This window comes from Marinactinospora thermotolerans DSM 45154, from assembly GCF_900167435.1.
GTDB classification, from domain to species: domain Bacteria; phylum Actinomycetota; class Actinomycetes; order Streptosporangiales; family Streptosporangiaceae; genus Marinactinospora; species Marinactinospora thermotolerans.
On sequence record NZ_FUWS01000008.1, the window covers coordinates 57,672 to 115,342 of the forward strand.

Sequence of the window (57,671 nt, forward strand, 5' to 3'; positions counted from 1 at the left end):
GCCACCAGCGCGGCCAGCAGGTCGGCGAGCTGGTCCCAGTCCAGGCCGTCGGGCTCGGGGCTGTCCACCGCCGGCAGCAGCGCGGCGTCGACGATGTCGACGTCGAGGTGGATCCAGAACGCCCCGGTTCCGTCGGGGCCGGCCGCCGCCGTCAACGCGGCCGCCGCGGCCGCGGCCGGATCCTCGCCCACCGCGGGGGCGGGGAGCAGCGTGGCCCCCGCCCCGGCGACCTCGGCCTCGTCCTCGTCACCAGGGCGAAACCCCAGGGCGGCGACTCGGGAGGGCGCGAAGTAGGGCCGGGAGCCGCCCAGCTCGGCGAGGACACCGCCGTGGCCGGTGACCAGTGCCAGGCCCTCACCCGCGCAGGCGCCCACCTCGTCGCTGTTGCCGGGATGGCGGTAGTCCAGGTGCCCGTCGAGGTAGACGAGCCCGTGCCCGCCCTTCCCGGACAGGGCCAGGGCCGCGCCGAGGAGGATGCTGCAGTCGCCGCCCAGCACGACCGGGAACCCGCCCTCCCCGAGGATCGTGGAGATCCGGTCGGCCAGGGAGCGGGTGTAGCCGGCGACCGCCTCCTCGTTGCGGACGACGCCCGGCGTCCAGGCCGCCCGATAGCGCGGTGGCGTCACCACACCGGCGTCACGCGCGCCGAGCCGGGTGAGCAACCCCTGGTCGCGCAGCGCGCCGGGGGCCTTGTGGCAACCGGGCACCGCCCCCTCCTCGGGAGGGCGCAGACCCAGGTTGGAGGGGGCGTCGAGCAGGACGATCGGTTTCACCGGCACCTCGTGGGGACGTCGCGGGGGTGGGCCGGTCCATGATCGCCGGGCGTCCGGCCGCCCGGCAACCCGTTTGCCGTGCGGTCAGGACCCGCCGACCGTCTCCGGCTCCCAGGCGCGTTCCACCACCCGCACCAGCCCCCGGTCGGTGATCTTGACCTGCGGGGACACCGGGAGGGTGAGGGTGGAGACGCTCATGAAGACGTTGCGGTTGTGCCAGCCCCACGCCTCCAGCGCGCCGCGGACCGCGCCGGAGGCCGCCGCCACCTCCTCCGCGGAGCGGTCCGACATCACCCCGCCCACGGGCAGCTCCAGCGTCGCCGGGGGGTGCCCCTCGCGCACCGCGCACATCCCGCCGCCGGCCGCGACCACCGTGCCCGCCGCCTCCCGCAGCGCGGCCGAGGCCGTCGCGATCACCGTGAGGTTGTGGCTGTCGTGGGCGTAGGTGGTGGCGAAGGCGCCGACCCCCAGATCGTGACCGGTGACGGGGGCGAAGGAGGCCCGGCCGCTGCCGGTGTGCCGCTCGAGGACCGCCACGACCGCGGTCCGCCCCTCCCACTCCACGACCCCGTCACGCACCGGCAGCACCACCTCGTCCGGTTCGGTGTAGGTGTCGACGGTGTTGACCCGCATCGCGCGGAAGGCGTGCTCCCCGTCGGGCAGGTCCACCCGCCACACGGCGGCCTCCACCGCCTCGGCGTCCAGGCGCACCGTCCCGGAGAACGGGTTGTCGGCCAGCCGGACGGCCTCCTGCACGGGCCGGGCGTCACGCCCGACGACCACACCGCCGGCGAGGACCAGCGCGGGGGTCAGGTCGGTGAGGGAGCGCAGCAGCACGAGGTCGGCGCGCTTGCCCGGGCTGACCACGCCGCGATCGTGCAGGCCCAGCCGGCGTGCCGGGTGGACGGTGAGCGCGCGCAGCACGGCCAGGGGGGACATCCCCCGCTCCAGGGCGACCGCGCCCACCCGGTCCAGGTGGCCGCGGGACAGGATCGCGTCCACCGCCACGTCGTCGGTGACCAGGCAGAGGTCGGGCAGGTGGGGCAGGCCCAGCAGCGCGTCGACGACCTCGGGGGTCAGGCACTTCTCCTGGAGCATCAGCAGCATGCCCAGGCGGGCCTTCTCCAGGGCGACCTCGGGCGTGTTCTTGCAGTGGTCGGAGTCGATCCCGGCCCACAGGTACTCGCCGAGCTCGGCCCCCGAGAGGTTCGGGCAGTGCCCGTCCAGACGCACCCCGTGCCGCTGCGCGGCCTCGACGATGCCGCGCATCCGCGGATCCCCGGAGACGACCGCGCGGTAGTCCATGACCTCGCCCAGGGTGGTCACGCCCTCCCAGCCGAGCATCTCGTCGATGTCGGCGGCGTCCAGCCGGGCGCCGGCCGTCTCGAACCCGTCGAGCGCGGGGACACAGGAGGGGACCGCCCAGCACATCGTCTGCCGCGTGGCGCGCCCCTGCTCGATCATCCAGGCCTGGGCGTCGCGCCCGGCGACGTTGACGATCTCGTGGGCGTCGGCCAGCACGGTGGTGGTCCCCCGCGGCAGCGTCACCCGCGCGAACTCGGCGGGCGCGACGAGCGAGCTCTCGATGTGCATGTGGGCGTCGATGTAGCCGGGGGCGACGATCAGCCCGGTCGCGTCGATCACCTCGGTCGCGCGCACCGGCGTCCCCGGCGGGAGCACGGCGCGGATCCTCTCCCCGGTGACCGCGACGTCGGCGGCCCAGACCTCGCCGGTCTGGACCGAGACGACACGGCCGCCCCGGAGCAGCAGGTCGACAGGTTCGGGGTGCGTCATGGCGGGTTTCCTCGCAGATAGGTGGGCGGATCAGCGGGCGTAGCCGGTGAGGCGCTCGCAGAGCAGACGGACGAAGGCCGCGGAGTCCACCGACAGGGCGATGCGGGCGCGGCGCGCCCGCTCCGGACGGCGGACGTCGGCCACGAGCGCGCCACGGGTGACCTCGCCGGCGCACTCCACGGTGGCCTCTCCCTCGGCCCAGCCGAGAAGGGCGGGATGGGAGACGGCGGCGACCGCGAGCGCGTCGTGGACCGGGACCGCGGCCACCTCGAAACGCGCCTGGTAGCGCAGCGCGAAGTCGCGCAGCAGCCTTCCGGCGACGCCCGCGGTCGCGGGCAGCGCGGCCAGCCGTTCGGCCTCCTCCAGGGGGAACAGCGCGGCGCGCGTGACGTCGAGCCCCACCACGCGGACCGGCAGCCCCGACGCCAGCACGTACCGGGCGGCCTCGGGGTCGGCGAAGAAGTTGAACTCCGCCGCGGGGGTGACGTTGCCCTGGACGAACGCCGCGCCGCCCATGACGACGATCTCGCGGAAGGCGGGGCCGGCCTGCGGGTGGCGGGCCAGCATCGCCGCGACGTTGGACAGCGGACCCAGCGCGACGAGCGTCAGCTCCCCCGGCGCGGCCAGGGCCTGTTCGGCCAGCCAGTCCACCGCGTGCCCCGCGTGGGAGGGGCGTGGGGTGGCCGATGGCTCCAGGCCGCCCAGCCCGCCCGCCCCGTGGATGGGCTCGTCGGGGATCCGCTCGATCCGGGCCACCGGGCCGGCCAGGCCGGGCACCAGCGGGAGGTCCGCGGGCGCGCCGGCCAGGTCCAGCACCTGTGCCGCGTTGCGCTCGACGTTGGCCAGGGACGTGTTGCCGGCGACCAGGGTCACGCCTCGCACGTGCAGTTCCGGTGAGGCCAGCGCGAGCAGCAGCGCGATCGCGTCGTCCACGCCGGGGTCGCAGTCGATGACGACGGGGATCCGTCCGGCGCTCAACGCGCGACCTCCTCGACGAAGCGGTCCAGCCAGGACGAGCGTTCGCCGGCGATGAGGTCGAGGTCGCCCTGGTGGTAACCAGCCTCGGTCGGGTTCACGGCGGCCTCCCCGGACACCCGGGTCATCAAATCGGTGACCTGCGCGTCGGGGTGGACCGGCTTGTCGTAGATGACCTCGGCGACCTCCGACTGCACCTGCGGGTCCAGCAGGAAGTCGACGAAGGCCTCGGCGCCGGCCCGGTTGGGCGCGCCGTTGACGATCTGGGCGGTGTTGGCCGTCATCAGCCGCCCCTCCTCCGGAAGCGCGAACCCGATGGGCTGGCCGGCCTCGACCGCGTTCATCGCGAAGTTGTCCAGGCTCGGGGCCATCGCGATCTCCCCCCGTTCCAGCAGGCTGGAGACCTCGGTGCTGCTGGAGTAGAACTGGAGGGCGTCCGGGCCGATCGCGGCCAGCCGCTCGAACCCGGTGTCGGCGTCGGTGGGGCCCGAACCGTAGGTCTCGCCGGTGGCCAGGACCATCAGCGGTCCGGCCGACACCGAGATGTCGGGCAGCGCGAACCCGCCCGGGTGTTCGGGGTCCCACAGCGCCCCCCACGAGGTGGGCTCCTCCTCCACCAGGTCGGTCCGGTACATCAGACCGAGCAGCTGGAAGGTGTAGGCGGGACCGTACCCCTCGGGATCGACCGCCCACGGCTGGATCTCGGCCATGTTGGGGACGGTCTCGGGGTCGATCCGCTCGAACAGTCCCATCTCCTTGCCGATGGCCGCGTAGTAGTCGGAGATCAGCACGACGTCGGTGTCGGGCCGCTCCTTGTTGATGCGCAGCTTGGTCAGACGGGTGGCGTTGTTCCCGGTGTCCAGTACGACCTCGATGCCGGTCCGCTCCTCGAACGGTTCGGCCACGACCTCCATGAACTGTTCGGTCGCGAAGGAGAAGGTGCTGACCACGAGGGTGTCGGTGTCGGCCTCGCGGGTCGGCGCGCAGGCGGTCGCCGTGGCGGCCAGGGCGCACAGACCGGCGAGCGCCGCGGTGACGGGGCGCCTCATCGCGCGGCCTCCGCGTCCTCTCCCAGGGTGACGAGGTGGGCGGCGGGCAGCAGCACCCGCACCGCCTCGCCGGGCCGGGGGGCCTCCCCGGGGTGGGCGCACAGCAGCCGCGTGCCGTCGCCGAGACCGTTCGCGTTCACCTCGACCACGCAGTGGCTGCCCTGGTAGGTGACGTTGGTGACGGTGGCCTCCAGCGTCACGCCGGCATCCTCCGGCTCGCCGGAGGACAGCAGGCGCACGTGCTCGGGACGGATCGCCACCGGCCCGTGGCCGGGCAGCACCGGGAAGTTCTCGTAGCCGAGGAAGTCGGCGACGAACCGGCTGGCGGGGCGGGGGAAGACGTCGCGTGGCGCGCCCTCCTGCTCCAGGCGGCCCTTGTTGAGGATGACCATGTGGTCCGACAGTTCCAGCGCCTCGTCCTGGTCGTGGGTGACCAGGATCGCGGTGAGGCCGGTCTCGCGCTGGACGCGGCGCAGTTCGGCCCGCATCTGGACGCGCAACCGGGCATCGAGGTTGGACAGGGGCTCGTCGAGCAGCAGCACCGAGGGGCGGATCGCCACGGCCCGGGCCAACGCGACCCGTTGCTGCTGGCCGCCCGACAGCGCGCCCGGCTTGCGTCCGGCCAGCGCGGACAGGCCGACCAGCTCCAGCGCCTCGCCGGCCCGGGCGGTGACCTCGGTCTTGGCCAGGCCGCGGGCGCGCAGCCCGAAGGCGACGTTGTCGATGATCGTCATGTGCGGGAAGAGCGCGTAGGACTGGAAGACCATGCCGATGTTGCGCTTCTCCGGCGGCGTCTTCGTCGCGTCGGCGCCCTCCAGCAGGATCCGCCCCGAGGTGGGCTGGACGAATCCGGCGATCATCCGCAGGGTCGTGGTCTTGCCGCAACCACTCGGCCCCAGCAGGGTCGTGAACTTACCGCGGGGGACGGCGAGGTCGAGGTCGCTGACCGCGGCGACCGCGTCGCGGGACCGGCCGAAGGCGCGGCTCACCGATTCGAGCTGGACCACGGGGGTCATGTTCTGGCTCTCCTTCCCGGCCACTAGCGGCCGAAGACCTTGTTGAAGCCGACGAGCCGTTCGGTCACGAGGGCGACGGCCACGCTGGCGGCGAGCAGCAGCACGCTCACCGCGGCGACGACGGGGTCGTACGAGGACTGGACGTAGTTGAGCATCTCGACGGGCAGCGTGGAGACGCCCGGCCCGGTGAGCAGCAGTGACAGCGGCACGTTGTTCAGCGACGTGATGAAGGCCAGGATCGCCGCGGAGATGATCCCCGGGCGCATGACCGGCAGCGTCACCTGGAAGAAGGTGCGCAGCGGGCCGGCGCCCAGACCGCGCGCGGCCTCCTCCAGCCGCGGGTCCGACAGTGCCAGCGACGCCCCGACCACCCGCACCGCGTAGGGGAGGAGCAGGACGGTGTGGCCGATGACCAGCGTGGCCAGGGCCGTGATCTGCAGTCCCACCATGAGCTGCTGGAACAGGGCCAGGCCGAGAACCAGCTCGGGCACGATGATCGGGGTGGCGAAGAGGTTCTCCACGACCCCGCGCCCGGGGATCAGTCCTCGTTGCAGCGCCAGCGTGGCCGGGACGCCCAGGGCCAGCGCCAGCACCGTGGACAGCGCCGCGACGACGAGGCTGGTGCCGAGGGAGCTGATGAAGGGCTGGTAGTCCAGCGCGGCGGCGAACCAGCGCAGCGACAGCCCCTCGGGCGGGAAGGTCAGCGTGCTGCCCGCGGTGAAGGCGACGCCGAGCAGGATGACGACCGGCCCGAGCATGATGAGGAAGGCGAGGGCCGTCAGCAGCGACAGCAGGGGGCGGCGGATCACTGGGTGCTTCCCTTCGCGCTCAGCCGGCTGGACAGGGCGCTGACGACGAGCACCAGCACCGTCATGACCAGCGCGACGGCGCTGGCCGCCGGCCAGTCCAGACTGACGTTGACCCTGCTGTAGAGCAGGGTGGACAGGATGCGTTCGCGGGCGCCGCCGAGCAGTTGCGGCGTGGTGAACGCGGTGACCGCCCCGGCGAACACCAGGGTGCAGCCGACCAGTGCGCCGGGCAGCGCCAGCGGGAACACCACCTGGCGGAAGGCCCGGCCCGGGCTGGCGCCGAGGCCGCGGGCCGCCTCCTCCAGCCGTGGGTCCTGCTGGGACAGGCTGGAGTAGCACGACAGGATCATCAGCGGCAGGAAGAGCTGGACCAGGCCGAGGACGATGGCCGTTTCGGTGTAGAGCAGCCGGGACGGCCCCAGGCCCAGCCCCTCGGTGAGGCTGCTGAGCAGCCCGTTGCCGCCGAGCACGACGAGCCAGCCGTAGGTGCGCACGACGGTGTTGAGCATGAGCGGGAAGATCGCCAGGGCCAGGAGCTTGCCCGACCAGCGTGGCGGGACCCGGGAGATGAGGTAGGCGACCGGGAAGCCGAGGACCAGGCAGATGAGCGTGGTCACCACGGCCACGCGGATCGTCCGCGCGATCACCGGGAGCAGGTAGGGGTCGGTCAGCAGCGATCCGGTCTCGCGGGCGACCGTGGCGGGGTCGCCGTCCGGTGGGAAGGCCAGGGTGGCCGCGACCGGGTAGAGGAAACCGAAGAGGAGTACCGCCAGACCGGGTACGAGCAGCGCGAACAGGGTTCCACGCCGGGACAATTCCACCCCCGTGAGGTTGGCGGCCCGGCGCAACCGGGTCGCGGGGTCTGCGGATCTGATCGTCTGATCAGGGGATTCATATGCAAGCGCTACTGCAAGCGCTTGCAACAGCGTAACCTTATACCGGACATAACGCCAAAACGACGCAAAGGGGTAGAGGGTTGGCCGGGCTGGAGGACGTGGCGCGTGTCGCCGGAGTGTCGGCGTCGACGGTGTCGAGGGCCATGAGCCGGCCGGAGATGGTGGCGCCACGCACCCTGGAACGGGTCCGCGCCGCCGCCGAGAAGGTGGGGTTCCGCGCCAACCCGGCCGCGCGCGCCCTGACCACCGGCCGGACCGGCTTCTTCGCGATGCTCGTCCCCGACCTGGAGAACCCCTTCTACGCGGCCATCATCGCCGGCGCGCAGGCCGTCGCGGAGGAACACGGCCGCTGGCTCATCATCGCGGTCACCGAGGGCGCCGCCGAACGCGAGGGCGAGGTGCTGCGGGAGCTGCGGGACCAGGTGGACGGCTTCGTGCTGCTCTCCCCGGTCGGCTCCGCGCGCGACCTGGTCGCCGCGCACCGGCGCAAACCCGTGGTCGTCGTCAACCGCAGGGTCAACGGGCTGACCTCGCTCACCGTGGACACCCCCGGCGGACTGGCGCGGATCTTCGACCGCCTGGCCGAGCTGGGACACCGCCGGGTCGCCTACCTGGCCGGTCCGCCCGGCTCCTGGATGGACCGGCGCCGCCGGGACGAGCTGGGCGAGCACGCCGCCCGGCTCGGCCTGGACCTGAGGGTGGTGGGCCCCGTCTACCCGGCCTTCGCCGATGGCGCGGCGGCCGCGACCGAGATCGTGGAGTCGGGTTGCACCGCCGCGCTGGCCTTCAACAGCCTGCTCCTCCTCGGGCTGATGTACGAGCTGGGCCGGCGCGGCATCAAGGTACCCGAACGGCTCAGCGTCGCCGCCGCCGACGACATGGCCTTCGCCGACCTGCCGGGCACCCCGGTCTCGGCGGTCCGGGTCCCCGCGGGGGAGCTGGGGGGCCGGGCCGTCGCCGACCTCGTCGAGATGGCCGGGGCGCCGGGAGCGGCGCGTCGGCCCGCCAGCAGGAAACTGCCCACGGAGGTCGTGCTCACCGGTTCGCTCGTGCCGCCGGCCCGATGACCGCGCGCTCCGCCTTCGGGGCGACGCGCGAGGGCGAGGGAGAGAGGTCCGGACCGGAAACGAGCTGCCCGTACCCGCCTCGCCCCTTCGCCCGGGACATCCTTCCCTCGCCCCGGCCTCCCGAGGTCTCGTTCCCCGGGAACGGGACCGGCGGCACGCGCCGAACCCGGGCGACGGTGTGTCGTCGGCCCTCCTAGGATGGGCCGACGCCGCGTCGACGAGGAGGAACCCCGTGGCCCCCGCTTCCACCGCCCCGGCCGAGGTCCGCGCCCACCAGGCCCTGGAGGAGACCCGGCAGGGGTTCCCCGCGTTCCGTGAACGCTTCGAAGGGGACTGGGGGATGACGCCCCCCGAGTCCCTCCGGGAGTTCTGGGCCTTCCTGCGCTCCCTGGGGCCCGCGGACCGGCAGGCGCTCGCGGACCTGGACCTCGCCCCCTACGGTGTCGCCGACCTGTTGGAGGAGCCCGGCCGGCCGACCCGGGACGGAATCGACGTGCGCGTGCACGGGCGCTACTACCGCGACCCGCCGGAGTTCGTCACCTTCCTGCACGGCGGTAGCGACGGGCTGCACTTCGGCCTGTGGTTCGACGACGGCCGGACCTGCGCGGGAGTGGCCGGATACCACACCGACGACGGCGACGGGGTCGGCGTCCCCCAGGGGACACCGCTGGAGGTGGTGCGCGCCCACCTGGAGGGATCCTGGCGCGACCTCCTCGACGAGGAGAGGGCCGGCGCGCCCGTCGACGAACGGCGGAACCGGCTGCGCGGACTGCGGGCCCTCCTCGTGGCCTTCGGCGTGGGCGACCCCGGCCACGAGGGGGTGGACTACCTTCGGACGCTCCCCGCCGCGCGGCCGCTCCCCGAGCGGGTCATGACCCTGGACGGGGGCGGCGCCCTCCTCCCTCGGGGAGCGGTCCCGCCACGCGGTCCGCAGGAAGGGGCGGAGGACCACCACTGGTACACCCGCGTCTACGAGGAACTGACCGGCGACCCCGAGGCCGTGACCGCGGCGGCGGCCGAGGCGGTCCGCCGCTGCGCGGCGGGCGACCCCGCCCAGGCGCTCGTGTTGGGACGCGACCTGCACTGGGTCTCGCAGGGCGACCCCCTCCGCGAGCGCCTGGCGGCCGAGCTGCTCGTCGCGGCCTACCGCGCCCTCGGCCGTCCCGCGCTGGCCGGGATCGTCCAGGCGCACCGGGACCATCGCGACCTGCCCCAGGTCACGGTGCTGCGCTGACCCGGGGGCCGTGAGCCCCGCTCCCGGCCCCCGCACCGGTCAAGGACGCGCGGTCCCCGGCAGGTCCCGCGCCGCGGCGCGGTCCACCAGGAACAACGTGCGCTCGCGGCCGCGTACGGCGGCCGCGGGCACTTCCCCGGCCCCGCCCAGCGCGAGGCCGACCGCCTCGGCCTTGCTCTCTCCCGAGGCCAGCGCCCACACCTCACGGGCCGCGGCGATGGCCGGCAGGGTCAACGAGATCCGGGTGGGGGGCGGCTTGGGAGCGTCGTGGACGGCCACCACGGTGCGCTCCCGCTCCTTCATCGCCGGCAGCCCCGGGAAGAGCGAGGCGACGTGGGCGTCCGGGCCGACCCCGAGCAGGCAGACGTCGAAGGACGGAACCGTCCCGCCGGCCTCCGCCCGGGCGCGCAGCTCTGCCGCGTAGCGGAGCGCGCCCGCCGCGGGATCGTCCCCGTCCGGCCCGTCGGGGGCGGGCATCGGGTGCACGCGCCCGGGATCGAGGTCGATGTGGTCGAGCAGCGCCGCCCGCGCCCCGGTCTCGTTGCGCTCGGCGTCCCCGGTGGGAAGGAAGCGCTCGTCCCCCCACCACACGTCGACCCGCCGCCAGTCGACGGCGTCGCGCGCCGGCGTACGCGCCAGCGCGGCGAGCACGGCCGTGCCGATGCCGCCTCCGGTCAGCACGATCGACGCCGAGCCGCGTGCCGCCTGGGCCTCGGTCAGCCGCGTCACGATCCGCGCCGCCGTGGCGGCGGCGAGCAGGTCGGCGTCGGCGTGCAGGATCACCTCGGCGTCGCTCACGCGTTCACCCCCGACCGCCCCAACGTCTCGGCCATGTGCTTGGCGGTGCTCTCGTAGACCTCGTCGGCGTCGAGCCGGCGCAGCTCCTCGGCGAGGGCCTCGGCGGCGCGGCGGCGCGGCAGCGCGACGGTCTGGTCGGGCTGGTTGGGACGCGACAGGGTGGCCACCCGTCCGTCCAGCCGCCTGATCTCGATGTCGCCGCAGTCCTCGGTGCTGAGCTTGGCGCCGGTGATGCCGGGACCGTGCGACTCCTTGCGGGTCACCGGCACGTTCAACCGCTGCGACAGCCAGGCCACGAGCAGGTCCGCACTCGGGTAGTGCGGTTCGGCGGTCACCTCGGCCGCGGTGACCCACCCGCACGGCTGGTCCATCGTGGAGGCCAGCAGGGAACGCCACGGGGTCAGCCGGGTCCAGGTCAGGTCGGTGTCACCGGGGGAGTAGTGGGCGATCCTGCCGATGAGGTCACCGACCGGGTCGGCGGCGCGCAGCGCGTCGGTGATGCGCCGGTGGGCGAGCCGGCCCACCGGGTCGGAGGCGGGGTCGGCCGGCCCCTCGCCCGGCCACCACACGACGACCGGCGCGTCGGGCACCAGGAGCGGGGTGACCACGGAGTCGGCGTGGTCGCCGAGCGGTCCGTACAACCGCAGCAACAGGGCCTCGCCGGGGCCGGCGGTGCCGGGCCGGCGGATCTCGGCGTCGATCGCGGGCTCGGCGTCGCGGTCACGGCGGATCAGCGCGAGCACCCGGCTGGGGTGTTCGTGGCCCGACTCGGTGGCGGCGCGCACGGCGTCGTAGTGGTCGGCCTCGTCGGTCACGATCACCAGGGTCAGCACCATGTTCATCGCGCCGCCGCCGACACTGCGCCGCTCGTTGGCCAGGGCCTCGGTGATCTGCGCGGTGGTGGTACGCGGAAGATACAGCGTCATCGTCGTCTCCCTCTTCCCGTCAGGGCCGGCGCCACTGACGGCCGTCGCGGGCCATCAGCTCGTGAGCCGAGGGCGGACCCCACGTGCCCGACTCGTACTGCTCGGGCCGGCCGTTCTTCGCCCAGTACTCCTCGATCGGGTCGAGGATCTTCCACGACAGCTCGACCTCCTCCTGGCGTGGGAAGAGGGGCGGGTCGCCGATGAGCACGTCCAGGATCAGCCGTTCGTAGGCCTCGGGGCTGGCCTCGGTGAAGGACTCGCCGTAGGTGAAGTCCATGCTCACGTCACGGACCTCCATGGAGGCGCCCGGGACCTTCGAGCCGAACCGCAGGGTCACGCCCTCGTCGGGCTGGATGCGCAGCACCAGCGAGTTGGCGCCCAGCTCCTCGGTCTCGACCCGGCTGAACATCTCGTGCGGGGCGCGCTGGAACACCAGCGCGACCTCGGTCACGCGCCGGCCCAGCCGCTTGCCCGTGCGCAGGTAGAAGGGGACCCCGGCCCAGCGGCGGGTGTTCACGCCGAGCTTGATCGCCGCGTAGGTCTCGGTGATGGAGTCGGCGGGGATCCCCTCCTCCTCCAGGTAGCCCACGACCGAGGCGCCCCCCTGCCAACCCGCCGCGTACTGGCCGCGGGCGGTGCCCAGGCCCAGGTCCTCCGGCAGGGTGACCGCGGACAGGGCCTTCTCCTTCTCGGCCCTGATGGCGTCGGCGGTGAAGGACAGCGGCTCCTCCATCGCCACCAGCGCGAGCAACTGCAACAGGTGGTTCTGGATGACGTCGCGGGCGGCGCCGATGCCGTCGTAGTAGCCGGCCCGGCCGCCCACACCGATGTCCTCGGCCATCGTGATCTGCACGTGGTCGACGTAGCTGCGGTTCCAGATCGGTTCGAACAGGGTGTTGGCGAACCGCAGCGCCATGATGTTCTGGACGGTCTCCTTGCCCAGGTAGTGGTCGATGCGGAACACCGACTGGGGCGGGAAGACGTCGTCCACGACCGCGTTGAGCTCCTGCGCGCTCTCCAGGTTGTGGCCGAAGGGCTTCTCGATGACGACCCGGCGCCAGGAGTCGCCCCGGGACTCGGCCAGCCCCGAGCGCCGCAGCTGCTTGACCACCGTCGGGAACAGCTTGGGCGGCAGCGACAGGTAGAAGGCGTAGTTGCCTCCGGTGCCGCGGTCGGCGTCGAGCTCGCGGACGGTGCGGGCCAGGTTGTCGAAGGCCTCGTCGTCGTGCAGCTCGCCCTGGACGAAGCGGACCCCCTCGCTGAGCTGACGCCAGACGTCCTCGCGGAAGGGGGTGCGCGCGTATTTGCGCACGGCCTCGTGGGCCTGCTGGGCGAAGTCCTGGTCGGCCCAGTCGCGCCGGGCGAAGCCGACCAGGCCGAAGCCCGGCGGCAGCAGCCCGCGGTTGGCCAGGTCGTAGATGGCCGGCAGCAGCTTCTTGCGGGCCAGGTCTCCCGTGACCCCGAACAGGACCAGCACGCTCGGGCCGGCGATGCGCGGCAACCGCCGATCCAGCACGCTGCGCAGGGGGTTGGGGACCGCTCCCGGCATCACCGGTTCTTTCACGTCTTCATCTCCCCGTGTGGTGGTGGCGTACGCCGCCGCGGGTGTGGCCGCGGCGGCGGGGATGGGTCGGATCAGGGACGGACGGAGTCCAGCGCCTCGCGCAACCGGGCCAGGCCGGCGGCGCGGTCGCGCAGGTGCAGTCGGACGGCGGGCCGACCGCGGTCGCCCAGCGCGCCGAAGTCGCCGAGCGCCTGGGCGAGCTGGAGCCGGCCGAAGCTGTAGGGGCGGCCGGGCACCTCCAGGTCGTCGGTGACCTCACCGGTGATCTGGAGGAACACTCCGTTGTGGGGTCCACCCTTGTGGTACTGCCCGGTGGAGTGCAGGAAACGCGGTCCCCAGCCGAAAGTGACCGGGCGCGGGGTCAGCGCGGCCAGCGCCGGCCGCACCTCGGCGGCCTCGCCCTCGCCCGCCGGGTCGCGGTCCAGGTAGGCCATCACGGCGAGGTAGCCGTCCTCGGGGACCGCGCGCACGAGCCGCTGCAGTACCTCGGTGAGGTCGCCGGCGCCGTCGTACAGGCCGCTGTCGGCGGAGTACACCTCGACCGGGCCGTCCACGAGCAGCGGGGTGCCCGAGGGCAGCGGGCCGTCCCCCGACGCCTCCAACAGCGCCTTGGTGTTGTCCTTGGACTCCTGCACGTTGGGCTGGTTGAACGGGTCGATGCCCAGGAGCCGCCCGGCCACGGCGGTGGCGTACTCCCAGGCGAGGAACTGCGCCCCCAGGGGGCCGCTGACCACGGTGTCGGCGAGGTCGGCGCCGGGATCGCCGTGCTCGGCGAAGGCGACCAGGTGACTGTCGGGGCCGGGAACGAACCCGGGGGCGTCGGGGCCCTCGACGACGACCGGCAGCAGCCCGGTCCCGTCCTTGCCGGTGGACTCGGCGACCAGCTGCTCGATCCAGTCGCCCAGCCCCGCGGGCGTCGACCCGGCCAGCAGCACCTTGTCGTGTCCGGTGAACCCGCCGAGGGCGGCCCCCAGCAGCAGGGCGGGGTTGTCGGTGTCCTTGGCCAGCGAGCCCGCCAGCGCCTCGGCCTCGTCCAGGAGGGCCGTCACGTCCACGCCGGCCAGCGCGCTGGGAACCAGGCCGAAGGCGCTCAGCGCGCTGTAGCGGCCCCCCACCTCGGGATCGGCCAGGAAGGTGGGGTAACCGGCCTCCTCGGCCAGGCGGGCGAGGGGCGAGCCGGGGTCGGTGACCACGACGATGCGCTCGGCCGGGTCGATCCCGGCCGCCCGGAAGGCCGCCTCGTAGGCGCGCCGCTGGCTGTCGGTCTCGACCGTGCCACCGCTCTTGGAGGACACCACCACGACGGTGCGCTCCAGACGGTCCTCGATCGCCCGGCGCACCTGGTGCGGGTCGGTGGTGTCGAGGATGGTCAGTTCAACGCCCCGGGTCGCGGCGATCACCTCGGGGGCGAGCGAGGAACCGCCCATCCCGGCCAGCACGACGCGGTCCAGTCCGGCCGCGCGCTTCTCCGCGGCGACCCGGGACAGCTCCGGAAGCAGGGCGCGGGAGGAGCGGGGCAGGTCGAGCCAGCCCAGCCGGACGGCGGCCTCGGCGGCGGCGTCGGGCCCCCACAATGACGGGTCCTTTGCCGCGAGTTTCGCCGGAATCCCGTCGGCGACGAGACGCTCCCGGGCCGAGGCGGCGCTGTCACGGACAGCGCCCTCCAACGTCACGACAAGGTCTGCGGCCTTTACCTGGTCAGTGCTCAAAGCGACTGGTCCTTCCACGGTTCGCGCGAGATCCGACATCCGGGCGCCCGTCGCGGGCACCCGGGATCATCTTCTACCCGACCCGCCCCGGCCGAGCCCGCCTTTCCCGATCGGACCGCGAACGGATCAGCGAGACGCCCGTTCCCGGGGGTGGGCCCGGGAACGGGCGGGCTCCTAGGAGTTGGCCTTGAGCTGCTGGGAGACCCCGTCGAGCAGTCCCTCCCAGGACTTCTCGAACTTGGAGACGCCCTCGCGCTCCAGCACCGCGACCACGTCGTCGTAGTCGACCCCGACCTCGGCGAGCGCGGCGAGGTCGGCGCGGGCCTGCTCGTAGGTGCCGCGCACGGTGTCGCCGGAGATCTCACCGTGGTCGGCGGTGGCCTCCAGGGTCGCCTCGGGCATCGTGTTCACGGTGCCGGGAGCGACCAGCTCGGTGACGTAGAGCGTGTCGGGGTAGGCGGGGTCCTTCACACCGGTGGAGGCCCACAGCGGACGCTGCGGGCGGGCACCGGCGGACTCCAGGGCCTTCCACCGCTCGGAGGAGAACACCTCCTCGTAGGCGGCGTAGGCCAGGCGGGCGTTGGCGATCGCGGCACGCCCGCGCAGCCCGCGCGCCTGCTCGCTGCCGATGGCCTCCAGCCGCTTGTCGATCTCGGTGTCCACCCGACTGACGAAGAAGGATGCCACGGAGTGGATCGTGTGGAGGTCGTGGCCGTTCTCGCGGGCCTGCTCCAGACCGGCCAGGAACGCCTCCATCACACCGCGGTAGCGCTCCAGCGAGAAGATCAGCGTGACGTTGACGCTGATGCCCTCGGACAGGGCCTGGGTGATGGCGGGCAGCCCCGCCTCGGTCGCCGGGATCTTGATCATCAGGTTGGGCCGGTCGACCATCCACCACAGCGCGCGCGCCTCGGCGACCGTGCGCTCGGCGGCCTCCAGCGCCAGGCGCGGGTCGACCTCCAGGGAGACCCGGCCGTCCTGGCCGTCGGTGGCGTCGTAGACCGGGCGCAGCACGTCGGCGGCCCAGCGGATGTCGTAGGTGGTGATGGCGCGCACGGCCTCCTCCACCGACACCCCGCGCACCGCCAGGTCGTGCAGCTGCGCGTCGTAGGCGTCACCCTCCTTGAGGGCCTTCTCGAAGATCGTGGGGTTCGACGTGACGCCGACGACGCTCTTGTCGCGGATCAGCTCGGACAGGTTGCCGCTGCGCAGGCGTTCCCGGCTGATGTCGTCGAGCCAGACGGCGACGCCTTGGTCGGACAGGTTCTTCAGTGGGTTCGTCATGGTCTTTCGTCTTCCCCTCGTCGTTGCGGCACCGACGGCAGGAGGGTCCTTCCCGAACCGGTGAAGGACCCTCCCCGCGGACGTCAGTTGCCGGTCGTCGTCCCGCTCTCGCCGCCGAGGCGGGCGATGCTCGCGTGGACCGCGGCGACCACCCGCTCCGCGGTGATGCCGAACTGCTCGTAGAGCGTCTGGTAGGGAGCCGAGGCACCGAAGTGCTCCAGGCTCACGGACTCGCCGGCGTCACCGATGAACTCGCGCCAGCCCAGCGCCACACCGGCCTCGACCGAGACACGGGCGCGCACCGAGGGCGGCAGCACGCTCTGGCGGTAGGCCGGCTCCTGCTCGTTGAACCACTCGACACTGGGCATGGAGACCACGCGGGTGGGAGTGCCCTCGGCCTCCAGGCGCTCCCGGGCCTCCAGCGCGATCGCGACCTCGCTGCCCGTGGCGATGATGAGCGCCTGCGGCCTGCCGTCGGAGGCCTCGGCGAGCACGTAGCCGCCCTTGGCGGTGCCCTCGGCGGAGCCCAGCTCCCTGCGGTCCAGCGTGGGAACGTTCTGCCGGGTCAGGGCGAGCGCGGCGGGACGGTCGTTGTGCTCCAGGATGGTCCGCCAGGCGACCGCGGTCTCGTTGGCGTCGGCCGGGCGGACCACGTCCAGGCCCGGGATCGCGCGCAGCGACCACAGGTGCTCGACCGGCTGGTGGGTGGGGCCGTCCTCGCCCAGGCCGATCGAGTCGTGCGTCCAGACGTAGGTGACCGGCAGCTTCATCAGCGCGGCCAGGCGCACGGCCGGACGCATGTAGTCGCTGAAGACCAGGAAGGTGCCGCCGTAGGGCCGGGTCGGGCCGTGCAGCGCGATGCCGTTGAGGATGGAGCCCATGCCGTGCTCACGGATGCCGAAGTGCAGCACCCGGCCGAACCGGTTGCCCGAGAACGCCGTGGTGGAGTACTCCTCCGGGATGAACGACGGCTCGCCCTTGGGCGTGGTGTTGTTGGAACCGGCCAGGTCGGCGGAGCCGCCCCACAGTTCCGGCAGCACCGGGGCGATCGCGCTCAGCACCTCGCCGGAGGCCTTGCGGGTGGCCATGCCCTTCGCGCTGGCCTCGAAGGTCGGCAGCGCGTCGGTCCAGTCCTGGGGGAGCTTGCCGGAGGACAGGCGGTCGAACAGGTCGCCGCGCTCGCCGGCGCCGTTGCGCCAGGCGGCGAGGAAGCCCTCCCACTCGGCGCGGGCCTCACGGCCGCGCTCGACGGCCTTGCGGGTGTGCTCCAGCAGCTCCTCGGGAACGTCGAAGGTCGCGTCCGGGTTGAGGCCGAGGATCTGCTTGGTGGCCGCGACCTCCTCGGCGCCCAGCGCCGAGCCGTGGGAGGCCCCGGTGTTCTGCTTGTTGGGGGCCGGCCAGCCGATGATCGTGCGCAGCTTGATCAGGGAGGGGCGCTCGGTCTCGGCCTGGGCCGCGAGCACCGCCTGGTGGAGGGCGGCGACGTCCTCGTGGTAGGAGCCGCCGGCGGTCCAGTCGATCTCCTGGACGTGCCAGCCGTAGGCGGCGTAGCGGGCGGCGACATCCTCGGAGAAGGCGATCTGGGTGTCGTCCTCGATCGAGATGTGGTTGTCGTCGTAGATGAGGATCAGGTTGCCGAGCTTCTGGGTGCCGGCCAGCGCGCTGACCTCGTGCGAGACGCCCTCCTGGACGTCGCCGTCGGAGCAGATGGCGTACACGAAGTGGTCGAAGGGGCTCTCACCGGGAGCGGACTCGGGGTCGAACAGGCCGCGCTCGCGGCGGGCCGCCATCGCCATGCCCACCGCGTTGCCGATGCCCTGGCCGAGCGGTCCGGTGGTGGTCTCCACGCCGGCGGTGTGCCCGTGCTCGGGGTGGCCCGGGGTGAGGCTGTCCCACTGGCGCAGCCGCTTGAGGTCGTCCAGGCTCAGGCCATAACCGGCCAGGTAGAGCTGGATGTAGAGGGTGAGGCTGGAGTGGCCGGCGGAGAGGACGAAGCGGTCGCGGCCGATCCAGGTGGGTTCGCTCGGGTCATGGCGCATGACCTTCTGGAAGAGGAGGTAGGCCACGGGCGCCAGGCTCATCGCGGTACCGGGGTGGCCAGAGCCCGCCTCCTCGACCGCGTCCATCGCCAGGGCGCGGACCACGTCGACGGCGCGCTGGTCCAGCTCTGACCAATCAAGGGTCTTTGAGGTGTCGGTGTTCACGCGGGCTCAGGGCTCCTTTCGCGCATCCAGGTCGAACGGGCGTCTTACGCCCGGGAACTGTGAATATGGGATGGTCAACAGACGTATCCTCGCCGCGACGGTGCGGAGACGGTGGGACCGGGTCCGCGGATGCGGCTCCCGACCACGACCGTGCGCGGGGCCACGGCGGGAACGATCGCTGTCTCGAGCCTATCGCCCGAACCGATCGGTAACGATGTTCAACACGTCTCACCCTTGCCCGCTAGAGCGAGGTTTATCCCCTTCGCCTCCTTGACCTGGCGGGCGTGGCGCGCTATGGCCTGACCACCGCTTATGGCAGCCTGCGAGGAACGCCGCGGTGACGGGACGGGTACGGAGGGAGGTCGCCTCCGCCGCGGGAGCGCGCAACCACAGTTCAGAGCCGGTTCCGCAGACACGCCCCCGGTCGGGCGGGCGCCCCGGCAAGTACTACAGTATGTCGTTGACCGGGTTTCGCGGCTTTTCCGGCGCGTGAGCGTGCCGAGCCCGCGGCCCCCCGTGGCGAGCAGTAGAGATTCCCGATTCCTTTGAGGTTCAGCGTGTCTGTGTCCGTAGAGCGGATGTCCCCCGCCGCGCGTTTCGCGCCGCGTGACGGGTGGGGCGAACGACAGGTGGGCGCGGCGCGTCCGGAGCAGGGCGTGGCGGTCCGTGGCGAGAAGACGCGACGGCGCTGATGACCTTGCTGAACCGTTCCCCGCACCCTGCCGGCGTCGAGGACGCGGACGCGCGCGACAGCGCGGCCCGCTCCCGTTCCTTCGGCGCCTACGTGCGCGCCTACGTCGCGCTCTCCAAGCCCCGGGTGATCGAGCTGCTGCTGATCACCACGATCCCGGTGATGTTCGTCGCGGCGGGTGGGGTCCCCCCGCTGTGGACCGCCGTCGCCACGCTGCTCTTCGGCACGATGTCGGCGGCCAGCGCCAACGCGATCAACTGCTACATCGACCGTGACATCGACCAGGAGATGCGTCGCACCCGGCGCCGTCCGGTCGCCATGCACCAGGTCACACCGCGCGGCACGATGATCTACGGCCTGACCCTCGCCGTGGTCTCCACGGTCGGTTTCGCGGTGTTCGTGAACTGGCTGTCGGCCGCGCTGTCGCTGACCGCGATCCTCTTCTACATCTTCGTCTACACCATGCTGCTGAAGCGGCGTACCGCGCAGAACGTCGTGTGGGGCGGGATCGCCGGCTGCATGCCGGTGCTCATCGGCTGGGCCGCGGTCACCGGGGGCCTGGACTGGGCGCCGTTCGTCCTCTTCCTCGTCGTCTTCTTCTGGACCCCGCCGCACACCTGGACCCTGGCGATGCGCTACCGCGAGGACTACGCGGCCGCCAACGTCCCGATGCTCCCGGTCGTGGCCAGCGACCGTCGGGTCCTGCTCGAATGCGTCCTCTACAGCTGGGCGACGGTGATCGTCTCGGTGCTGTTCTGGCCGGTCGCCGGGACCACCCTGTTCTACGCCGTCTGCGCGATCGTGCTCGGCGCGATCCTGCTGTTCCAGGCGCACCGGTTGTTCAACCGGGTGCGGGCCGGTGTCACCGGCGCGCAGCTGAAGACGATGGGCTTCTTCCACCTGTCCAACGCCTACCTGGCGCTGCTGTTCTGCGCGGTCACGATCGACCCGCTGATCGCGGGCCTGCTGGCCTGACCCGCCCTTTCCGCGGCCGCCGGCCCCCCGCCCCCGAGTCAGGGGCGGGGGGCCGTTGCCATGTCACGACGTCCGGGGCCGGCCACCCCGCGCCGCCGCCGAGGGACGGCGCGGGGGAACGACACGTTACGCTCTGGGGCTATGCCCGTTCTCGACACGAAGGCCATCCTGGAGGGACGCCGGCCCGGACGTCACTCCGTGGGGCTGATCGTCGGCATCACGGTCAGCGTGATCTGCATGGCCCTGATGCTCGGCTACCTGCTGCTCGGCGGCCTGGTCGGCGGTGGCGCCGCCGGCGCGCTCGGCTTCGTCGTCAGCCTGGTCGCCGCGATCATCCCCGTGACGGTCCTGATCCCGCTGATCCTGCTGCTGGACCGACTGGAGCCCGAGCCGGCCACGATGCTGCTGTTCGCCTTCCTGTGGGGCGCGGGCGTGGCGGTGCTGGTGTCCCTCGTCCTCAACACGCTGGGAATGGAGCTGTACGCCGTCCCCGTGTTCGGGGAGGACCTCGGCTCCTACCTCAGCGCCGCTGTGGGGGCGCCGCTGGTCGAGGAGACCGCCAAGGGCGTGGTGCTGCTCATCCTGCTGTGGCGACGCCGCCACGAGATCGACTCCTACACCGACGGCGTCATCTACGCGGGGATGGTGGCGACCGGCTTCGCCTTCACCGAGAACATCTCCTACTTCCTGACCTCGTTCTTCGAGAGCGGGTTCGCCGGATTGGCGTTCACCTTCGTGCTGCGCGGGGTCATCGCGCCGTTCGGTCACCCCATCTACACCGCGATGATCGGACTGGGGGTGGCCTACGCGGCGATCAACCGCGGGCCGGCGCGCTTCCTCGCCCCGGTCGGCGGGTGGATCGCCGCGATGCTGCTGCACGCCCTGTGGAACGGGTCGACGCTGTTCGGCTGGCTCGGGCTGGGCGTCGCCTACCTGGTGCTGTTCTTCGTGCTCGTCATGATCATCGTGGTCGCGGTCCAGGACCGGCGCCGCCAGGTCGCGGCGATCGCCCGTCACCTGCCGCCCTACATCCCCACCGGCCTGGTCACGCCGGCCGACATCCAGATGCTCAGCTCCATGGCGGGCCGGAGAGGGGCGCGGGCCTGGGCGCAGCGTACGGCGGGGCAGGCCGGCCGTAACGCGATGCGCGACTACCAGCTGGCGGCGACCGAGCTGGCGCTGCTGCACCAGCGGATGGAGCGCGGAGTGGTGCGCCCGCAGTGGTGGCACCGCAGGGACTCCTTCCTCGCGCTCATGCACGTGGCGCGCGAGGCCTTCATCGGGCGCGCGGCCGTCCCGGCCGCGCCGGTGTGGGCGGAACGGCCCACCGACTCCGGCTTCCTGCGGCGCTCCGACTTCGCCCACGTCATCGAGCGGGCGAGGAGCCAGCGCGAGGCGCCCCGGCCCGGGGCGCACCCCAGTGCGCCGCCGGGCCCGCAGCCGCCTAGTGGTCCGCGGCCGGCCCAGTGGCCGCCGCAGCCGCCTCGCCAGACTCCCCCCGGGGAGCGGGGCTGGTGACGGCGGCCCGTTCGGCGGTCCCGAAGTACACCCGAAGGATCGCGACCCACACCAGGGTCGAACCGAGTACGTGCAGGACGACCAGCAGCTCGGGCAGCCCGAGGAAGTACTGGGCATAGCCCACACCGCCCTGCGCGGCGATCACCGCCAGCAGCAGCCAGATCTGGGTGCGCAGCCGCCGCGGCGCACCCAGGCGCAGCGCCAGCACGATCAGGGCGACGGCGCCGGCCACCGTGGCCCAGGCCAGCAGCGAGTGCACGCGGGTGACCAGCACCATGTCGAAGTCCCACCTCGGGGCCGAGGCGTCCCCGCCGTGCGGACCGGTACCGGTGACCACGGTTCCGGCCACGAGCAGCGCGAAACCGAGCGGGACGAGCGCGGTGGCCAGGTGTCGGATCGAGGGGGCGACGGTGAGCCGGAGCTCGCCCTCGGGCTCACGGCAGCGGACGTAGTAGGCGACGGTGAAGATCACCACCACCGTGGAGAGCAGGAAGTGCGCGGCGACCGAGGCGGGGTGCAGGTCGCTCCACACGGTGATGCCGCCGACCACGGCCTGGCCGAGCACGCCGATCGGGATGATGGTGGCCAACGTCAGCAGGTCGCGGCGGCGTGGACGCATCCGCAGCGTCGCGACGAACACGATGACCCCGACCGCGAGGACCAGGAACGTCAGCGTCCGGTTGCCGAACTCGATGGCGGCGTTGAAGGCGGAGTGGTGGGTGCCCACGGGGACGAAGCTCTCCTTGGTGCACTTGGGCCACTCCGAACAGCCCAGCCCCGAGGAGGTCACCCGCACCGTCGCGCCGGTCACGGCGATGCCGGCGTTGACGACGATGTTGCCCAGCGCCCACCAGCGCAGTGAGGCGACGGTGGGGTGCCAGATGGTGCGCGAGAGCACCACCAGCGCCAGCACCCCGGCGACGGCGAAGACGATCTGCCACGTCCACAGCGGCAGGTTCAATATCAAGATCTCGTCCGCCGCGAGTACGGCCGGAGCTGGGGAACCACTCATACGACAAACTGTAGTAGACGGTTGCGCTCCCCCGGATCCGCCTCACCGCTCCCCAGGGTCGGGGGCGGGGGGAGGACCCGCCTCCCGCGCCGCCCGGGTCCGCTCGGTGCGGGTGGCCCCCAGGCTGGCGGCGACGACGCAGGCCACGGCGGCCCATTGGCCGATCGTCAGGATCTCCCCGAGCAGGAGCAGGCCGATCAGCGCCGCGGCGGCGGGCTCCAGGCTCATCAGGATGCTGAACACCCGTGGTGGCATGCGCCGCAGCGCGTGCATCTCCAGGGTGTAGGGGATCACCGACGACAGCAGTCCCACGAGCAGGCCGATCACCACCAGCCGTGGGTCCAGCAACGCGGCGCCCCCTTCGGCGATGCCGGCGGGGGCCACGAGCACCGCTCCGGCCACGCTGGCGATCGCCAGCCCCGAGGTCCCGGGGAAGCGCCGCCCGGTCGCCGCGCCCAGCAGGATGTAGCCCGCCCAGGCGGCCCCGGCGAGCAGCGCGAACGCCACACCCGCCAGCGTCACGTGGCCGTCGCCGTACCCCAGCAGGACGACGCCCAGCGCGGCCAGCCCCACCCACAGCAGGTCGACGCGGCGCCGGGAACCGGCGACGGCCACCGCCAGCGGTCCCAGGAACTCGATGGTCACGGCGATGCCGAGGGGGATGCGCGCGATGGCCTGGTACAGCGAGAAGTTCATGGTCGCCAGGCACACGCCGAAGCCGATCGCGACGAGCCAGTCGGCGCGGGTGTGTCCGCGCAGCCGCGGGCGTACCAGCGCCATGAGGACCACCGCCGAGGTGAGCAGCCGCAGCCACACCACGGCGCTGGGCGGCAGCACCGTGAACAGGTTCTTGGCGATCCCGGCGCCGGCCTGGATCGACAGGATCCCCGCGACCACGTACCAGGACGGCGGAATGGAGGCGCCGGCGTTGCGGAGCATGGCCGCGCCGCGCAGGGCGGGCAGACGGGACGGGAGAGGCGAACCATCGGCGGCGTTGGCGGTCACAACCCACCATCCTATGAATCGAGTGGGGGAGACCACGTGGCGGGGCGGGCGCAAACGCGCTGAACACCGCTGATGACCCCGTACCGTTACCGAGGGCTCATGAACGGAGGACCGCCCGCGGGCGGCGACGAGGACGCGGGCGAGGCCCGCTGCGGGGGAACGACGGATGACCACGGCACCGGCCGGAAGAACGCGGGAACAGGGCCGGGCGGGCCTGGGCCTGCCCACCGCCACCGCCCTGGTGATGGGCAACGTCATCGGCATCGGGATCTTCCTGCTCCCCGCGACCCTGGCCGGCTACGGCACGATCAGCCTCCTCGCCCTGGTCCTGGTGTCGGCGGGCGCGCTGGCCCTCGCAGCGGTGTTCGGCCGGCTGGCGGCGCGCACCCCGGGCTCGGGCGGCCCCTACGCCTACGCGCACGCCGCCTTCGGCGACTTCACCGGTTTCTGGATCGCCTGGTCGTTTTGGATCACGACATGGGCGGGGATGGCCGGCATCGCCGTGGCCTGGGTGGGCTATGCCAACCACTTCCTGGGCTGGGACTCGCCCCTGGGCTCCTCGCTGCTGGCGCTGGTCTGCGTGTGGGTACCGGCCCTGGTGAACCTGGCGGGGGTGCGGGCCATGGGGGTCATCCAGGTCGTCACCACGGTGCTGAAGTTCCTCCCGTTGCTGTCGGTCGCCCTGATCGGGCTGTTCTTCATCGATCCGGCGAACTTCGGCCCGTTCAACGCGACGGGCGGGTCCTGGCTGACGGCGGTGTCGTTGGCCGGCGCGGTGCTGCTGTTCGTCTACTCCGGGGTGGAGAGCGCCTCGATCGCGGCCGGCCGGGTACGCGACCCGCGGCGCAACGTCGGACGCGCCACGGTCATCGGCACGCTGGCCTGCGCCCTCGTCTACCTGCTGAGCACGGTCTCGGTCATGGGAAACGTGCCCCACGAGCGGTTGAGGGAGTCGCAGGCCCCGTTCGCGCTGGCCGCCGACGCCGTCTTCGGCGGCCAGGACTGGGGCAGCGCCGTCGCGGCCATGGCGGTGCTCTCGGGGATCGGCGCCATGAACGGGTGGATGATGGTCGTCGCGGAGATGCCGATGGCCGCCGCGCGCGACGGGCTGTTCCCGCGCGTCTTCGCCCGGACCAACGCCCGCGAGGTGCCCTGGTTCGGCGTGGTCGCCGGCGCCGTCATGGCCTCCCTGGTCATCGTGCTGAACTTCTACGGAGCGGCCGACGCCTTCGAGTCGATCGTGCTGCTGGCCACCTTCACCTCCGTCATCCCCTACTTCTTCTCCGCCTGCGCCCAGTTGTACTGGCTGGTGGGCGGGGACGGGGGACGCCCGGTGGCGGGCGGGCGGTTGGCGGTGGACCTGACCATGGTCGTGCTGGCGATGCTGTTCTCCCTGTGGATGGTCGTGGGGGCCGGGGCGCAGGCGGCGTTGCAGGGCATGCTGATCATGCTGCTCGGTGTCCCGGTCTACGTCGGGGAACGGGCACGTGCCAGGCGCGCCGCCGCCCGCGCGGAACACGCCGAGGCCACCGGCGCGGTCAAACCGTCGTAAACCCTTCGGTCGCTCTCGACAACCGGGCGAGCCCCGTCCTTCCCGGCGGGAAGGAGACGCCAGGATCGCACACAGTCCGCGAGGGCCGGGGAATCCGGTGGACCGAGGTGGTCCGCTCCGCGCGGTGAGCGAGAGAGCGGGGCGATGCGGGTGGGAAGCGCCGGATCGGGGAGGCGCCCGTGAGCACCGCGCGGGCGGCGGACGAGGGAAGCCAGGGCAGGGCGGACGGGCCGCGTCTGGGGCTGCCGGTGGCCACCGCCCTGGTCGTCGGTAACATCGTCGGCACCGGCATCTTCCTCCTGCCCGCGACCCTCGCCGGCTACGGCACGGTCAGCATCCTGGCGTTCGCGGTGGTCACGGTGGGCGCCCTGGCGCTGGCCACGGTGTTCGGCCGGTTGGGGGCGCGCGTTCCCGCCTCGGGCGGCCCCTACGCCTACGCGCGCGACGCCTTCGGTGACTTCGCCGGTTTCTGGAACGCCTGGTCGTTTTGGATCACGGCCTGGGCGGGCAACGCCGGTATCGCCGTGGCCTGGGTGGGTTACGTCAACTACTTCCTGGACTGGGACTCCACGCTCGGCCGCACCGCGGTCGCCCTGGTGGGCATCTGGCTGCCGGCCGTCGTCAACCTCACCGGCGTGCGCAACATGGGGGCCTTCCAGCTGGTGACGACGGTGCTGAAGTTCGTCCCGCTGCTGTTCGTGGCGCTCGTGGGACTGCTGTTCATCGACCCGGCCAACTTCGGTCCGTTCAACGCCACCGGCGGATCCCTGCTCACCGCCATCTCGTTGTCCGGCGCGGTCCTGCTCTTCGCCTACTCCGGGGTGGAGAGCGCGTCGGTCGCCGCGGAGAAGGTACGAGACCCCGAGCGCAACATCGGGCGGGCCAGCGTCATCGGGACCCTGGCGTGCGCCGTGGTCTACCTGCTGGGCACGGTCGCGGTGATGGGCAACGTGCCCTACGCCCGGCTGGTCGTCTCCGAGGCGCCCTTCGCCGAGGCGATCAACAACATGTTCGGCGGGCAGGTGTGGGGCGGGGTACTGGCCGTCATGGCCATCATCTCGGGTCTGGGCGCGCTCAACGGCTGGACGATGCTCGTCGCCGAGATGCCGATGGCCGCCGCGCGTGACGGCCTGTTCCCACAGGCCTTCTCCCGCACCCGCGGCGGCGTGCCCTACGTGGGCATCCTGGCCGGGGCGGTCCTGACCACCATCGTGGTGGTCACCAACTACTACGGGGCGGCCGACGCCTTCGAGTCGATCCTGTTGCTGGCCACCTTCACCACGGTCATCCCCTACTTCTTCTCCGCCTGTGCCCAGATCTTCTGGCTGGTGACGCACCGACGCCGGATCCGGATGGGACACCTCGCGCGCGACATGGCGCTGGCGATCGTGGCGATGGCCTTTTCGTTCTGGATGGTGTTCGGTGCCGGTTCCGAGGCGGTTTTCCAGGGAATGCTCATTTTGCTCGTCGGAGTGCCGGTCTACATCTGGGCGCGCTCCAGCGGCGGTGACGGCGGCCCGCGTACCCGGCAGACGGCCGCGGCAGGTGGTCGACGGTGAGTTCGCCCGCGCTCCGGTGGCCCGCCGCCCGGGCGAGGCGAACGCGAGAGAACGAGGAAGCATGGCCTTTTCAGTGAAGTCCGAGGTCGGGCGGTTGCGGCAGGTGATCCTGCACCGGCCGGACCTGGAGTTGAAGCGGCTCACCCCGAGCAACCGGGACGCGCTGCTGTTCGACGACGTGCTGTGGGCGAAGCGGGCACGCGAGGAGCACGATGCGTTCGCCGACTACCTGCGCGACCGGGGTGTCGTGGTTCACCTGTTCCACCAGCTGCTCCACGACGTCTTGGAGATGCCCGAGGCCAAGGCCTACATCCTCGACCACAGCCTGGACGAGCGCTTCCAGGGGCCGCTGGCCATCGACGGCATCCGCAGCGCGTTCGAGGCGATGGACACCGAGACGCTGCGCCGGTTCCTCATCGGTGGCATCACCAAGCGCGAGCTGCTGGAGCGGATGGAGGAACCGAAGTCGGTCTGGTTCCACACCTTGGACGCCGACGACTTCGTCCTGTCGCCGCTGCCCAACCACATCTTCACCCGTGACACCTCGTGCTGGATCTACGGGGGCGTCTCCATCAACGCGATGCGCAAGAAGGCCCGCATGCGCGAGACGGTCCACTACGAGGCGGTCTACACCTGGCATCCGATGTTCGCCGAGGCCGACTTCGAGGTGTGGGCGCCGGGGAGCAAGTGGGCGCCGGCCACGATCGAGGGCGGGGACGTCATGCCCATCGGCAACGGCGCGGTGCTGGTCGGGTTGAGTGAACGCACCCAGCCGCAGGCGGTGGAGATGCTGGCCCGCAGGCTCTTCGCCAAGGGGGCGGCCCAGCGGATCCTCGGCATCTGGATGCCGAAGGCCCGCGCGGTCATGCACCTGGACACGGTCATGACCAACGTCGACCACGGCGTCTTCGTCAAGTACGCCGGGCTGGGCATGCTCCCCTCCTACACCATCGAACCGGGCGACAACGAGAAGGAGCTCAAGGTCACCGACCACGCGCCCGAGCAGATGCACCGGGCCATCGCCGACGCGCTGGGGCTGGACGACATCAAGGTGCTCACGCCCACGCAGGACGTCTTCTCCTCCGAACGCGAGCAGTGGGACGACGGCTGCAACGTCTTCGCGGTCGAGCCGGGCGTGGTGATCGCCTACGAGCGCAACGTCACCTCCAACACCTTCCTGCGCAAGAACGGCGTCGAGGTGATCACGGTGCGCGGCAGCGAGCTGGGACGTGGCCGCGGTGGCCCGCACTGCATGACCTGCCCGATCGAGCGGGACGCGTGAGCGTGCGCCACCCTCTTCCGCATTTATATGCACACCTGTGTATGTTCTTGCGTATCGGTGTTCCGGGCGCCGATCGATTTCTCGACCACCATCCTGGCGTCGGCCGCGCCGTGCGGCCGGCGGGGCCAGGAACGACAGAGGGGAAGCGCCGAGATGGCGTTCAATCTGCGTAACCGCAGCTTCGTCAAGGAACTCGACTTCACGCCGGCGGAGTTCGCGTTCCTGCTCCGGCTGTCCGCCGACCTCAAGGCGGCGAAGTACGCGGGCACCGAACAGCCGCGCCTCACGGGCAAGAACATCGCCCTGATCTTCGAGAAGACCTCCACGCGCACCCGCTGCGCGTTCGAGGTCGCCGCCCACGACCAGGGGGCCCACGTCACCTACCTGGACCCGGGCGGCTCCCAGATCGGCCACAAGGAGTCGATGAAGGACACCGCCCGTGTCCTGGGACGGATGTACGACGGCATCGAGTACCGCGGCTCCAAGCAGGAGCTCGTCGAGGAACTCGCCCGTTACGCGGGGGTGCCCGTGTGGAACGGGCTGACCGACGAGTGGCACCCCACCCAGATGCTGGCGGACTTCCTCACCATCACCGAGCACACCGACAAGCCGCTCGGCCAGGTCACCTTCGCCTACATGGGCGACGCCCGCAACAACCTCGGACACTCGCTGACCGTCGCCGGCGCGATGTTCGGCGTCGACGTGCGCATGGTCGCCCCCAAGGAGCTGTGGCCCGACGAGCAGACCGTGGCGCGGCCGGCCCGGGAGATCGCCGAGCGCACCGGGGCGAAGGTGACCTTCACCGAGGACGTCGCCGAGGGGCTCAAGGGGGCCGACTTCGTCTACACCGACGTGTGGGTGTCCATGGGGGAGCCGGCCGAGACCTGGGAGCGGCGTATCGAGCTGCTCCGGCCCTACCAGGTCAACGCCGCGGCGCTGGCGGCCACGGGCAACCCCGACGTGAAGTTCATGCACTGCCTGCCGGCCTTCCACGACCGTAACACCCGGATCGGCGAAGAGCTGTACCAGAAGACCGGAATGGAGGCCCTGGAGGTGACCGACGAGGTGTTCGAGTCGCCAGCCTCGATCGTCTTCGACCAGGCCGAGAACCGGATGCACACCATCAAGGCCGTCTTGGTCGCGACGTTGGGAGGCTGACGGAGATGCGCGTGGTCGTGGCCCTGGGCGGAAACGCCCTGTTGCGGCGTGGGGAACGCCCCGACGCCGATATCCAGCGCCGCAACGTCGCCGCCGCGGTCCACGCGCTGGCGCCCCTGGCGGCCGAGCACGAACTGGTCGTCACCCACGGCAACGGTCCGCAGGTGGGGGTGCTGGCGTTGCAGAGCGCCGCCGACTCCTCCCTCAGCCAGCCCTACCCCTTCGACGTCCTGGGCGCGCAGACCCAGGGCATGATCGGCTACTGGCTGCTGCAGGCCCTGCAGAACGCGTTGCCCGGCCGCCAGGTGGCGTCCCTGATCAACCAGACGCTGGTGTCGATGGGAGATCCGGCGTTTCAGAACCCCACCAAGTTCGTCGGCCCCGTCTACGACGAGGCCGAGGCCAGGCGCCTGGCCGAGGAGCGGGGGTGGGTGGTCAAACCCGACGGCGCGCACTGGCGCCGGGTGGTGCCCTCGCCGCGGCCGCAGCGGGTGGTGGAGACCCGGCTGATCCGGTTGCTGCTGTCCTCGGGGGCGATCGTCGTCTGCGCCGGGGGCGGCGGGGTGCCGGCCATCCGCAACGAAGAGGGGCTGCTCGCGGGCGTCGAGGCGGTCGTGGACAAGGATCTGACCGCCTCGCTGCTGGCGGAGGCGCTGGAGGCCGACGCGCTGCTGCTGCTCACCGACGTCCCCCGGGTCATGGAGAACTTCGGTACGCCGCACCAGCGTGAGATTTCCAACGCCACGCCGGGTCAGCTCCGGGCGATGGAGTTTCCCGCCGGGTCGATGGGGCCCAAGGTCGAGGCGGTCTGCCGCTTCGCCGAGATCACCGGGGACATGGGGGCGATCGGATCGCTGACCCAGGCCGCCGAGATCCTGGCGGGTACCGCGGGCACGATCGTCACGCCGAGCGGGACCTACCCCGAACTCGGCGCCGCGGGGCCCGGCCGGCCGAGCGGGCTGGGGCCCGAGGCGGGACAGGAGAGCAGGTGAACGGGGGCGGCCGGGAAACGGAGATCACAACGCCACGATTCCGCATTTCTATACGCATATATGTATAGTCATCCGGTCGTGTCGTCGTCCGTCCGAAACGGTGGGAGTCCGAGGTGCAGCGAAACGGGTCGTTCTGGCAGAGCCTGACCAGGACCAAACCCACCGAGGAGATCGTCGGCGAGGGCGGCCAGGGCGAGGGCGGCCGGCTCAAACGCACGATGGGCCTGTGGCAGCTCACCATGTTCAGCGTCGGCGCCACCCTGGGGACCGGGATCTTCGTCATCCTGGGGGAGGCCGCCCCGTTGGCCGGCCCCGCCGTCGTCGTCGCCTTCGCGCTGGCCGCGATCACCGCCCTGTTCTCCGCGCTGTCCTACGCCGAACTGGCCGGCACCATCCCCGTCTCGGGCTCCTCCTACTCCTACGCCTACGCCACCCTGGGCGAGCTGGTCGCCTGGGTGTGCGGCTGGTGCCTGCTGCTGGAGTACGCGGTGTCGGTGTCGGCGGTGGCCGTCGGCTGGGGGCAGTACCTCAACGAGTTCCTCAACGGGCTGTTCGGCTTCACCATCCCCGCCGCGTTGAGCGCGCCCCCCGGTGACGGCGGCGTCGTCAACGTCACCGCGATCGCGGTGGTCCTCCTCGCCACCTGGCTGCTGCTGGGAGGCGCCTCGGAGAGCGCCCGGGCCAACGCCGTCATGGTCGTGCTCAAGGTCGCGGTCCTGCTGTTCTTCTGCGTCGTGGCGTTCACCGCCTTCGACTCCGGCAACCTCACCCCGTTCGCGCCCATGGGCATCGCCGGGATCAGCGCGGCCGGCGCCCAGGTGTTCTTCTCCTACATCGGCTTCGACGCCGCCTCCACCGCGGGGGAGGAGGCCCGCAACCCCAAGCGCGACCTGCCGCTGGCGATCCTGCTCTCCCTGGTCATCGTGACGGTCGTCTACGTCCTCGTCGCGCTCGCCGCGGTGGCGGCGGTCCACTACAGCGACCTCGCCGGCAGCGAGGCGTCTTTGGCCATGGTGCTGACCAACGTCATCGGCGGAAGCTGGGCGGCGGTCCTGTTGTCGCTGGGCGCGGTCATCGCGATCGCCAGCGTCGTGCTCACCGTCCTCTACGGCCAGACCCGCATCCTCTTCGCGATGTCGCGCGACGGTCTGATCCCGAAGATCTTCTCCCGGGTCAACCCGCGCACCCAGGTGCCCACCGCCAACATCTGGCTGGTGTCGGCCTTCGTCGCGCTGCTCGCGGGACTGGTGCCGCTGGGGCGATTGGCCGAGGCCACCAGCATCGGCACGCTGTTCGCCTTCGCCCTGGTCAACATCGGGGTGATGGTCCTGCGGCGTACCCGTCCCGACCTGGAGCGCTCCTTCCGCACCCCGCTGTTCCCCCTCACCCCCATCCTCGGCACGCTGTTCTGCGTCTTTTTGATGACCCGGCTCGACCACGTCACCTGGCTGGTGTTCCTGCTGTGGATCCTGGTGGGGCTGGGCGCCTACTTCGCCTACGGTCATCGCAAGTCCAGGCTCGCGCGAGCGGTGAGGGGAGCGAACACGCCATGAGAGGCGGACACGTCGTCATCGGCTACGAGCCGAACGAGCGCGGAACGGACGCGCTGGCCCTGGGGCTCCTCCTGGCCGGGCGGGCCCGGGCCCGGGTGTCGGTGGTCAACGTCCCCCCGTCGGGCTGGCCCACCCACACCAAGGCCGCCGTGGACGCCGAGTGGGTCACCTACCTGCGCGAAGAGGCCGAGAACGCTCTTGAGGCCGCGCGCCGCATCGTGCGCGACCGGGCCCCGGGCCAGACGCCTCCTCCGGTGGGCGTGGACTACCGCATCCACCATCACCGGGGCAGCGGTCGGGGTCTCGCCGACTACGCCGCCGACGCCGGCGCCGACGCGATCGTCATCGGATCGGCGCCCGGCGGACCGCGCGGCCACATCCGCATGGGCAGCACCGCCGACCAGCTGCTGCACGGCAGTCCGGTCCCCGTGCTCCTGGCGCCCAGTGGGTACGCCGCGCTGTCGGTGCCCCGGTTGGACCGGCTCACCCTCGCCTACCTGCGCCAGCCCGGAGCCGACCGGGCCCTCGCCTTCGCCGCCTCGCTCGCCGGCCGGCTCGACCTGCCGTTGCGCCTGCTGACGATGCTCATCGGGGACGCGGCCCGGGGCGGCCGGGGCGTCCGGCTGCGGGAGCAGATGCTGGAACGGCTCCGCGTCGAGGGCGCCGCCGACCTGCGGGAGGCCGTGCGCAACGTCGCCGCGCTGCCCGAACCGGACCCCATCTCGGTCTCCACCGAGATCGTGGCCGGCACGAGCGCCGCCGACGCGCTGGCGCGGGCCGAATGGCGGACCGGCGAGGTGCTCGTCTGCGCCTCGGGACAGGGCGGGCCGTTGCGCAGGGTCTTCCTCGGCGACATGGCCATCGACATCCTGCGGGCCTCCGGCGTGCCCGTGGCCTTCCTCCCCAGGGGGGCGGCTCCGCCATCCGACGGTCGCGGGTGAGGAGACCAGGGCGTCCCCGCACCGTCGCGGCCCCGGTTCGACGCGGGGGCGCTAGCGGGAGGAACCCAGCGCGGGCTCCTCGGTCACGGCCCGAGGAGCGGGCCGGGGACGGGGAGCCCGGCGGTGCTCCACGCGGTGGCACGATCGCTCCCACCAGCAGCAGCACCCACGCGGCGAACTGCACGGCCGGTTGCACCAGGATCATGACCAGGCCCGCGGCCGACTGCGTGGCCAGCCCGAGGAACACCTGCGCCGAGATCCACAGATAGGGCAGGGCCGCGGCGAACAGGTGGACCAGCAGCGCCGCGACGACCAACCGGGGCCGGCGCGGACGCCAGCGCGCGGCCAGCGCCAGTCCGAGGACCACGACCACCAGCGGTGGGCCGAGATCGCGGATCAGGCTCACCAGGGGGACACCGATGTACTCCACCCGCTCCACGCTACCGGTCGGATGTCGCGGGCGCGGTCACGGTCGTCGGGGCTACTCCCAGCGGAAGAGGCGGCTCGCCAGCAGGGAACCGGCGACCGCCCACACGGCGAGGACCAGGAGCGGCGCCAGCGGCAGCCCCGCCCCCTCCGTCAGCACCGAGCGCAGGCCGTCGGCCAGCGCGGTGATCGGCAGGGCCTCCAGGAAGGGACGCACCGCGTCGGGGTAGCGGTCGATCGGGAAGACCACGCCGCCCAGCCCCAGCAGGACCACATAGACCAGGTTGGCCGCTGCCAGCGTCGCCTCGGCACGCAGCGTCCCCGCCATCAGCAGCGCCAGGGAACTGAAAGCGGCGGTGGCCAACAGGATCACCAGCGCGCACGCCAGCGCGCCGGTCAGCCCGCCACGCGGTGACCAGCCCAACGTCAGCGCCACCGCCGACAACAGGGTGATCTGGACGACCTGGACCGCGAGCACGGCCAGCGTCTTCGCGCCCAACAGCCCGAACCGCGACAGCGGTGTCGCGCCCAGCCGCTTGAGGACGCCGTAGCGCCGCTCGAAGCCGGTGCCGATCGCCTGGCCGGTGAAGGCGGTGGACATCACGGCCAGCGCGATCACGCCGGGGGCCAGGAAGTCCACCCGGGAGCCGCCCCCGATGTCGATGAGCGAGGTCATGCTGAAGCCCACGAGCAGCAGCACCGGGATGACCATGGTCAACAGGAGCTGTTCGCCGTTGCGCAGCAGGACGCGCAGCTCCATCCCGGCCTGGGCCAAGACCATGCGCGGCAGCGGGGCCGCGCCGGGGGCGGGGGCGAAGGAGACGGAGGAGGTGCGCGAGGCGGGGTCGATCATGATTCGCGGAGGTCCCGACCGGTGAGTTCGAGGAAGACGTCTTCGAGGCTGCGCCGCTGTACGCGCAGGTCCTCGGGCAAGATGCCCTGTGCCGCGCACCAGGTGGTGACGGTGGCGAGGAGGCCCGGGCCGAGGGCCTGGGGGTCGGCGCAGGTGACCACGTAGTGGCCGCCGGGGAACTCCTCCACCCGGCAGCCCGCGGGAAGCGCGGAGAGCAGGCTCGCGGAGTCGATGCCCGGGGCCGCGCGGAAGCGCAGCTCCTGGTCGGCGCCTGTCAGCTCGTCGGTGCCGCCGTCGGCGACGACCCGGCCGTGGTCGATGATGACGACACGGTCGGCGAGCCGCTCGGCCTCCTCCATGTAGTGCGTGGTCAGCACGACACCGACGCCCGCCGTGCGCAGCTCCGTGACGAGCTCCCAGGTGGCCATGCGGGCCTGGGGGTCCAGGCCGGCGGTGGGCTCGTCGAGGAAGACCAGTTCGGGACGGCCGATGACCGCGGCGGCCAGCGACAGCCGCTGCTGTTGGCCGCCGGACAGGCGGCGGAACGGGGTGCGGGCGACGGAGACCAGGCCGAGCCGCTCCATCAGCTCCTGCGGAGGGAGGGGGTCGGCGTGGAAGGCGGCCATGAGGCGCAACCACTCGCCGGCCCGCGCGCCGGTGGGCACGCCACCGGCCTGGAGCATGACCCCGACCCGTGGCTTCAGGGCGCGGGCGTCGGTGATCGGGTCGAGGCCCAGGACGCGCACCGTGCCGGAGTCGGCCTGGCGGAACCCCTCGCAGATCTCGATGGTCGAGGTCTTGCCGGCCCCGTTGGGGCCCAGGAGCGCGGTGACGGCGCCGCGCGGCGCGGTGAACGACAGGCCGGCCACGGCGGTGGTGCTGCCATAGCTTTTGACCAAGTCGGTGACCTCGACCGCGGCTGTGTCCATGCGAAAAGTGTAGGGCGGCCTCTCGGGGGTCGGGCACCGACCCGCGCTCGAGGCCCCCGCCAGAGCGCGTGGGAGCGGTCGTCCCGCCCGGGCAGCGGCCTTGGGGCGAACGTGTCGTCTCGGTCACGTCGGGGGAGGCGTCCCGGAAGCATCGTCTCGATCTATGGGCCGGCTGTCTCCGCATGTGGACGCCCGGGGCCCGCACATCCGCGTTCGGGGCGGGGATGCGATCCGGCGCGGGGTGGAAAGCCCTGTTAGGCAAGGCTTGCCTGGGTGATCTATGACATGGATCACCGTTTGGCGGTCGGGACTTATTTACGCCACACTGATGTTGTGAAAAACGTGAGCCGGCATCAGCGAGCAGACGGGACCGCCCCCTCGGGCGCGCCCCGGGTGACCGCTGCGCCCGATCCGGGAGCCGAGACCGGCACCCGCGCGCGGGTGGCCCGGCTCATCCTCGAACATGGTCCGATCACGGCGTCCACCCTGGGGGAACACCTCGGGCTGACCCCGGCGGCCATCCGTCGTCACCTCGACAACCTGATGGCCGAGGGCATGGTCGAGGCCCGCGACGCCCGCCCGCACGGGCGCAGGGGGCGAGGGCGTCCCGCCCGCGTCTTCGTCATCACCGAGGCCGGTCGCGACGCGTTCGTGCACGGATACGACGATCTCGCCTCCAGCGCCCTGCGTTTCCTCGCGGAAAAGGCGGGCCCCGAGGCCATCAGCGAGTTCGCCCGCCGTCAGGTGGCCGACCTCGAACGCCGCTACCGCCCGATCCTCGCCGCGGTCGCCCCGCAGCAGAGGGTCCGGCTCCTCGCCGAGGCGCTGTCCTCCGACGGCTACGCCGCCTCGGCGGGCGACGCGCCGGCACCGGGCGGCGGCGAGCAGCTGTGCCAGCACCACTGCCCGGTGGCGCACGTCGCGGCGGAGTTCCCGGAACTGTGCGAGGCCGAGGTCGAGGCCTTCGCCCGGCTGCTGGGCACCCCCGTCCGCCGGCTCGCCACCATCGCCCACGGCGACGGTGTGTGCACCACCCATGTCAGTCCCCGCGACCTGAACTCCCCAGAGTCCAAGGCCCGCCCCTTCCCGAGCGAGGGCGGCCAACGCCACACAAGGACGTCCCGTCCAGGAGGATCCGCGTAATGACGTCTATCGCGCACCCCGAGCTCGAAGGGCTCGGCACCTATGAGTACGGCTGGGCCGACCCCGACCAGGCCGGCGCCTCCGCGCGGCGCGGCCTGAACGAGGAGGTCGTCCGCGACATCTCGGCCAAGAAGGCCGAACCCGAGTGGATGCGGGACCTCCGTCTCAAGGCCCTCAAGCTCTTCGACAAGAAGCCGATGCCCGCCTGGGGGGCCGACCTCTCCGGCATCGACTTCGACAACATCAAGTACTTCGTGCGGTCCACGGAGAAGCAGGCCACCTCCTGGGAGGAACTGCCCGAGGACATCAAGAACACCTACGACCGGCTCGGCATCCCCGAGGCCGAGAAGCAGCGGCTGGTCGCCGGTGTCGCCGCGCAGTACGAGTCCGAGGTCGTCTACCACCAGATCCGCGAGGACCTGGAGCAGCAGGGCGTCATCTTCCTCGACACCGACACCGCGCTCAAGGAGCACCCCGAGCTCTTCCAGGAGTACTTCGGCACGGTCATCCCGGCCGGCGACAACAAGTTCGCCGCGCTGAACACGGCGGTGTGGAGCGGCGGCTCCTTCATCTACGTGCCCAAGAACGTGCACGTGGAGATCCCGCTGCAGGCCTACTTCCGGATCAACACCGAGAACATGGGCCAGTTCGAGCGGACGCTGATCATCGTCGACGAGGGCGCCTACGTCCACTACGTCGAGGGCTGCACCGCGCCGATCTACAAGACCGACTCGCTGCACTCCGCGGTCGTCGAGATCATCGTCAAGAAGAACGCCCGCTGCCGCTACACCACGATCCAGAACTGGTCCAACAACGTCTTCAACCTGGTCACCAAGCGTGCCGTGGCCTACGAGGGCGCGACCATGGAGTGGATCGACGGCAACATCGGCTCCCAGGTCACGATGAAGTACCCGGCCGTCTACCTCATGGGCGAGCACGCCAAGGGCGAGACGCTGTCGATCGCCTTCGCCGGCGAGGGCCAGCACCAGGACACCGGTTCCAAGATGGTGCACTGCGCGCCCAACACCTCCTCCACGATCATCTCCAAGTCGGTGGCCCGCGGCGGTGGCCGCGCCTCCTACCGGGGCCTGGTCCAGGTCCAGGAGGGCGCCAGCCACTCCAAGTCCACGGTCAAGTGCGACGCGCTGCTCATCGACACGGTCAGCCGTTCCGACACCTACCCCTACGTCGATGTCCGCGAGGACGACGTGGAGATGGGCCACGAGGCCACCGTCTCCAAGGTGAGTGAGGACCAGCTCTTCTACCTGATGAGCCGCGGCCTGGACGAGGACGAGGCCATGGCCATGATCGTGCGCGGCTTCGTCGAGCCCATCGCGCGTGAGCTGCCCATGGAGTACGCGCTGGAACTGAACCGGCTCATCGAGCTGCAGATGGAAGGAGCGGTTGGTTAAGCATGGCCAGCCCGAACATCGAGATCAAGGAACACTCCCACGGCGGGGAGCTCCCGGTCTCCAAACTCGACGTGCACGGCTCGTTCGACGTGGCCGACTTCCCCGTGCCCAACGGCCGTGAGGAAGAGTGGCGCTTCACCCCGCTGCGCCGCCTGCGCGGCCTGCACCAGCACACCGAGGCCACCGACGGCAAGATCACCGTCGAGACCGACGCCCCGGCCGAGGTCACCGTCGAGACCGTCGGCCGTGACGACGCCCGGCTGGGCACCTCGTTCCTGCCCACCGACCGGGTCAGCGCGCTGGCCTACGCCTCCTTCACCGAGGCCACCGTCGTCACCGTGCCCAAGGAGACGCAGGCGTCGGCCCCGGTGAGCATCAAGGTCACCGGCACCGGCCAGGGCGAGTCCTACGGTCACATCCTGGTGCGCGCCGAACGCCACTCCGCCGCCACGGTGGTCCTGGAGTACGCGGGCAGCGCGGTCCACGCCGACAACGTCGAGTTCGTGGTCGAGGACGGGGCCCAGCTCACCGTCGTCAGCCTCCAGGACTGGGAGCGCGACGCCGTCCAGGTCTCGCACCACTACACCAAGGTCGGCCGCGACGCCCGGTTCCGCAGCTTCGTCGTCACCCTCGGCGGCGACCTGGTGCGCCTGTCGCCCAAGGTCGGCTACACCGCCCCCGGCGGCGACGCCGAGCTGTACGGCCTGTACTTCACCGGTGCCGGCCAGCACCACGAGCACCGCTCGCTGATCGACCACAACGTCTCCAACACCCGCAGCCGCGTCGAGTACAAGGGCGCGCTCAGCGGCGAGGAGGCCCACGCGGTCTGGATCGGTGACGTCATCATCGGCGAGGGCACCGAGGGCACCGACTCCTACGAGCACAACCGCAACCTGGTGCTCACCGACGGCACCCGGGTGGACTCCGTGCCCAACCTGGAGATCTTCACCGGTGAGGTCGAGGGCGCGGGCCACGCCAGCGCCAGCGGCCGGCTCGACGACATCCACCTGTTCTACCTCCAGTCGCGCGGCATCCCCGCCGACGAGGCCCGCAAGCTGGTCATCCGCGGCTTCTTCGCCGAGCTGATCAACCGCATCGAGGTGCCCGAGCTGCGCGAGCGCATCATGACCGAGGTCGAGGAGAAGCTGGCGCTGCATGAGTAACGACGGATTCGTCAAGGTCTGCGCGCTGGCGGACATCCCCGAAGAGGGGGCGCTCGGCGTGGAGGTCGACGACACCCCGGTCGCGCTGGTGCGCAGCGAGGGGCAGGTGTACGCCATCAACGACATCTGCTCCCACGCCGAGGTGAACCTGTCCGAGGGCGAGGTCGAGGACGGCACCATCGAGTGCTGGCTGCACGGCTCCTGCTTCGACCTGCGCTCGGGCAAGCCGATCAACCCCCCGGCCACCCGACCGGTCCCCACCTACGCAGTGAAGATCGACGGCGACGACGTGCTCGTCTCGCTCGCTGAGAAGAATTCTTGAGGCTGAACACACATGACGAAGTTTGAGATCCGCGGTCTGCGCGCCGACGTCCTCATCGGCGCCGAGGAGCGCCAGGAGATCCTCAAGGGCGTCGACCTCACCATCAACTCCGGTGAGACCCACGCCATCATGGGCCCCAACGGCTCCGGCAAGTCCACGCTGGCCTACGCCATCGCCGGCCACCCCAAGTACGAGATCACCGACGGCGAGGTCCTCCTCGACGGCGAGAACGTCTTGGAGATGGGCGTCGACGAGCGGGCCCGCGCCGGCCTGTTCCTCGCCATGCAGTACCCGGTCGAGGTCCCGGGCGTCTCCATGTCCAACTTCCTGCGCAGCGCGGTCACCGCGGTGCGCGGCGAGGCCCCGAAGCTGCGCGCCTTCTCCAAGGAGCTCCAGGAGGCGATGAAGGGCCTGTCCATCGACCCCTCCTTCGCCGCCCGCGGTGTCAACGAGGGCTTCTCCGGTGGTGAGAAGAAGCGCCACGAGATCCTTCAGCTCGAACTGCTCAAGCCGAAGGTCGCCATCCTCGACGAGACCGACTCCGGCCTCGATGTCGACGCCCTGAAGGTCGTCTCCGAGGGCATCAACCGCGCCAGGGCCACCGGCGAGATCGGCGTCATGCTGATCACGCACTACACTCGCATCCTCAACTACGTCAAGCCCGACTTCGTGCACGTCTTCGCGCACGGCCAGGTCGCCGAGTCCGGCGGCCCGGAGCTGGCCGAGGTGCTGGAGGCCGAGGGCTACGAGCGTTTCGTGAAGGCAGGCGCTTAACCGTGACGGCACGCGAGCTCGGACTGCTCGACGTGGACGCGATCCGGGCCGATTTCCCCATCCTGGCCCGGACCGTCCGCGACGGTCGTCCGTTGGTGTATCTCGACTCCGGAGCCACATCGCAGAAGCCCCGGCAGGTCCTGGACGCCGAGCGGGAGTTCTACGAACGCCACAACGCGGCGGTGCACCGGGGAGCGCACCAGCTCGCGGAAGAGGCCACCGACGCCTACGAGGGCGCGCGCGAGACCATCGCCGCGTTCATCAGCGCGCGGGCCGACGAAGTGGTGTTCACCAAGAACGCCACCGAGGCGATCAACCTCGTCGCCTACGCCATGAGCAACGCCGCGACCGCGGGGGACTACGCCTCCCGCTTCCGCGTCGGGCCGGGCGACGAGGTGGTCGTCACCGAGATGGAACACCACGCCAACCTGGTGCCCTGGCAGGAGCTGTGCCGGCGCACCGGCGCGACCCTGCGCTGGTTCGGTGTGACCGACGAGGGCCGGCTCGACCTGTCCGACCTCGACGGCCTGGTCAACGAGCGCACCCGGATCGTGGCGCTCACCCACCAGTCCAACGTCTTGGGCACGGTCAACCCGGTCGAGGCGATCGCGGCACGCGCCCACGAGGTGGGCGCGCTGGTCCTGCTCGACGGGGCCCAGTCGGTGCCCCACATGCCGGTGGACGTGCGCGCCCTCGACGCCGACTTCATGGTGTTCTCCGGGCACAAGATGCTCGGCCCCAACGGCATCGGCGTGCTGTGGGCGCGGCCGGAGCTGCTGGCGGCCATGCCGCCGTTCATCTCGGGCGGCTCCATGATCGGCGTGGTCCACATGGAGGAGTCCACCTGGGCCGACCCGCCGCAGCGCTTCGAGGCGGGCGTCCCCATGGCACCCCAGGCCGTCGGTCTGGCCGCGGCCTGCGACTACCTCGACGCCATCGGCATGGACAACGTCCTCGCCCACGAGCACGCGCTCACCGAGTACGCGCTCAAGCACGTCGGCGCCATCGAGGGGGTGCGGATCGTCGGCCCGGCCGAGGCCGAGGCCCGCGGTGGCGCGGTCTCCTTCGTCGTGGACGGGATCCACCCCCACGACGTGGGACAGGTCCTGGACGACCGTGGAGTCGCGGTGCGCGTCGGCCACCACTGCGCGTGGCCGCTGCACCGGCGCTACCGCGCCGTGGCGACCACCCGCGCCTCGTTCTACCTGTACAACTCGCTCGCCGACGTCGACGCCCTCGTCGAGGGGATCCGCGCGGCGCAGCGGTTCTTCGGCACCGCCGGGAGCTAGAAGGGCGCGTAGATGCGACTGGACGCGATGTACCAGGAGATCATCCTGGACCACTACCGCAACCCCCACCACAAGGGATTGCGGGACCCCTACGACGCCGAGGCCCACCACATCAACCCCACCTGCGGTGACGAGGTGACCCTGCGGGTCGCGCTCACCGCGGCCGGGGGCGAGGTCGACGGCTCGGCCACGGTCGCCGACGTCTCCTACGACAGCATGGGCTGCTCCATCAGTCAGGCCAGCGCCTCGATCATGACCGACCTGCTCATCGGCAAGACCGTGGACGAGGGCATGCGGGTGCTGGAGGAGTTCACCGAGCTCATGCACTCCAAGGGGCAGGGGGAACCCGACGAGGACGTCCTGGAGGACGCGGTGGCGTTCGCCGGGGTGTCGAAATACCCTGCACGTATCAAGTGCGCCCTGCTCGCCTGGATGGCGTGGAAGGACGCGACCGTCAAGTCACTGGCAACACACGAGGAGGAGGCGTCATGAGCGCCGACAACGAGACGGCCGCGGCAGCTCCCGGGCAGTCCGGCGAGGCGCTGCTCGACGACATCACCGAGTCGCTCAAGGACGTCATCGACCCCGAACTCGGCGTCAACGTCGTCGACCTCGGCCTGCTCTACGGCGTCAACGTCGACGGCGGGACGATCACCCTCGACATGACGCTCACCAGCGCGGCCTGCCCGTTGACCGACGTCATCGAGGAACAGGCCACCGGCGCGCTGGCGGACTTCGACCACGACGTCAAGATCAACTGGGTCTGGATGCCGCCGTGGGGTCCTGACAAGATCACCGACGACGGCCGCGACCAGCTGCGGATGCTCGGCTTCAACGTCTGAGCCGCCTCCGCTCTGTCCGACCCGGGGTCCGCGTCCCTCCCCTTCCGGGGGAGGGGCGCGGGCCTTTCGTGTTGTTCGGGGCCGATCGACCGGGCGCAGGGGCCGCGGAACCCCGCGTGCTCCGACCGGCGTAGCGCGAGGCCCGCGGTGACCCGGTGGGCCGTCGGCCGTGGCGCGGCAGCGGCCACGCCGGGACGGTGGAGCCGGGGCGCCGCAACAGGTGACCGGTCCAGGAGCGGCCTCGCCGCCGCGGGCCGACCCTCGTCTTCACAACGGCCGGCGGGTGCGGTCGTCAGCGCGCTGGCGAGCGGTACCGGTCCCAGGCGCCCGCGGGCAGCGGCGCGAGCCCTCGCGCCGGTATCGCCCCTCGGATGACGGTCGGCGGCCTGGCCCGTCGCCGCTTCGCCAGGCGGGGACGACGCCGGGACCCTGTGTGCTTCGCCGATCCGCAGCCCCCGCGGAAACGTCCGCCCGATGGGGGTGAGGCCGGCCGTGGCACCTGTAGCGGACGTGCCGCGGGAGAGGAGCGGCACGGGGAGCGACCACCGCCCCGGCGGTGTCCCACAGGGGCCCGCCGCGTCGAACGGCCGTCGCGGCACCGCGTCGACCGTCATGGGCGCGGTGACCTCCAGGCTCCGGGCCCACGACGGTCCGTTCCGCCGGACCTCGACGTAGGGGCCACACCCCGTCCGCGCTCGTCGAGGAGCCTCCCGCCCGGCCTTTCGCGCGGGTCTCCTCCCCGGGACGGGGTGCCGCTCAGTGCGTCGCGTACAGGGTGGGGCGCAGTTCGGCGACGATGTCGTCGTCGCCCCGCTGGCCCAGGAGGTCCAGCAGGTGCGCCGGGTTGGTCTGGACGGTCTCGTCCTCGCTGATGCGCCGCGCGATGATCTCCAGCGCCTCGTCGGTGGAGGCCGGCGCGGTGTAACCGATCAGGTGCAGCGCCCGGCTCGTCGGCCCGTGGTCGCTCAGGTCGGTGGCCGCGAGCCTCCGGGCGTCCAAACGGTCACCGTTGACGGTGATGAACACCCGGTCGCCCGGATGCGCCGACAGCCGGCGCAGCAGGGGACGCAGCGAGTCGAACGCGGGCTGGTCCCGCCACACCAGCACCAGTAGGTCGGCGCCCGGCGCGGTCAGGCACAGCAACCGGCCCGGCTGCAGGCCCAGGTGGGTGGCGTACCCCGGTGGCACCGTGACCGGGGCCCCGTTGAGGTGGTCGGCGGTGACGTCGACCCGGTGCCACCACCGGCCGTCGGGAGCGCGGAAGCAGCGCGGTGAGGACGCCACGCCCGGCTGGGAGTCGACGGTGGCCGGGACGGTCGTGCGGCGTCGGATCGGCAGGCCGCCGGCCGTCGTGCCGACGGGGGGCTGGACCGGGGCGGAGGCGTGGCCGGCGGTCGCGGCCGTGGGGATGGGCGCGGCCAGGGTCACCGACTCGTCGACCATGACGTAACCGTCGCGGATGCTCACCCCCGGCGTGCTCAGCAACCACGCGCGCAGGGACTGGGGGCGGATGCCGAGCTTGGCCAGGCGCAGCCCGGCCTCGGTGAAGTCGGGCTGTCCGGACAGGAGCTGGCGGGTCTGCCAGCGCAACCGGTTCGGGTCGCCGGCGACCAGCCAGCCGTTGTGCAGCCGGCGGTCGGTGAACAGCGTGATGATGACCCGCCACAACGGGGTGCCCAGCGAGGGGATCTCCACGGGGTGGTCGGTGTGGGCGCTGATCAGGTGGTCGATGGTGGTCGCCGTGCCGAGCTGTTCGGAGATGTCCCCCAGGTGCTTGGTGATGGGCTCGCCCTGGGGCGAGGACAACCAGTGCAGCAGCCGCTCCTCGACGCTGCGCTGGGCGTTGCGGATCTGGGAGAGATCGGCCTGGACCTGTTCGGACAGGACCCGGATGCTGATCGGCTCGGCGGCGAACAGGCGCTCGGCGGCGACGGTGCGTTCGAGCTCCTCCCAGCTGCGGAAGAAGTGGTCGAGCAGGTCGACCAGGGGGTGCTCGCCCAGACGCAGCGGAGGACGTTCGGCCGCGGCCTCGTTGGCGATCTCGCCGCGCAGCGCCTTCGGCGGGCCGAACGCCGGTCGGCGCAGCGTGCGCCCGGGGCCGAGCAACGGGCTGCGGGTGCGCTGGGGGAGTTCCACCGGGGGCGCGGCGGGGGAGGGGGCGGTGGGGTTCTCCTCCTCGCGGTTGGCGCGCAACGCCCGCAGTGTCCGGATGGCCCGCGTGGCGGGGCTCTGTGGAGGGTCCTCGTAACCGTCGGTCTTGTCGGCCCCCGTCGCCTCGGTGAGGTAGGCGAGGGCGTTGTGCACGTGTTCGGGCGCCGACTCCGGCATCCAGTTGGCGATGGTCCGCACCGCCTCGACGATCAGCGCGGGGGAGGGGGCCGGGCCTCCGTCGGAGTCGCGGGTGAACGGGTGGACCGCGCGCCACATCGCCGTGCTCACCACGTCGAGCACGCCGCAGCCCTCGGGACAGCCCCAATCGCGCATGGCGGCCGGGGTCGCGGCGACGAGCTGGTCCCAGCCGCCGGCCGTCGCGAGAACGGTGCCCCGGACGGGTTCGGCGATCTCGTCCATGTCGACCGCCAGTTCCCGCAGGGTCGGCATGAACTCGCCGAGGGACAGGTGGTCCCAGCGCTCGATGGAGAGGCGGGCCAGGCAGTGCGACAACCACGTGGGCCCGGCGATGTCGAGGACACGCGGTAGCGGCAGCGAGTGCCACCAGCCGTCGACCAGGCGATCGTGGCAGAGGATGTCGCTGATGTCGTCGGGCTTGCCCCACCTCAGGGCGGGGGCGAGGTCGGTAAGGCAGATCGGGGAGACGGCGTTCATCTGCTGGGGACCTCGACCTCCTGGCGTACGGCTCGCCGAACGTGCGGCGGCGCGGGCATTCGGCTGTGCGCTACACATTACGCCGCCCGGCGGGGAAACGGACGACGAGCAGGTGTTCCACGGGTCACCGTCACCACGGTAGAGGGTCGGGACCGTGTGGTCCCGGGCCGTCGGGGACTGCCGTGGTGGGGATCCTCTGGCAGATCGTACGTGCGCGGGCACGTTCTGAATAGACCCGGCCGGCAGGAAGCAGAGGGGAAGGTGGCGGCGGCGAGGGGGCGGGACGGCCCGCGGGCACCGGAAACGAACGTTCAAGATTCAATCGAACGGTGACGGAAGTCACATTCGCTGGCGGGTTTGCGTGGGGGCGCGACGCGGGCGCCCCCACGCGGCTCAACCGCGGGCGATTTCGGCGACCGTCTCGGCGTAGAGCGGCACCCCCGAGGCGTTGCCCGGGTTCAGTGCCAGCCCGATCCCCTCGGGCAGGGCTCCGGCCAGCTCCCGCGCCGGGATCACGGTGTAGGCCAGGTCGGCGCTGCGCACCCGGAACTGCTCGGCCGAGGTGAAGACCGGCACGAACACCTCCCCCTCCAGTTCCAGCGTCGGCAGGGCGACCGCCCCGTCCCCCTGCTGACCCGCCCCCTCGGGCAGGGGGATCCACAGGTCCCCCTCACGCAGCGCGTCGAGGAAACGGGTGATCGGCTCGGCCTCCTCCTGGGAGTCCTGTTCGGGGGAGGTGGCCAGCGCCGCCTCCAGGGCGCGTTCCACCGCGTTGACGGGAAACTCCTCCGGATCGGCCGCGATAATGTCGTCTGGTCGCGTCATGGTGATGTACGCCTCCTCGGAAGCCCCTGGAACAGGGCCGTCGCCCGGTCGCCGGCCGGCGTGGACGGGCCCTTCTTCGCGAAAGCGGATGTCATATGGCGACGGTATGCTTGTCAGGCTCGCCGTACCCCGGCCTTTCCGATCGACACCCCGCACGATGCAGAAAGGCACACGAGACGCCGCAGGGCCCGGCCGCGCCGTGCGCGCGCACGTGGCCGAGCCGCACGATTGGTAGTAAGTGACTGATCTGGACCCACATCCCCCTGGAAGCACGCGGGCGGACAGACCAGCGGTCATCCGTTCCTACGTCGCGATCGGCGACAGCCTGACCGAAGGACTGGACGACCCCCGTCCCGGCGGGGGGTACCGCGGTTTCGCCGACCGTCTCGCCGAACACCTCGGCTCGATCACCCCCGGCTTCCGATACGCCAACCTGGCGGTCCGGGGGCGTCGCATGCGCCACATCGTCGGCGAGCAGCTCGAACACACCCTCCGCCTGGCGCCCGACCTCGTCACCGTGCACGCCGGCGGCAACGACGTGCTGCGTCCGACCACCGACCTCGACCGCCTCGCCCTCGAACTCGACCAGGGCATCCGCCGGCTGTGCGAGGCCGGCATCCGGGTCGTCATCCTCTCGGGCCACGACACCGGTTGGGTCCCGGTCCTGCGGGTCTACCGCGGGCGCATCGCCGTGTTCAGCATGCACCTGCGCGCCATCGCCGAGCGCAACGGCTGCGACATCGTCGACCTGTGGGCGCTGGACGCCCTCAACGACCCGCGGGCCTGGAGCGTCGACCGGCTGCACTTCAACGCGGCGGGACACCAGATCGTGGCCGCGCGCATCGCCGAGATCCTCGGCCACCCCTTCGGGCCGCGAGAGACGTGGGCGAGCCCGTGGTCGACACCGCCCGAACGTCTGCCCCGCATCCTGCGCCGTCGCGAGAACCTGCGGTGGACGCGCGAGCACCTGGTGCCCTGGCTCAGCCGTCGCGCGCTCGGCCGTTCCTCGGGTGACGGGCGCTTCCCCAAGCGTCCCGACCTGACCGAACTCGCTCCCGGCCAGACCGACGGCCCCCTCCCGACCGACGGGGGTTAGCCCGGAAAGGGTGGGCCCCGCCGGTTCAGTTGCCCGACAGGCTGCGGATCAGATCGCTCACGTGCACGACCCCCATGCACTGGCCGAACTCGTTGACCGAGATCACGTCGTCATAGACGCGGTCGCGGTCGGCGCCGGCCGATCGCAGCGCCGCCAAGGCGGGCAGACCCCGGGCCACCGTGCGCGGGGTGTCGGCGAGACGGCGGGCCGGCCGTTTGGCGTGCAGCGCGTGACCGTAGGGGCCGGTGATCGCGAGCAGGAAGCGCGCCCGGTCCAGCGAGGCCACCGGACGTTCACGGTGGTCGATCAGGATGACGCTGTTGAGCGCGGGGTCGTTGGTGAACGCCTCCAGGACCTCCTCGGCCGTCGCCTCCTCCGGCAGCGTCACCGCGGGCACCACGAACTCCGCCACGCGCGGTCCCGTCTCCAGTCCGGGAGCGGTGCCGTCCAGCGTCGCCTCGGGGACGGGGGTGACCCGGTCACCGGGACGCCAGCCCTCGTCCGCGAACAACGGTCCCTGCGCCAGGCGCACCCCGGCCCGGCGCAGCGCCACCGCCTGCGCGGCGGTGCGGACCTCGGCGGCCAGCGGAAAGACCCCCGAACCACGGCCGATCCGGGCCAGTCCCTCCACCACCGCTGTCAGACGCTCGTCACCGGGCACCCCGGCCACGAGACCGGGATCGATGCGGAACAGGAACGGGGCGGCCTCCAACAACAGGTCCGGAGCCACCTGGGCGGTTCCCAGCGCGCAGCGGAACCCCATCTCGCGCAGGTAGCCGGTTCCCCGCAGAAGCACATCGCGCGGCAGGTCGCGCAGTTCCGGTCCGATCATCAAGGTGACCTCACGCGGGCGACGGCCGGCCCGGCGCAGGGTGTGCTCCAACAGCGCGAACGGTTCGCGTCCCGCGGCGACCAGCAGCGCGGGGACCGGAAGGACCAGGGGGAGCAGCGTCTCGTGCGCCGCGACCCTGCGGGTCAACCGCGCCAACCGCTCGGCCTGGGCCGGGACGTCCCCGGCGGCGGCGCCGTCGGGGAAGGGGATCACGTCGATGGCCAGGACCGCGCCGGAGTCCAGGTCGACGATCGGACGTAGGGGAGGGGACTCGTTGGATTCGCCGATCGCGCTGTTCCCGCCGGCCGGGATCGCACTTTGTGCCGCGTCGGCGTGAAGGGGATTTCGGTGAGCGGACACCTCACCATCTTGCCGCTCACCAGCGCCTTGGCCAGCACGTGGTGGCGAAGTTCAACGGAACTTCGCCACCACGCAGCATCTCGTTAACACCTGCCCGAAACCGACAGGGCGGACGGTGGGAAACACCGTCCGCCCTGGTCGACTAGGAGATCAGAGGGGAATGTTGCCGTGTGCCCCGCGCGCCGACGGCGCGGTCGCGATCGCCTCGGCGAGCGCGCTGCGGGTCCGCCCGGGCTCGATCACCTCGTCGATCACCCCGATCTGCCGGGCGCGCTCCAGGCCCCCGGAGATCTTCTCGTGCTCGGCCGCCAGGCTCGCCTCCAGGGCCGGACGTTCCTCCTCGGAAACCGCGGCGAGCTTCTTGCGATGCAGGATCCGCACCGCGGCCACCGCGCCCATGACCGCGATCTCGGCGGTGGGCCAGGCGAACACGCGCGTCGCGCCGAGCGAACGGGAGTTCATCGCGATGTAGGCGCCGCCGTAGGACTTGCGGGTCACCAGGGTCACCCGCGGCACGGTCGCCTCGGCGAAGGCGTGCAGCAGCTTCGCGCCGCGGCGCACCACGCCGTCCCACTCCTGGCCCACTCCGGGCAGGTAACCGGGGACGTCGACGACCACCACCAACGGCACCCCGAAGGCGTCGCACATGCGGACGAAGCGGGCCGCCTTCTCGGCCGACTTCGACTCCAGGCATCCCCCCAACCGCAGGGGGTTGTTCGCGATCACGCCGACGGTACGCCCACCGAAGCGACCGAGCGCGGTGACGATGTTGGGCGCCCACTTGGCCTGCAACTCCACCGACTCCTCGCCCAGCGGGGAGTCGAGGAGACCGTTGACCAACGGCTTGACGTCATAGGCGCGCCGCGAGGACTCCGGCAGGACGAACCCGAGATCGACATCCTCGACGGTGGCCGGACGCAGCTGCCCCTGGTGGCCCAGCAGCAGCGCGAGCCGGCGGCCCTGCACCATCGCGGCGGTGTCGTCGGGCGCGGTCACGTGCACCACGCCGCTGCGCCGGCCGTGGGCGTCGGCCCCGCCCAGCTCCTCGGCACTGATCTGCTCGCCGGTCACGCTGCGCACCACGTCGGGACCGGTGACGAACACCTTGCCCTTCTGGGACATCACCACGATGTCGGTGAGCGCCGGACCATAGGCGGCGCCTCCGGCCGCCGGGCCGAGCACCACCGAGATCTGCGGTACGACACCCGACGCCCGGGTCATGGCGGCGAACACCCGGCCCACCGCGTGCAGGCTCTCGGCCCCCTCGGCCAGGCGCGCACCACCGGAGTGCCACAGTCCGATGACCGGTACCCGCTCGCGCACGGCGTGCTCGTAGGCGACCTCGATCGCCGCGCAGCCCGCCGTCCCCATGGCACCGCCCTGGAAACGCGCGTCACTGGCGAACGCGACCGCCGGCATTCCACCGATGCGTCCGACCCCGGCGAGCACGCCACTGTCGTCCTCGGCCGTGAGTAGGCGCAGCGAGCCCTCGTCGAAGAAGGCGGTGAGACGGACCCGAGGGTCGCGATGGTCCTCGGGCGCGCTGGACGGTGCCCCCGGGGCGACTGAGAGGTTGTCGATCACAGTCACGTGAGCCAGCTCCTTTGCGAAGCGGTCGGTTACGAGCGGACGGGAACACCCTCCGCGCCGATGCTGGAACAGCCGTAGAACGAGGCTGGAGTGCGCCTCCCCCGATCCCCCGGGGGGAGGCGCGAAACGCGGCGGGTCAGACCCGCCGGAAGGCCACGGCGACGTTGTGACCGCCGAAACCGAAGGATTCGTTGAGGGCGGCCACGGCACCGGCCGACAGGTCGCGCGGCTTGTCCCGCACGATGTCGACCACCACGCCCGGGTCGAGCTCGTCGATGTTGATGGTCGGAGGAATCTGCCCGTGGTACAGCGCCAGGACCGTCGCGATGGACTCCACCGCGCCCGCGCCGCCCAGCAGATGGCCGGTCATGGACTTGGTCGAGGTGACCGCGACCTGGTCGGCCGCGGAGTCGCCCAGCGCGCTGCGGATCGCCACGGTCTCGCCGACGTCGCCGGCCGGGGTGGAGGTGGCGTGCGCGTTGACGTGGGCGATGTCGTGGGGCTGGAGGTCGGCGTCGGCGAGCGCGGCGGTGATGGCCCGGGCCTGGCCGGTCCCGGCGGGATCGGGCTGCACGATGTCGTGGGCGTCGTTGGAGTAGCCGGCGCCGGCGGCGACGGCGTAGACGCGGGCGCCCCGGGCGCGCGCGTGCTCGGCGGACTCCAGCACGATGATGCCGGCGCCCTCGCTCATGACGAAACCGTCACGGTTGACGTCGAAGGGCCGGGAGGCGCGCTGGGGGTCGTCGTTGCGGGTGGACAGCGCGCGCATCGACGCGAACGAGGCGATGTTGAGCGGGTGCAACGCGGCCTCGGTCCCGCCGGCGATGACGATGTCGGCGCGGCCGGAGCGGATCATGGCGATCGCGTCGGCGATCGCCTCGGCGCTGGAGGCGCACGCGCTCACCGGGGCGTGGGCCCCGGCGCGGGCGCTGAACTCCAGCGACACGGCCGCGGCCGGGCTGTTGGGCATGAGCATCGGCACGGTGAAGGGCGAGACGCGCTTCCAGCCCTTCTCGCGGAAGGTGTCGTACTGCTCCAAGATGGTGAGGATGCCGCCGATCCCGCTGGAGACCACCGCTCCCAGACGCAGCGGGTCGACCTCGGGGGCGCCGGCGTCCTCCCAGGCCTCCTGGGCGGCGATCAGCGCGAACTGCTGCGTACGGTCGAGCCGGCGCATCCGGTGCCGGGGCAGTTTCTCCGACGGTTCCACCGCGACGGCGCCGGCGAAGTGCACCGGCAGGTCCTTGACCCAGTCCTCCTCGATCGTCCGGATACCGGACTGACCCTCGAGGAGCGCGGACCAGGTGCTGGCGACGTCACCCCCCAGGGGAGTGGTGGCACCGAGGCCGGTGACGACGACTTCGGTAGTGCTCATGACCCGATCGCCCTTCTCGTCTCATGGTCGTTCCCCGACCGTTCGGTGCCGGAGATGGAGGGAATGGAGAGGTGGAGGGGGCGGATGCGCCCGGCATCCGCCCGGGGCCCGCCGGCGTCGTGCCGGCGGGCGGTGCCGTCCTACTTCTGGATGAAGTTGATGACGTCCTGGACCGTCTTGAGGTCCTTGAGCTGGTCGTCGGGGATCTCGACGCCGAACTTGTCCTGCGCGGCGACGGCGATCTCCACCATCGACAGGGAGTCGATGTCGAGGTCGTCGACGAAGCTCTTCTCCGGCGTGACCTCCGCGGCCGGAACGCCGGCGACCTCGTCGATGATCTCGCCGAGCCCCTTGAGGATCTCCTGCTCGCTGTGCGCCATGTCGGTTGTCTCCTTCTATCGGTCGTTCGTCCACCGTGGACCCCGTGGGCATGCCACACCGGGCCACGAGTGTGTCAGGGAATCCGCAGCACCTGCGCCGCGTAGCTGAGGCCGGCGCCGAATCCCAGGGTGAGCACGGTGCTCCCCGAGGGCAGCTCACCGCGCCCGATCATGCGCGACAGCGCGAGGGGGACGGACGCGGACGAGGTGTTGCCCGCCGTGACAATATCGCGCGCGATGATCGCCTGAGGAGCGTCCAGCTTGCGGGCGATCGCCTCGACGATGCGCAGGTTGGCCTGGTGCGGCACGAACGCGGTCAGCTCGCTGGGGGCGACACCTGCGCGCTCCAGGGCCTGGAGGGCCACCGGGTACAGCTCCGTGGTGGTCCACCGGAAGACCGACTGGCCCTCCTGGTACAGGTACTTGTTCTCGCGCAGGTAGATCTTGTCGGCGCGTTCGCCGGAGCTGCCCCACACCACCGGCCCGATGTCGGTCTCCTGGCTGGGGCCGACCACGGCGGCGCCGGCGCCGTCGGCGAAGATCACGCAGGTCGAACGGTCGTTCCAGTCGACCCAGTCCGAGAGCTTCTCCGCGCCGATCACGAGCACGTTGCGCGCCGATCCGCCGCGCACCGCGTCGGAGGCCAGGCCCAGGGCGTAGCAGAAACCGGCACAGGCCGCGTTGACGTCGAAGGCGCCGGGGGCCGGAATGCCCAGGCGGGCGGCGACGCTCGCCGCGGCGTTGGGGATCTGGTCGCGTTGCGTGCACGTCGCGACGATGACCAGGTTGATGTCCTCGGCCGACAGGCCGCTGGCCGCGAGCGCCTTGCCGCCCGCGGCGACCGCCATGTCGACGACGGACTCGTCGGCGTCGGCGATGCGGCGCTCCCGGATTCCGACGCGGCTGCGGATCCACTCGTCAGAGGTGTCCACCCGCTGGGCGAGGTCGTCGTTGGTGACGACGTTGGCGGGCTGGTATTCGCCGAAGGCGAGGACGCGGGCGCCGGGCGCCCCGATGGACGGGTTCATCAGTCACGGCCTTCCGGGTCGGCGGAGGGGGAGCCCGCGTGCTCCTTGACCAGCTCGCGGGCGCGGTCGAGATCGTCGGGGGTCTTGACGGCGAGCAGTTCGACACCGCGCAGCGCGCGCTTGGCCAGGCCGACGAGGGTGCCCGCGGGAGGAAGCTCGATCAGGGCCGTCACGCCGAGCTCGGCGAACGTGGCGGTGCAGGCGTCCCAGCGGACCGGGGACTGGATCTGGGAGACCAGGAGGTCCAGGTAGGCGCGTCCGGAGGTGACCACCGAGCCGTCGCTGTTGGTCAGCAGACGGGTGCGGGGGTCGGCCGCGGTGATGTCCTGGGCGCGGCCGCGCACCCGCTCCACGGCCGGGGCCATGTGGTGGGTGTGGAACGCGCCGGCCACGGACAGCGGACGTAGCCGCGCCTTGGCCGGAGGCGCGGCGGCGAACGCCTCGAGCTGCTCCACGGTGCCGGCGGCGACGATCTGTCCGGAGCCGTTGTCGTTCGCCGGGGTCAGCCCCGCGGCCTCGATCGCGGCGAGGACCTCGGCGCGATCGCCGCCGAGGACCGCGGTCATGCCCGTGGCGGTCGTGGCGGCGGCCTCGGCCATACCGCGCCCCCGCTCGGCGACCAGGGCGAGCGCGTCCTCGGGGGACAGCACGCCGGCGACGCCGGCCGCGGTGAACTCGCCGACGCTGTGCCCGGCGACCGCGTCGATCGAGGCGGGGGCCTCGTCGAGGGTGCCGAAGAGCGCGCTCGCCGCGGCCAGGCCGGCGCTGACCAGCAGGGGCTGGGCGATCGCGGTGTCGCGGATCTCGTCGGCGTCGGCCTTGGTTCCGAAGTGCGCGAGGTCGAGGCCGGTGACCGACGACCAGCGGTCGAACCGTTCGGCCATGCCCGGGAGTTCGAGCCATGGGGAGAGGAAACCGGGGACCTGGGCACCTTGGCCGGGAGCGACAATTACAAGCACGACAACCACCTTGCCCTGTAGAACATCGCCAGCTTGATAGGGACAGGCACGAAGTTTAGGACCATCGCTTTGTGGAACCTCTACAAAGTCCGGGTTCTACCGCAGAGTAGCGGGTGAGGTCCGTCACGATATGGCCGGACATGGACGCCTCGACGCCGGCGGCGTCGCCCCCGCCGCCGGCGGGATGTCAACCTAGGTGCGTGACCACGAATTCCACGACGCCGGACGACGGCTCCGGGCGACGGCCCGACGAGACCGGACAGCCGGGCGCGGGCGACGAGGTGCGCGCCGAGACCGTGCGCCGGCTGGAACGCGCCATGGGAGTGCTCGGAACCGCCGTGGTGGCCCGGATGGAGAGCCGCCTGGCGTGGTTCGGGAGGATGACCGCGGAGGACCGCTCCTGGATCGGCCTGGTCGCCCAGTCCGGGGTCGCGGCCTTCGTCGACTGGTTCAAGAACCCCGCCCGCGGCCGGCCCGCCATCACCGTGGAGGTGTTCGGCACGGCTCCCCGCGAGCTGACCCGCTCGGTGTCGCTGCAACAGACCGTCGAGATGATCAGGGTCGTCATCGACGTGGTGGAGAACCAGGTGCAGGAGCTCGCCGCGCCGGGGGGCGAGCAGCAACTGCGTGAGGCGATCCTGCGCTACACCCGCGAGGTCGCCTTCAGCTCCGCCAAGATCTACGCGCGCGCCGCGGAGGCGAGGGGGGCCTGGGACGCGCGTCTCGAAGCGCTCATCGTCGACGCTCTGCTGCACGGGGACCGCGAGGAGGGGCTGCAGACGTGGGGCTCGGCCCTGGGCTGGTCGCGCACGCCGGTCATCGCCATCGCCGGTCACCTCGGCGACCAGGACGGCGAAGGGGTCCTCGACGATGTCCGGTCCCTCGCCCGCCGCTCCGGCCACGACGTGCTCGCCGGAGTCCAGGGCGAGCGGATGGTCGTGGTCATCGGGGTCAACGACCGGACCGGCGCGCGCGATCCGATCACCGCGGCGAGCCCCCTGGCCGGCATGTTCGGTCCCGGCCCGGTCGTGGTCGGGCCGGCCGTCACCGACCTCCAGGCGGCCGGGGTCTCGGTCCGCGCGGCGGTGGGAGGGCTACGCGCCGCCACCGCCTGGCCTGACGCCCCACGACCGGTCCTCGCCGAGGACCTGCTGCCCGAACGCGCCCTGGACGGCGACGCCGCCGCGCGCGAGCAGCTGGTCCGGGAGATCTACCTGCCGTTGCGCGGGGCCGGATCGCCTCTGCTGGACACCCTCTCGGTCTACCTCGAGCACGCCTCGTCCCTGGAGTCCACCGCGCGCATGCTGTTCGTCCACCCCAACACCGTGCGCTACCGGCTCGGCCGCATCGCGGAGCTGACCGGGTTCACCCCCACCGACGGGCGCGGCTCGTTCGTGCTGAGGGTCGCGGTCACCCTGGGGCGGCTGGCCGAACGCGACGGTCTCCTGACGGGGTGACGAGGGTCCCGCCCGGAGCGGGGAACCTCGGTGACACCCCGATCGTCGGGAAGAGGTGAACCGTCCCTCGTGTTCCCTCGGGGCCCGCGGCGAAATGTGAGACGGGTTGCACACTCCTGCTACGCAGACGGGTGAACCAGGGGCTCATGAGGAACGTCTAGCCGGGTAGGGGACGACGCAGACGGAGCGGCGGGAAAACGGATAACGTGAACGGTGAACGGTCGGTCACGAAACGTCGCCGATTCGGGCGTCGTGTCCCTAGCTTTCCGGGCACTGGCCCAATCGTTCGGGGAGATGTCTCCCGTAACCGTGCACAAGCATGAGGTGTTGGGGGTGGCAAGGCTGTGACCAGCGTGCGCAAGCTGTACGCGACTTTGAAGGGGGCGGTCCAACAACCCACGATGGCCGGTCAACTGCGACGACAGGTGCTCTTCTTCGTGCCCGTGCCCATCCCGGTCTTCCTCCTCGTCGCGCTGATCGTCGGCGGCGACTGGTCGGCCAAGGGATGGACCATCCTGCTCGCGGTCTCGGTGGGGGTCGCCTCCCTGCTGCTGGCCTTCGTCGTCCAGCCCACTCCGCTGCCCGAGGGGCTGTCGGCCGAGGCGTCGGTGCGCCGATCCCTGTACCGCTTCCAGCAGGTCACCTGGCTGCGCATCGGACTGGCCCTTACCCCCATCATGGTCGGTGCCGGCGCCGCGCTGGCCGGGGGAGGGCTCTTCCCGCTGGCCGTGGCCGCCGCGCTGGCCTGGCCCCAGCTCCTGCTGGCCCTGCCCGGCTTCTTCGTGATCTCGCGGGCCCGGCGCAGCATGGAGGCGTGGGGGACCAAGGCCTACCTGTGGGCCGGGCTCGCCCAGCCGGCCCGGGTCGAGTGGCCGGTGATCACCCCGATCCTGAAGGCCTACCGCACGCGGCGCCGGCGCCTGGCCGCCGAGCGGCAGGAGGCCCAGGCCGGTGGCGACGACGGCGCCGACCGGCTCGACGGTGGCGAGTCGGACCGGGCCGAGGCCGCGGATCCGCGTCCCGAAACCGAGATCGCGGCGCCCAAGCGCGCCGAGGGACTCATCCCCTTCTCGACGGTCGTGCAGCGGTCGGCCCGTCCGGTGCTGCGGCCGCGCGGCGGCAGCCGACCCAAGCCCACGCGTTCCACCCGTCCCGCGCAGCGGAGCAAGGCCAAGAGCTAGCGCGGCCGGACGGCCGGGTTCCACGTACCACGACACCGGGGCGGGGCGTCATTGACGCCCCGCCCCGCTCGTTCGGGCCGGGACTATTCCGGCTCGCCGCCCGGCGCGGACGATCCGTCGAGCCGCCCGAAGGCGTCGACGAGCTGACGCTCGGCGACGTCCAGGTATTCGGCGAGCCGGTCGGCCGCCGCGTCGGGCGCGCCGTCACGGAGCAGCTCATAGATCGCGCGGTTGTGCTCGAGGTAGGGCGCGTGGAAATCACGGGGCGCGGCCATCACGTGGAACACCAGTCGCAGCTCGGCCAGGAGCTGACGCATGATCTCGTCGATGCGCGGGCTGCCGCCGAGACCGGCGATCGCCTGGTGGAAGTGCATGTTCGCGGTTCCCACCCCCCACCAGTCAGAGCGTCGCAGCGCCTCCTCGCCCTCGCGCACCGCCGCCCCGACCCGCTCGACCGCCTCGACCGGCGCCCGCTCGGCACCGCGTAACGCCGAGAGCTCCAACGCGCGGCGTACTCGGTACAGGTCGATCACGTCCTCGACGCCCGGGCGGGCGACGAACACCCCCCGGTGGAACTCGTGCACGAGTAGCCGTTCGTGCCCGAGCAGCCGGAAGGACTCCCGCAGTGTGTTGCGGGAGACGCCCAGCGCCGCCCCGATGGCCTCCTCCGACAGGCGCGCGCCCGGGGCCATCGCGCCCTCCATGATGTGACCGCGCAGCACGTCGGCGACCCGTTCTGCCGTGCTCGACCGCGCGAGTGTTCCCTTTGCCTCAGCGAGCCGGTCGATCCAGTCGCCCGTCACCGTCACCGTCACTCCGTCCCTGGGGGCCGTCGGGTTGCGATTCCTCATTGTGACCGATCGTGAGGCGCGGGCCGTCGTGGGCCGGGGGAGAGGGTCGCGGCCCGGGTAGAGGACCCCGGATCAACGAGGGGTGTGACGCGCCTTACTCAACCGTCTGTACTATGTCACTTCTTGGTGAATTGAAGTATTGAAGGATTGTTCAACAATTACCTCGACAGTGTCGTCGTGGTTCCCGAAAACTCCTCGAAGCGAGGACCGCCATGAGCACACCCCGCCGCCCCGACGCCCCGCCGGCCGACACCCGAAAGCCCCGGCGCGGTGTCCTCATCGGCGCCATGTTCCTGATGGCCACCAGCGCCATCGGCCCCGGCTTCATCACCCAGACCACGAACTTCACCGCCCAGCTCGGCGCCGCCTTCGCCTTCGCGATCCTGGTCTCGATCCTCATCGACATCGCCGTCCAACTGAACATGTGGCGGGTGATCGGCGTCTCCGGCTCCTACGCCCAAGACATCGCCAACAAGGTGCTGCCCGGCGCCGGCTTCGTCCTCGCCGCGCTCATCGTCTTCGGCGGCCTGGTCTTCAACGTCGGCAACATCGCCGGGACCGCGCTGGGCCTCGACGCCCTCCTCGGACTCGACGTCAAGATCGGCGGCGCCGTCTCGGCCCTCATCGCGATCGGCATCTTCCTCAGCAAACGCGCCGGCCTGGCCATGGACCGCATCATCGTCGTCCTCGGCCTCGTCATGATCGCGATGACCCTCTACGTCGCCGTCGTCTCCGACCCACCGGTCGGCGAGGCGCTGCGCCAGTCCGTGCTCCCCGACGAGATCGGCTACACCGCGATCGTCACCATCATCGGCGGCACCGTGGGCGGGTACATCACCTACGCCGGAGCCCACCGCCTCGTCGACGCCGGACTCAGCGGCCCCGACAACGTCCAGGCCATCACCCGGGGCTCGGTCACCGGGATCCTCGTCACCGGTGTCATGCGAGTGGTGCTCTTCCTCGCCGTTCTCGGCGTCGTCGCCGGCGGCGCCGCCATCCTCGACTCCCCCAACCCGCCCGCCGCGGCCTTCGCCGAAGCCGCGGGAGAGGTCGGGCTCCGCGTCTTCGGCGTCGTCATGTGGGCCGCCGCGATCAGCTCGGTGATCGGTGCCTCCTACACCTCGGTCTCGTTCGTCTCGTCCTTCTCCCCGGCACTCGCCCGCAACCGGAGCTGGCTCGTCGCTGGCTTCATCGCCCTGTCGACCGTCGTCTACCTCCTGCTCGGACAGGCCCCCGCCACCCTGCTGATCCTCGCCGGCGCCCTCAACGGCATCATCCTGCCCGTCGGCATGGGCCTCCTGCTCTGGGCGGCCGCCCGGCGCTCCCACGACCTGCTGCACGGCTACCGCTATCCACGCTGGCTGCTCGTCATCGGAGTCCTGGCCTGGCTGCTGACCATCTACATCGCCGTCCAGGCCCTCG

The 57,671-nt window shown here is 71.7% G+C and carries 49 protein-coding genes (2 of these 49 cut by a window edge); 23 read left to right on the forward strand and 26 right to left on the reverse strand.

All coding sequences use genetic code 11. The features are described 5' to 3' along the window. From B5D66_RS15215 to B5D66_RS15245, 7 genes are all read right to left on the reverse strand, one after another. Positions 1-773, reverse strand: partial view of an arginase family protein gene (locus B5D66_RS15215; RefSeq protein ID WP_235001018.1) — the 5' portion only. The gene continues 115 nt to the left of window position 1, outside the view; 773 of the gene's 888 nt are visible here — the first part of the coding sequence; the start codon lies at positions 771-773; its stop codon lies off the left edge, out of view. An 84-nt stretch (positions 774-857) separates the two neighbouring features. Then, complete coding sequence (locus B5D66_RS15220; protein ID WP_078762409.1) at positions 858-2,567, reverse strand: adenine deaminase C-terminal domain-containing protein; 1,710 nt, start codon at positions 2,565-2,567, stop codon at positions 858-860. A 30-nt stretch (positions 2,568-2,597) separates the two neighbouring features. Beyond that, entirely contained in the window at positions 2,598-3,545 is a 948-nt protein-coding gene (locus B5D66_RS15225) for a nucleoside hydrolase (RefSeq protein ID WP_200813658.1), read from the reverse strand. Then, positions 3,542-4,591, reverse strand: a complete 1,050-nt coding sequence (locus tag B5D66_RS15230) for an ABC transporter substrate-binding protein (RefSeq protein ID WP_078762410.1) — start codon at positions 4,589-4,591, stop codon at positions 3,542-3,544. Before B5D66_RS15230 ends, B5D66_RS15225 begins: the two co-directional genes overlap by 4 nt. Further along, on the reverse strand, positions 4,588-5,607 hold the full coding sequence (locus B5D66_RS15235) for an ABC transporter ATP-binding protein (protein WP_078762411.1): 1,020 nt from the start codon (positions 5,605-5,607) through the stop codon (positions 4,588-4,590). Before B5D66_RS15235 ends, B5D66_RS15230 begins: the two co-directional genes overlap by 4 nt. A gap of 23 nt (positions 5,608-5,630) precedes the next feature. Beyond that, the gene (locus B5D66_RS15240; RefSeq protein ID WP_235001019.1) at positions 5,631-6,416 is read right to left on the reverse strand and encodes an ABC transporter permease; all 786 of its coding nucleotides are present in this window, start codon (positions 6,414-6,416) and stop codon (positions 5,631-5,633) included. After that, complete coding sequence (locus B5D66_RS15245) at positions 6,413-7,339, reverse strand: ABC transporter permease (RefSeq protein WP_235001020.1); 927 nt, start codon at positions 7,337-7,339, stop codon at positions 6,413-6,415. The genes B5D66_RS15240 and B5D66_RS15245 overlap by 4 nt, the downstream gene beginning before the upstream one ends. A 71-nt stretch (positions 7,340-7,410) precedes the next feature. Between B5D66_RS15245 and B5D66_RS15250 the strand changes: the two genes are divergently transcribed. Both B5D66_RS15250 and B5D66_RS15255 read left to right on the forward strand, forming a co-directional pair. After that, positions 7,411-8,379 carry a LacI family DNA-binding transcriptional regulator gene (locus tag B5D66_RS15250; protein ID WP_268805433.1) on the forward strand — a complete coding sequence of 323 codons (969 nt, stop codon included), beginning with the start codon at positions 7,411-7,413 and terminating at the stop codon, positions 8,377-8,379. A 232-nt stretch (positions 8,380-8,611) separates the two neighbouring features. After that, positions 8,612-9,613, forward strand: a complete 1,002-nt coding sequence (locus B5D66_RS15255) for a DUF2228 domain-containing protein (RefSeq protein WP_078762414.1) — start codon at positions 8,612-8,614, stop codon at positions 9,611-9,613. A 39-nt stretch (positions 9,614-9,652) separates the two neighbouring features. Here B5D66_RS15255 and pgl read toward each other — a convergent pair whose 3' ends face one another. The 6 genes from pgl to tkt all read right to left on the reverse strand — a co-directional run bounded on the left by pgl (position 9,653) and on the right by tkt (position 18,020). Beyond that, the gene (gene pgl, locus B5D66_RS15260; RefSeq protein ID WP_078762415.1) at positions 9,653-10,411 is read right to left on the reverse strand and encodes a 6-phosphogluconolactonase; all 759 of its coding nucleotides are present in this window, start codon (positions 10,409-10,411) and stop codon (positions 9,653-9,655) included. After that, complete coding sequence (locus B5D66_RS15265; RefSeq protein WP_078762416.1) at positions 10,408-11,337, reverse strand: glucose-6-phosphate dehydrogenase assembly protein OpcA; 930 nt, start codon at positions 11,335-11,337, stop codon at positions 10,408-10,410. The genes pgl and B5D66_RS15265 overlap by 4 nt, the downstream gene beginning before the upstream one ends. A gap of 19 nt (positions 11,338-11,356) precedes the next feature. Continuing rightward, positions 11,357-12,886 carry a glucose-6-phosphate dehydrogenase gene (gene zwf, locus B5D66_RS15270; RefSeq protein ID WP_078762417.1) on the reverse strand — a complete coding sequence of 510 codons (1,530 nt, stop codon included), beginning with the start codon at positions 12,884-12,886 and terminating at the stop codon, positions 11,357-11,359. A gap of 86 nt (positions 12,887-12,972) precedes the next feature. Next, entirely contained in the window at positions 12,973-14,649 is a 1,677-nt protein-coding gene (locus B5D66_RS15275; protein ID WP_078762583.1) for a glucose-6-phosphate isomerase, read from the reverse strand. A gap of 135 nt (positions 14,650-14,784) precedes the next feature. Continuing rightward, a complete protein-coding gene (gene tal, locus B5D66_RS15280; protein ID WP_078762418.1) occupies positions 14,785-15,894 on the reverse strand; it encodes a transaldolase in 1,110 nt (369 codons plus the stop codon). 83 nt (positions 15,895-15,977) lie between these two features. Then, positions 15,978-18,020 (reverse strand): transketolase, encoded by a 2,043-nt coding sequence (gene tkt, locus B5D66_RS15285; protein WP_394330063.1) that lies wholly within the window; start codon positions 18,018-18,020, stop codon positions 15,978-15,980. Positions 18,021-18,789: 769 nt separating this feature from the next. Here tkt and B5D66_RS15290 point away from each other — a divergent pair. Together B5D66_RS15290 and B5D66_RS15295 are read left to right on the forward strand one after the other, a co-directional pair. Continuing rightward, entirely contained in the window at positions 18,790-19,764 is a 975-nt protein-coding gene (locus tag B5D66_RS15290) for a heme o synthase (protein WP_078762420.1), read from the forward strand. 141 nt (positions 19,765-19,905) lie between these two features. Continuing rightward, complete coding sequence (locus B5D66_RS15295; RefSeq protein WP_078762421.1) at positions 19,906-21,282, forward strand: PrsW family intramembrane metalloprotease; 1,377 nt, start codon at positions 19,906-19,908, stop codon at positions 21,280-21,282. Here B5D66_RS15295 and B5D66_RS15300 read toward each other — a convergent pair. Both B5D66_RS15300 and B5D66_RS15305 read right to left on the reverse strand, forming a co-directional pair. Next, the gene (locus B5D66_RS15300; RefSeq protein ID WP_078762422.1) at positions 21,209-22,294 is read right to left on the reverse strand and encodes a COX15/CtaA family protein; all 1,086 of its coding nucleotides are present in this window, start codon (positions 22,292-22,294) and stop codon (positions 21,209-21,211) included. The two genes, B5D66_RS15295 and B5D66_RS15300, sit on opposite strands and share 74 nt — an antisense overlap. 42 nt (positions 22,295-22,336) lie before the next feature. After that, entirely contained in the window at positions 22,337-23,233 is an 897-nt protein-coding gene (locus B5D66_RS15305) for an EamA family transporter (protein WP_078762584.1), read from the reverse strand. A 232-nt stretch (positions 23,234-23,465) separates the two neighbouring features. On the opposite strand from B5D66_RS15305, the gene B5D66_RS15310 reads away from it, so the two are divergent. The 7 genes from B5D66_RS15310 to B5D66_RS15340 all read left to right on the forward strand — a co-directional run bounded on the left by B5D66_RS15310 (position 23,466) and on the right by B5D66_RS15340 (position 32,336). Beyond that, the gene (locus B5D66_RS15310) at positions 23,466-24,851 is read left to right on the forward strand and encodes an amino acid permease (protein WP_078762423.1); all 1,386 of its coding nucleotides are present in this window, start codon (positions 23,466-23,468) and stop codon (positions 24,849-24,851) included. Between the two features lie 179 nt (positions 24,852-25,030). Next, positions 25,031-26,410, forward strand: a complete 1,380-nt coding sequence (locus tag B5D66_RS15315; RefSeq protein WP_235001022.1) for an amino acid permease — start codon at positions 25,031-25,033, stop codon at positions 26,408-26,410. Between the two features lie 61 nt (positions 26,411-26,471). Continuing rightward, entirely contained in the window at positions 26,472-27,692 is a 1,221-nt protein-coding gene (locus tag B5D66_RS15320; RefSeq protein WP_078762585.1) for an arginine deiminase, read from the forward strand. A 153-nt stretch (positions 27,693-27,845) separates the two neighbouring features. Further along, complete coding sequence (gene argF, locus B5D66_RS15325) at positions 27,846-28,850, forward strand: ornithine carbamoyltransferase (RefSeq protein WP_078762425.1); 1,005 nt, start codon at positions 27,846-27,848, stop codon at positions 28,848-28,850. Positions 28,851-28,855: 5 nt separating this feature from the next. Further along, positions 28,856-29,842, forward strand: coding sequence for a carbamate kinase (gene arcC / locus B5D66_RS15330; RefSeq protein WP_078762426.1), 987 nt, complete (start codon positions 28,856-28,858; stop codon positions 29,840-29,842). Between the two features lie 113 nt (positions 29,843-29,955). Then, the gene (locus B5D66_RS15335; RefSeq protein WP_235001023.1) at positions 29,956-31,395 is read left to right on the forward strand and encodes an amino acid permease; all 1,440 of its coding nucleotides are present in this window, start codon (positions 29,956-29,958) and stop codon (positions 31,393-31,395) included. Beyond that, positions 31,392-32,336 carry a universal stress protein gene (locus B5D66_RS15340; protein WP_078762427.1) on the forward strand — a complete coding sequence of 315 codons (945 nt, stop codon included), beginning with the start codon at positions 31,392-31,394 and terminating at the stop codon, positions 32,334-32,336. The genes B5D66_RS15335 and B5D66_RS15340 overlap by 4 nt, the downstream gene beginning before the upstream one ends. 481 nt (positions 32,337-32,817) lie before the next feature. Here B5D66_RS15340 and B5D66_RS15350 read toward each other — a convergent pair whose 3' ends face one another. Next, positions 32,818-33,615: an ABC transporter permease gene (locus B5D66_RS15350; RefSeq protein WP_078762428.1), complete on the reverse strand. Its 798-nt coding sequence runs from the start codon at positions 33,613-33,615 to the stop codon at positions 32,818-32,820. Next, positions 33,612-34,544, reverse strand: coding sequence for an ABC transporter ATP-binding protein (locus B5D66_RS15355; protein ID WP_078762429.1), 933 nt, complete (start codon positions 34,542-34,544; stop codon positions 33,612-33,614). The genes B5D66_RS15350 and B5D66_RS15355 overlap by 4 nt, the downstream gene beginning before the upstream one ends. 342 nt (positions 34,545-34,886) lie before the next feature. Between B5D66_RS15355 and B5D66_RS15360 the strand changes: the two genes are divergently transcribed. From B5D66_RS15360 to B5D66_RS15395, 8 genes are read left to right on the forward strand one after another with little or no spacing between them, the layout of a single operon-like run. Further along, positions 34,887-35,687, forward strand: a complete 801-nt coding sequence (locus tag B5D66_RS15360) for a helix-turn-helix transcriptional regulator (RefSeq protein ID WP_078762430.1) — start codon at positions 34,887-34,889, stop codon at positions 35,685-35,687. Continuing rightward, a complete protein-coding gene (gene sufB, locus B5D66_RS15365; protein ID WP_078762431.1) occupies positions 35,687-37,099 on the forward strand; it encodes a Fe-S cluster assembly protein SufB in 1,413 nt (470 codons plus the stop codon). The genes B5D66_RS15360 and sufB overlap by 1 nt, the downstream gene beginning before the upstream one ends. A 2-nt stretch (positions 37,100-37,101) precedes the next feature. Continuing rightward, entirely contained in the window at positions 37,102-38,262 is a 1,161-nt protein-coding gene (gene sufD, locus B5D66_RS15370) for a Fe-S cluster assembly protein SufD (RefSeq protein WP_078762432.1), read from the forward strand. Continuing rightward, positions 38,255-38,584 carry a non-heme iron oxygenase ferredoxin subunit gene (locus B5D66_RS15375; protein ID WP_078762433.1) on the forward strand — a complete coding sequence of 110 codons (330 nt, stop codon included), beginning with the start codon at positions 38,255-38,257 and terminating at the stop codon, positions 38,582-38,584. The genes sufD and B5D66_RS15375 overlap by 8 nt, the downstream gene beginning before the upstream one ends. 12 nt (positions 38,585-38,596) lie before the next feature. Then, positions 38,597-39,358, forward strand: a complete 762-nt coding sequence (sufC, locus tag B5D66_RS15380) for a Fe-S cluster assembly ATPase SufC (protein WP_078762434.1) — start codon at positions 38,597-38,599, stop codon at positions 39,356-39,358. A 2-nt stretch (positions 39,359-39,360) separates the two neighbouring features. After that, positions 39,361-40,647, forward strand: a complete 1,287-nt coding sequence (locus B5D66_RS15385; RefSeq protein WP_078762435.1) for a cysteine desulfurase — start codon at positions 39,361-39,363, stop codon at positions 40,645-40,647. A gap of 12 nt (positions 40,648-40,659) precedes the next feature. Further along, a complete protein-coding gene (gene sufU, locus B5D66_RS15390; RefSeq protein WP_078762436.1) occupies positions 40,660-41,139 on the forward strand; it encodes a Fe-S cluster assembly sulfur transfer protein SufU in 480 nt (159 codons plus the stop codon). Beyond that, the gene (locus B5D66_RS15395) at positions 41,136-41,489 is read left to right on the forward strand and encodes a metal-sulfur cluster assembly factor (protein ID WP_078762437.1); all 354 of its coding nucleotides are present in this window, start codon (positions 41,136-41,138) and stop codon (positions 41,487-41,489) included. Before sufU ends, B5D66_RS15395 begins: the two co-directional genes overlap by 4 nt. A 756-nt stretch (positions 41,490-42,245) precedes the next feature. Here B5D66_RS15395 and B5D66_RS15400 read toward each other — a convergent pair. Both B5D66_RS15400 and B5D66_RS15405 read right to left on the reverse strand, forming a co-directional pair. Then, complete coding sequence (locus B5D66_RS15400; protein ID WP_078762438.1) at positions 42,246-44,315, reverse strand: hypothetical protein; 2,070 nt, start codon at positions 44,313-44,315, stop codon at positions 42,246-42,248. 393 nt (positions 44,316-44,708) lie between these two features. Next, positions 44,709-45,140, reverse strand: coding sequence for an SseB family protein (locus tag B5D66_RS15405; protein WP_078762439.1), 432 nt, complete (start codon positions 45,138-45,140; stop codon positions 44,709-44,711). A gap of 238 nt (positions 45,141-45,378) precedes the next feature. Between B5D66_RS15405 and B5D66_RS15410 the strand changes: the two genes are divergently transcribed. Further along, on the forward strand, positions 45,379-46,236 hold the full coding sequence (locus B5D66_RS15410) for an SGNH/GDSL hydrolase family protein (RefSeq protein WP_078762440.1): 858 nt from the start codon (positions 45,379-45,381) through the stop codon (positions 46,234-46,236). A 25-nt stretch (positions 46,237-46,261) separates the two neighbouring features. On the opposite strand, the gene B5D66_RS15415 is transcribed toward B5D66_RS15410, so the two are convergent. The 6 genes from B5D66_RS15415 to B5D66_RS15440 form a co-directional block, all read right to left on the reverse strand. Beyond that, positions 46,262-47,428: an EAL domain-containing protein gene (locus B5D66_RS15415; protein ID WP_235001024.1), complete on the reverse strand. Its 1,167-nt coding sequence runs from the start codon at positions 47,426-47,428 to the stop codon at positions 46,262-46,264. 150 nt (positions 47,429-47,578) lie between these two features. Further along, the gene (locus B5D66_RS15420; RefSeq protein ID WP_078762441.1) at positions 47,579-49,018 is read right to left on the reverse strand and encodes an acyl-CoA carboxylase subunit beta; all 1,440 of its coding nucleotides are present in this window, start codon (positions 49,016-49,018) and stop codon (positions 47,579-47,581) included. A 136-nt stretch (positions 49,019-49,154) separates the two neighbouring features. After that, the gene (gene fabF / locus B5D66_RS15425) at positions 49,155-50,393 is read right to left on the reverse strand and encodes a beta-ketoacyl-ACP synthase II (protein WP_078762442.1); all 1,239 of its coding nucleotides are present in this window, start codon (positions 50,391-50,393) and stop codon (positions 49,155-49,157) included. A gap of 140 nt (positions 50,394-50,533) precedes the next feature. Beyond that, positions 50,534-50,773, reverse strand: coding sequence for an acyl carrier protein (locus B5D66_RS15430; RefSeq protein ID WP_078762443.1), 240 nt, complete (start codon positions 50,771-50,773; stop codon positions 50,534-50,536). A 74-nt stretch (positions 50,774-50,847) separates the two neighbouring features. Continuing rightward, the gene (locus tag B5D66_RS15435) at positions 50,848-51,801 is read right to left on the reverse strand and encodes a beta-ketoacyl-ACP synthase III (protein ID WP_078762444.1); all 954 of its coding nucleotides are present in this window, start codon (positions 51,799-51,801) and stop codon (positions 50,848-50,850) included. Then, positions 51,801-52,760 carry an ACP S-malonyltransferase gene (locus B5D66_RS15440; RefSeq protein ID WP_078762445.1) on the reverse strand — a complete coding sequence of 320 codons (960 nt, stop codon included), beginning with the start codon at positions 52,758-52,760 and terminating at the stop codon, positions 51,801-51,803. Before B5D66_RS15440 ends, B5D66_RS15435 begins: the two co-directional genes overlap by 1 nt. A 200-nt stretch (positions 52,761-52,960) precedes the next feature. Here B5D66_RS15440 and B5D66_RS15445 point away from each other — a divergent pair, with 200 nt between their 5' ends. Beyond that, positions 52,961-54,217: a PucR family transcriptional regulator gene (locus tag B5D66_RS15445; RefSeq protein WP_235001025.1), complete on the forward strand. Its 1,257-nt coding sequence runs from the start codon at positions 52,961-52,963 to the stop codon at positions 54,215-54,217. 344 nt (positions 54,218-54,561) lie between these two features. After that, on the forward strand, positions 54,562-55,398 hold the full coding sequence (locus B5D66_RS15450; protein WP_144390150.1) for a hypothetical protein: 837 nt from the start codon (positions 54,562-54,564) through the stop codon (positions 55,396-55,398). Between the two features lie 83 nt (positions 55,399-55,481). On the opposite strand, the gene B5D66_RS15455 is transcribed toward B5D66_RS15450, so the two are convergent. Continuing rightward, positions 55,482-56,207, reverse strand: coding sequence for a GntR family transcriptional regulator (locus tag B5D66_RS15455; RefSeq protein ID WP_235001026.1), 726 nt, complete (start codon positions 56,205-56,207; stop codon positions 55,482-55,484). 254 nt (positions 56,208-56,461) lie between these two features. On the opposite strand from B5D66_RS15455, the gene B5D66_RS15460 reads away from it, so the two are divergent. Then, positions 56,462-57,671, forward strand: partial view of an NRAMP family divalent metal transporter gene (locus tag B5D66_RS15460; RefSeq protein WP_078762448.1) — the 5' portion only. The gene runs 26 nt beyond the window's last position; 1,210 of the gene's 1,236 nt are visible here — the first part of the coding sequence; it begins with the start codon at positions 56,462-56,464; the stop codon falls past the right edge of the window.

Excerpts from the sequence above, each read along its gene's own strand:
- B5D66_RS15275 (WP_078762583.1), bottom strand. The coding sequence starts at position 14,649 with ATGTCGGATCTCGCGCGAACCGTGGAAGGACCAGTCGCTTTGAGCACT.
- argF (WP_078762425.1), top strand. The coding sequence starts at position 27,846 with ATGGCGTTCAATCTGCGTAACCGCAGCTTCGTCAAGGAACTCGACTTC.
- sufU (WP_078762436.1), top strand. The coding sequence starts at position 40,660 with ATGCGACTGGACGCGATGTACCAGGAGATCATCCTGGACCACTACCGC.
- arcC (WP_078762426.1), top strand. The coding sequence starts at position 28,856 with ATGCGCGTGGTCGTGGCCCTGGGCGGAAACGCCCTGTTGCGGCGTGGG.
- sufB (WP_078762431.1), top strand. The coding sequence starts at position 35,687 with ATGACGTCTATCGCGCACCCCGAGCTCGAAGGGCTCGGCACCTATGAG.
- zwf (WP_078762417.1), bottom strand. The coding sequence starts at position 12,886 with ATGCCGGGAGCGGTCCCCAACCCCCTGCGCAGCGTGCTGGATCGGCGG.
- sufD (WP_078762432.1), top strand. The coding sequence starts at position 37,102 with ATGGCCAGCCCGAACATCGAGATCAAGGAACACTCCCACGGCGGGGAG.
- sufC (WP_078762434.1), top strand. The coding sequence starts at position 38,597 with ATGACGAAGTTTGAGATCCGCGGTCTGCGCGCCGACGTCCTCATCGGC.
- B5D66_RS15395 (WP_078762437.1), top strand. The coding sequence starts at position 41,136 with ATGAGCGCCGACAACGAGACGGCCGCGGCAGCTCCCGGGCAGTCCGGC.
- B5D66_RS15355 (WP_078762429.1), bottom strand. The coding sequence starts at position 34,544 with ATGGACACAGCCGCGGTCGAGGTCACCGACTTGGTCAAAAGCTATGGC.
- B5D66_RS15375 (WP_078762433.1), top strand. The coding sequence starts at position 38,255 with ATGAGTAACGACGGATTCGTCAAGGTCTGCGCGCTGGCGGACATCCCC.
- tkt (WP_394330063.1), bottom strand. The coding sequence starts at position 18,020 with ATGGACGCGGTCGAGGAGGCGGGCTCTGGCCACCCCGGTACCGCGATG.
- B5D66_RS15300 (WP_078762422.1), bottom strand. The coding sequence starts at position 22,294 with ATGAGTGGTTCCCCAGCTCCGGCCGTACTCGCGGCGGACGAGATCTTG.
- B5D66_RS15340 (WP_078762427.1), top strand. The coding sequence starts at position 31,392 with ATGAGAGGCGGACACGTCGTCATCGGCTACGAGCCGAACGAGCGCGGA.
- B5D66_RS15230 (WP_078762410.1), bottom strand. The coding sequence starts at position 4,591 with ATGAGGCGCCCCGTCACCGCGGCGCTCGCCGGTCTGTGCGCCCTGGCC.
- tal (WP_078762418.1), bottom strand. The coding sequence starts at position 15,894 with ATGACGAACCCACTGAAGAACCTGTCCGACCAAGGCGTCGCCGTCTGG.
- B5D66_RS15350 (WP_078762428.1), bottom strand. The coding sequence starts at position 33,615 with ATGATCGACCCCGCCTCGCGCACCTCCTCCGTCTCCTTCGCCCCCGCC.
- B5D66_RS15235 (WP_078762411.1), bottom strand. The coding sequence starts at position 5,607 with ATGACCCCCGTGGTCCAGCTCGAATCGGTGAGCCGCGCCTTCGGCCGG.
- B5D66_RS15310 (WP_078762423.1), top strand. The coding sequence starts at position 23,466 with ATGACCACGGCACCGGCCGGAAGAACGCGGGAACAGGGCCGGGCGGGC.
- B5D66_RS15430 (WP_078762443.1), bottom strand. The coding sequence starts at position 50,773 with ATGGCGCACAGCGAGCAGGAGATCCTCAAGGGGCTCGGCGAGATCATC.
- B5D66_RS15305 (WP_078762584.1), bottom strand. The coding sequence starts at position 23,233 with ATGCTCCGCAACGCCGGCGCCTCCATTCCGCCGTCCTGGTACGTGGTC.
- B5D66_RS15435 (WP_078762444.1), bottom strand. The coding sequence starts at position 51,801 with ATGAACCCGTCCATCGGGGCGCCCGGCGCCCGCGTCCTCGCCTTCGGC.
- B5D66_RS15290 (WP_078762420.1), top strand. The coding sequence starts at position 18,790 with ATGACCTTGCTGAACCGTTCCCCGCACCCTGCCGGCGTCGAGGACGCG.
- B5D66_RS15220 (WP_078762409.1), bottom strand. The coding sequence starts at position 2,567 with ATGACGCACCCCGAACCTGTCGACCTGCTGCTCCGGGGCGGCCGTGTC.
- B5D66_RS15400 (WP_078762438.1), bottom strand. The coding sequence starts at position 44,315 with ATGAACGCCGTCTCCCCGATCTGCCTTACCGACCTCGCCCCCGCCCTG.
- B5D66_RS15265 (WP_078762416.1), bottom strand. The coding sequence starts at position 11,337 with ATGACGCTGTATCTTCCGCGTACCACCACCGCGCAGATCACCGAGGCC.
- fabF (WP_078762442.1), bottom strand. The coding sequence starts at position 50,393 with ATGAGCACTACCGAAGTCGTCGTCACCGGCCTCGGTGCCACCACTCCC.
- B5D66_RS15320 (WP_078762585.1), top strand. The coding sequence starts at position 26,472 with ATGGCCTTTTCAGTGAAGTCCGAGGTCGGGCGGTTGCGGCAGGTGATC.
- B5D66_RS15295 (WP_078762421.1), top strand. The coding sequence starts at position 19,906 with ATGCCCGTTCTCGACACGAAGGCCATCCTGGAGGGACGCCGGCCCGGA.
- B5D66_RS15405 (WP_078762439.1), bottom strand. The coding sequence starts at position 45,140 with ATGACGCGACCAGACGACATTATCGCGGCCGATCCGGAGGAGTTTCCC.